Source organism: Chitinophaga sp. RCC_12 (assembly GCF_041360695.1).
In the GTDB taxonomy this organism is placed as follows: domain Bacteria; phylum Bacteroidota; class Bacteroidia; order Chitinophagales; family Chitinophagaceae; genus Chitinophaga.
This window is the reverse complement of the sequence record NZ_JBFUPS010000018.1, coordinates 1-57,671: the sequence shown is the minus strand read 5'-3', so window position 1 is coordinate 57,671 and position 57,671 is coordinate 1. Positions and strand designations below refer to the sequence as shown.

The window sequence follows — 57,671 nt, the reverse complement described above, 5'->3', positions numbered from 1 at the left end:
TGCCCATAAAACCCCGGATTATAGATGGCTCCGTGGCAGTTGATGAAATGCGTTTTAGCCTGCAGTTGCGCAGCGGTCCAGTTGGTGCCGTTCAGCGTTTCATCGCTGCCGGGAAATATGAGCAGGTTGCTGGTACTGCCAAAAATGTTCTGAAGGGTATTCTGGGTAGAGTTTTGCCAGTCGAAAGTGCTCATGGAAAAATAGGGGAGGTAGTCGCCCTGTTGGCAAGGCACCGCCGCCAGTATGTTCGTAATCAGCGTGTGCAGGTAAGAAGGGTCCGCCACGCCGGGAATATCCGGCAAACGCCCAACCACCCGCGTGGGCGAAATAAATTTACCTGGGTCTGTATCATACGGTGTGTCGCACGCATAAGGCAGGTCACTGGGTATAAAGGTATCAGGGTCGTTATCTCCCGGTAATAAATTCTTCAGCCGCTGAAACGGGATGATATCCTGCGACCCCAGCAGGAGGATATACCCGGGCGAAAAGAAGCGGTACAGCTCATCAATCGCTTTTTTGTTCTGGGCATCGTCCGTGGCTGCTGTTACTGCGGTAGCCTGGCAGCCCAGCATCTGGGCAGCATCATCCAGGAAAATAATGTGGGCATCCAGGTGCCTGTTATTATCAAATGCCTGCAATGCGTTTATGTCATCCAGGATCTGCTGGTGAGCATCGCCGTATTTCTGTTGAAGGGCGGATTTATTGGTTATAATGAGTTTTGTTGTCAGCATGTTACTGAGAGGGGCTGCCATAATTAACCTTTAAGCGTTCAAAAATATTGAATTAAAGGATAATATGGTGCCGGTCTTCAAACAATATTAATATTTCCCTGCGCAAGGTATTTGCATACTGAAAAAGTAAACCGTATTTTTCAGGGAATCTACCGGAGATGAATATGAAAAAATTCCACCTGTTACCGTTACTATTTATTTTCTTTTATATGGACACCTATGCGCAGGTAATTGCACACTTTACTGTGAAAGCAGGGAGGCTGAACCGCTACAACAGTATTGTATATACCGGCGTTCTGTCGTCTGCCGGTGATCCGGTGATACTGGAAGAAGTAACCGGTAATAAGCGTGTACCCGTAGCCGTTAGCCGGCAGACAGGTCAGCTTTGCTGGATCCTTACGGGAACCACTGCAGCAGGTACAGAAAGAAAGTATGAACTACGCAAAGGCAAAGGCACAACCGATACCCTTATGAAGGCGCTCCGTCAGGATGGCCATGTACTGCTGGAACAATCCACGCAACCTATTTTGCAGTATAATTTTAAAACGGTGACCGCACCCGCCGGCACAGATACCGTGTATAACCGCAGTGCATTTATCCACCCGCTCTGGGCGCCTAATGGCGTAGTGCTCACGAATATCTTCCCAAATGCCGGTCACCGGCATCATATGGGCATCTGGAATCCCTGGACCCATACGTTGTTTGAAGGACGTGAAACTGATTTCTGGAATGTGCAGAAGAAAGAAGGTAAGGTGCGCTTTGCAGGTAAAATGGAAACATTTTCCGGAAACGTATGGTGTGGATTCAGTGCCAGCCAGGATCATATAGCATTCCTGAAAGATGGCACAGAAAAAACCGCTATTCATGAAACATGGCTGGTACAGGCGTATCCCGCCACCAACAACGGCGACCGCCGCCTGTGGGATTTTACTTCCACCTTTACACCGGCTACCCCCACTGGCATTACCTTGTTGCAATACCGCTATGGTGGCGGATTTGGTTTAAGAACCACCGCCGACTTTACAGATAAAACCAGCCAGGTGCTTACATCTGAGGGTAAAACACGGCGGGATGCCGACAGTACCCGTGCCCGCTGGGTGAAAATTTCCGGCGCTACGCCACAGGGAAAGGCAGGATTGCTGATCATGAACTATCCTGATAATTTTGATTCTCCTGAACCCCTGCGTGTATGGCCCGAAAATGCGGAAGGTGGTGAACTGATGTTCAATTATACGCCCACCCGCATGAAACCGTGGCAGCTGTATCCGGATGCCCGCTACCAGCTGAAATACCGGGTAATGGTGTATAGCGGCGATATCACTGCAGAAGAAGCAGAGGCAGCCTGGCAGGATTATGCGTATCCGCCGGAAGTGATCACGGCACCATAATGTGTTTGTGAGTGATGTGTTTTTCATTTATTTTCGTACAGTGAATGAATCGGTTTCAATTCGGTTAACCTCGGAGAAGCCCTGTGAACGGAAATATTGATAGCAGCCTCGTATTTAGTAACCCTTAACCATCATCCGGATGAGTAATGCAAATGAACCTGGTAAAGACATGCGTCCCCGTAATCCTGAAGAAGAAGACGATGATCCGCCTTCCTGGGGTGGCGTTATTGTTGGTGTATTACTTGGCATAGCGGGTATCGCGCTGATCTTCTACCGTTACAAACAATTTCACGCCGTCAGCGATGTTAGTATCAGTATTACCAAAATTGAAATGCTGATCTATAAAGTAACCGGTGAAAGCATCTGGGCACTGATGGCAGCCTATGGGCTCGTGGCGCTGGCAGGATTCTATCTCGCTATCAGCAATTACAGCAAACTGCGGGCAAAATAAATTTACAAAACCATATCCGATGAAGAATTTTTCTGAGCTGAAAACCAAGCTGCTGGAAATCCATGAAAAAGATAAAAAGCAGACCATCACCGCCCTGATCACCGCAGAAGTATTGGCTGTACTGGTGTTTGGACTTATAGGCTACAGCATCTTTGCGGGCAGAAGTACTGAAACACCTGCTGCGGTGCTTTTCATACTGCTGTTCATGCCCGTGGGAGTACTGATCCCGTATCTTTTTATGTTTGCACAGATCAGGAAACGGCCGGGAAAAATTAATGACTTCGTGAGCCGTCTTGAAAGAGGTGAATCAGTAAATAACGTGGACACCTATACGGACTATAAACTCATTTTGCCGCTGCGGATCATCAGAGTACGCCTGTTTCCTATGGAATATGCGTATGTACAACTCGGACAAAGCCGGTCGTTTTTCAAGCTGCCTCTATCTGCTGAAAATGTGCAACCATTTAAAGCACTTATCAGCCAGCCATTTTCAGGCGGGGTGGTAAGCAGCATTGGTGGTACTGCTGCACATTGGTCTTCTAACTGATAACAATTTTGTGATGAAAACACTGGAAGAATTTAATGCCTTCCTGGATCGGCAACTCAATGATGAACTGGAGTCGCTGGAAAAACAACGTATTGCCGGCCGTAACTGGGTACGCCGGATGTGGGTAGTGTCCCTGGTTCCGTTTGTTGTTTTTGTTTTCTTTATCGTGCGTTTTTCCCTGCAGCCCGCTTCGGGGAATGAAGCGAACAGGACATTCGTTATTGCCGGCCTGGTACTGCTTGTAACGCTGACGGGCTATGCAATGCGCCGTTTTATGATAAAACGGGGAGGGGTAAACGAAGCAACAGATTACCGGCACGATTTTAAGCACCGGATTGTAAAACCACTCATCAGCTTTATCCATCCGGATTATCAATACCAGCCCCTTAATCATGCCAGCTATGAAGAATTTACAGAAAGCGGGCTGTTTGAAAAGAAAGCATACCAGATGACGGGTAATGACCAGGTGTATGGTAAACTTGGGGAGATGAATTTTCAGTTCTGCGACCTCACGGTGATGCATATGCCATTGGTAACCGTACGCGGACAAGGACCCGACACCGTTTTCTGCGGCAGCTATTTTATCGGCCAGTTTCCACGGTGCTTTAGTACGCCCGTATATGTGCTATCACGCAACGGCGCAGCCGGCGACGGATACATTCAAACCTGGCATCTTGGAAAGAAGGTATTGCCGGCTGATGCCGCTTTTAATAAATTATTCATGGTGTATGCCCCTGATGAGGTGGCAGCGCAACAGCTGCTTACCCCGGCGCTGATGGAAAGGATCGTGGCATTACACGAACGCACCGGGGCAAGATTGTTTATTTCTTTTTATAATAACCGGGTTTACATCGGCATTGATCATGGAACCGATTATTTTGAAACTACCTTGAATAAATCGTTACATAACCGGCAGTTGCTGAATAACTTTTTCCTGGATTTCATGTCAATGTTACAATTGGCGGAAGACCTGAAAAGTAATCTGCCTATCTGGACTTCCCGCGCATTTTCTCCGTCGTGAAAAAGTCCGGATGAGTATGCCAGGTAATTTTTTCCCGGAGATATAAAGACCGCACGTTCCTATTTAATTGGTAGACATCCTCCCTATATCCGCTGTTATTTTTTAATGATTAATTATATTATAAAAAAGATAAATAATATTGTTTGATTTTTGATACCCTTTAGAACCCTTTACTGTATTGTGTTTTATGGCTTTTATGGATCGTGGGGGATAAGATATATATCCGGTGGCGGGGCGCTTAAAAAAAGACTGCATTTTTTTTTGGAATGAATTCTATGTATATGTTTTCGCTGTATCTTTACTTTGCTTCCAAAAGAGGCAACCCGGAAAATTGTAATTGTTAACTGAGTTCTGAAAAACCTGGAATCATCCAAATGACCCTGTCAACCTTGACCATATTCGGCCCTGCATTGCAATCTGCTATCAGAATTGCAACGGCCATTGCAAAGGAGTATCATCATCCGCAGTTTACACCTGCGCACTTACTGCGCGCCTGTTTGCATAAGGAAACAGGTTTGGCCCCTGCATTGCATCAAATGGACATCGATGTATACTACCTGGAAGAATGGGCGGAAGTGCGGCTGGATGAGATGCCCAGGGCATCGCGTATTCCCGATGAACCGGAACCGGATGAAGCTGCAGCAGCAGTATTGAATGAAGCCATCAGTATAGCACAGGATAGCGACAGTGAACCCGATGCATGGAGCCTGCTGATTGCTTTGTGCACGCCAGGCGTAGGTTTTTCCTATGAACAACTCAAAACATTTCCATTCACCCGCGACCAGCTCCTGGGCGCCGGCAAAAAAGGAAAAGAAACCAGTACCGCCAATACCACAGTGCCCGGCGCTATTAAACCCGGCGCATTGAAATATGTATACCGTATCACCGATCCGCAACTCCTGAAAACCTTTCACCCGGTGATTGGCCGCGACGGGGAAATCAGGGCAGTAACGGAAGTGCTTACACGTAAAGACCGCGCCAGCGTATTGATCATTGGTGAGGGTGGTGTAGGGAAAACAGCGCTGGCAGAAGGATTGGCGCGGGCCATTGTGCAGAAGCAGGTACCACTGCAATTGCAGGCATCCGATATTTATGCGCTGGACTACGGTGCATTTATAGCAGGCGCCGCCTATAAAAGCGAGCTGGAAGACCGTCTCCTCCAGATCATTCAGCAACTTAAACAAACAGGGAGGCATATCCTCTTTATAGATAATCTTCACAGCCTGCTGGATAAACAAACCGGTACGGGCATGGCCAATGTGCTGAAAGCCGCATTGGGTAAAGGAGAGATCATTCTTATCGGAACTACTACACCGGAAGGTTTCCGTAAACTCATTGAGCCGGATGCTATCCTGCGGCACCGTTTTGAAACGATCAACCTGGCAGCCCCCGACGAAGCACTGGCGGGAAAAATGGTAAGTGCAGTGGTACCGGTGTATGAAAACTTTTACCAGCTCACCGTCTCACCCGAAGGGATAAACGAAGCCATCCGTTTGTCGAAACGCTACCTGAAGGAAAGAAGCCTGCCGGATAGCGCCGTGAACCTGTTGGATCGCACCATGGCCGCGGTAAGGGCTACGGAAGATACCAGCCAGCCGCTGTTACAAACTTTACAACAGGAATTTACTGATCTTAATAGTAAGGAATCCTTACAGGTAGCGGATCTTCATTGGTTTTACCGCCAAATGAAAGAAAGGTTGGGGGTCTTATTATCATCCCGTTTACATACAGAAACCGCTCCTGATAAGATTACGTCTGTCCCGGAACTGCAATCCTCCTTACAGCAATTGCTGGAGCAACTGGAAACAATAGCCTCTTCGCGGCAGAAAGAGGTAACACCGGTGGATCTGGCCACCATGATTGCCGCCATTACAGGTATTCCCCTGGGAAAGGTGCAATCGCAGGAAAGGGAACGGCTGATCAACATGGAAGCACAACTGCGCAAGCGGGTGGTAGGGCAGGACCATGCCCTCAAAGCCGTAGCTGATGCGATACTGGAATCCCGCTCAGGCCTGAGCCGCCCTGGACAGCCAATTGGTTCCTTCTTTTTCCTGGGGCCAACGGGAACAGGTAAAACAGAACTGGCAAAATCACTGGCGGATTTTCTCTTCCAGGACGAACGCTCCATGATCCGTTTCGATATGTCGGAATTCAAAGAGGAACATGCTGCCGCGCTTTTATACGGCGCCCCTCCGGGATATGTGGGATATGAGGAAGGTGGATTGCTGGTGAACAAAATACGGCAACAACCCTACGCCGTAGTATTGTTCGATGAAATAGAAAAAGCACATCCTTCTGTATTTGATATTTTTCTGCAGATCATGGATGAAGGGAAACTGCACGACAGGCTTGGAAAAACAGGCGACTTCTCCAATGCGCTGGTGCTGTTTACTTCCAACATAGGCAGCGAAGCCATATCGCGGTCCTTCCAGGAAGGCGTGATTCCCGCTTCCCAACAATTGATGGAATTAATGGCCCGTCATTTCCGGCCTGAGTTCCTGGGGCGACTTACCGAGATCGTTCCCTTCGGGCCTATTCAATCAGCCAACGTAGAAAAGATCTTCGATATTCATTTGCAACATTTACTGCAACTGCTGGAGCAGCAGCACATCAGTTTTACCGTAACAACAGCTGCCCGCAGGCACCTGGCGCTGATGGGATATTCTCCCCAGTATGGCGCACGGCCGCTGCGGGAGGTGATACGGGGACAGCTACGGAAGCCTTTGTCGAGAATGATTATCGACGGCAGCCTCCGGAAAGATATGACGGTAACACTGGATATAAAAAATGATCAGTTAGACTGGACAATAATTTGATGATTGTCAGATTCCCAAAATTCTAAATTTATCTCAAATGAATGACAACTACGGAATTGGCGGCACAGAAGTGAAGCTGGACGCCAACGAAGCCATCGCGGAAATCTCGCATAACCGTACCTTGTTTGCTGAAAAGTTAACCCAGCAGGCGCCTGTTAAACCCGAAATAGTGGAAGGGCTTACTTCCGTAGAAAGTGTGTTTGAACACTTCAAGCCGGCAGTGAATGTAAGTTTCCATGATGCAGAAGGCCGCCCTGTACCGGAAAAATTACAATTCCACCACCTGGGCGATTTCGGCGTAAAAGGTATCACGGCACAAAGCGCCTTTCTCAACGACCTGGCCACCGAAAAGGAGCAGTACCTGAAAATTATGAAGCAGCTGAAAACGAATAAGATCCTGAAGTCAGCCCTGGCAGATCCGGACGCCCGTAAAGCCATGCTGAACGCCATTCGTGGAATGATGAAAGACCTTAATACCAAATAATTAACCGTTGCCTATACGGGAACATAACCTCAATGATTATGGCAGAATTACAGAAAAACCAGGAACTGCAGAATGAGAACCTGTCTTCACAGCAATCTGAAGTAAACCTCGCCGGAAGTATTGAAGATCTGGCAAAATACGGTGGCTTCGACCTGCTGGAAGCAGCGGTGGAAGGTGCGCAAAACCTGAACCCTGATCGTAAGGCGCGCCGCAATATCTTTTTGACAGAAGCCGGCAAAAAAACAGAAAGAGATAAATTAAAGAAGATACTGTCACTCTGGGAAAAAGTATTGTCCGAAACAAACGAACTGCCTGAAATGGTGGACTACTGTACTTCCCATGCAGAGCAAGCGGAAAAGGTGCTGTCCACTAATCTCGGGGAAGCAGTAGAGTCAACCCGTGAACTGGAACAGTCGTACCGCAATGTGGCACTCTTCTTCAAGAACACGGAGTCTGACAAAGTGAAGAATGTGTCGTTCATCAATGTAGAACTGGAGCAGCTCAAAGACCTGGACAACACCCGGTTCATTGACGCCATCAGCACAGAACTGGTGAATAACTACGATCGACTGGATCTTCGTACCAACTATAGCCTGCTGGTGATTCCCGGTTACCTGGGCTCCAATAAGGTGATAGAAAAATGGGCAAAGATCGCGCATGAAAACAAAGCCATGCTGGTAACAGATTTCGCGCATCTCGATGCACCGGATGATGTAATGGAGATGTTTGAACTGGCGAATCTGACCGGTGGGGAAATTCATCGCTCCAATGTAATCATGTCCTGCAACTGGCTGGTTGGCCGTGGAAAATTTGATGAAGTAGGGGAACAGGATCACCTGTATGTACCACCTTCCGGCGCACTGGCAGGTAAGATCTATAAAACCCTGATGTCGCAGGTTACCGCCGGTAAGAAATTTGGTGGTATGAACGAAGTAGACGGTGTGAAATTTGAACTGAAGAAAAGTGAAATCGCCAGCCTGGAAAAAATGGGACTGGTACCGATGGTGAAAGAATACGGGAAAGTAATGGCATTCAGTGCGAAAACACTGTTCAACGGGGATAACCTGGGCCTGCAAACTTATTCCGTAGTGCGTGTGTTCGACTTTGTTACCAAAGTGCTGATGGACTTCCTGAACCGCAGGGCCTTCGAGAACTTTAACGCCAACACCCGCAAGGATCTGATGAAACAGATCATCCGCTTCCTTGATGGGATCACCGGGCCGGACAAGCTGATCGAAGATTTTAATATCCGCCGTTTCGAGCAGGATCCGGTACAGAAAGACCGTATCCACCTGGATATTCATCTGAAGCCATATTTCCCTGCTAAGAACTTCCTGATCAAAATGGAGGGGCAAAGGGGCGATGATGCGGCAGATTGGGATACTACTTACGAACAGGATGGTAAATAGCCGTCAGCGGTCAGCTTTGGGGCTTAAATGCGTATGTGGGAGTAACCTTCCATCCCGGAGCTGATTGCTTTAACCCCTTATATAAAATATCATAAGCATTAAAGCCAATTGAAAAGATGAAACATGTGCTGTGCAGTTTGCTGCTTTGTTTGTTAATCACAGGCGCCTTGTCAACGGTAAGTGCCCAAACGGTCACAGATAGTATTCTGACCACCAAAGGGGCAGTGACGCTGATCACATCCGGCGCGCCCATCAGTACCTTTCAGATCGGCGACGGGAAAAACACCGACTACGATTACCGCATCGTGGATGGTAACATGGTTTTTCTGCGCCCGATAACTCCTACTCCCCGGCCTACCAACCTGATAGTGAGGGAAGGAGAAAACATTCATTACATGATTATTGCCTTCCGCGATAAAGTGGACCTGGCCCGCCTGAAGTACACACTATCCGGTAAAGCCAAAACAACAGGCGCATTTACTACTCCGGAAGCAACACCGCAGGCGCCCCGCGCCGGCTATGGCGAAAGGGACGGACAAATCTCCCTGGCAGAAGTTCCGGAAGAAACCGGGCACCTGATCAGTGTTGATACAGTAACAGTAGGTAAAATAGCGGAGGACTTCGGGAAAGACCGTAAAGTAAACCGCCAGTATGAAGTGAAGGTGGAAGACGTGAGCGTAGGATATGCCCAGGCCATGACACTGAACAACATGAACTACTTTTGTTTCCGTATCCGCAATAAAGGAAAGGTACCCTTCGAAATAGTGAAGGCAAGCCTGTTGCACAAGGAAAAGAAAGATACCGCCCTGCTGCATGCGATGCCCATCCTTTATAAAAAAGGACCCGAAACCATCGCGCCAAAAGAAGAGGCCAATGAAGTATTTGTGGTTCCATCCAAGCAATTCCGGAAAGAGGATGAAGTGATCATTGTACTGCAAACCACCGAAGGAAAACAACAGCTGGTATTGTATGTTCCAGTGACTGTATTCCCCAAATACATGCTGGCGAAGCAATAGAGAAACCAAATGAAGAAACAGGTTGTTCTGATAGGAATACTGCTATTGCTGTTGCCGGGTTATACCACGGCGCAGCAGGTGGATTTCTGCGGGGAGGTGGTGCCAATGGAAAGGGATTTTGTTTCGTACCGCCTCATGGATGTTATTAAACGCAACCTGCGCTATCAGGGCTATCTGCCAGCGCTCCGGCTGAAGGCGGAGCAATATTTCCCGATAATAGAACCCATCCTGCAACAATACCAGGTACCATTGGATTTCAAATACCTGCCTATTGTGGAAAGTGGTTTAAGCAATGCTACCTCACCGGTGGGCGCACAAGGCGTGTGGCAGATTATGCCCGGCACTGCTGCTGAACTTGGGCTAACCGTGAGCGGGGGCTACGACGAAAGGAATCATCTTATCAAAGCCACACATGCAGCCTGTAAACTGATACGGCTGTTGCACCAGCAGCTGAACTCCTGGACATTGGCCGCAGCAGCCTATAACGCCGGTTCGGGTAACATCTCCCGGAACATAAAACGCCAGGGAAGCAGTGATTACTACCAGCTGCTGCTGAATAACGAAACCGCCCAGTATATCTACAAGATCATCGCAATAAAACAGCTTTTTGAAAGCCCCGAATTATACCTGCCAGGTTTTGGATACAATGTGTTCAGTAAAAACTCCGCCAACGGTTCCGTCTTTTCTACTCCTGCACCGGTAAGCAAAGCGGGCGACAAAGATTTTAATTCCATTCGTATCTCTGTAGGTAAACAGCCGGTTAGCCGGCCGGCAATGGTGATATATGCTGCGCGGCTGAAAATCAGCAATGCCTTTGAAGACGGCCAGCTGGTGAGCATTCAGCTGTTGGACGACCTGCAGGCAAATGGTGTATATATCCGTAAAAATGCAAGCCTCTCCGGCAAAGGCTGGGTGGTGGGTAGCCGTGTTTATGTGGACCTCGGTTTTGAGAATGCAGTGGTATTGTACGCCGCAGATGGCAAAAAAGGAGTGCCCGCCGATTTGCTAAAAACCGGCGGAGACGTGCAGTTGCGTGGAAGAACCGATACCCGGAGCGCTATTTCTGCATTACCTGCACCGGTTGATGCACTTACATCAACACTTCATTAATAAACACGCGGAACGGGAACGTATTGCTGGATTTTTCTTCCAGTTGCAAAAGCAATTCCTCTTTCATGTATTGTAAATTGGTAGCCGGATAACGTTCGGTTTGATGGAGCAAGGAAATACGGATATCCAGCGTACGGCTATAACCCGCATTCATACCGGGTTGCAGGGCCATCCCCTTGACAACAGCGGCCGATTTCATTTCCTTTCCAAAAATAGTACGGCAAAGCGCTTTGATATCTTCGGGGGTAACCACACGGTTGTGCGACAATAAATGGGACCGGTACAGGTTAATTTTCTCATCGATATTCAGCCTGTCTTTTCCTCCCTGGGTATTACTCAGCAGTGTGATGCTGTTGGGGCGGGTGTTGATACTGCCATATTCCAGCATTCGCGTACCCATACGGATATTATTAGCAGCGGTGCCGTTCGTTGAGTAAAATTCCAGGAAAATATATTCTGCATTTTCTTTGGGCTTTACCATCACATAAGGAATATTTCCTTTGTTGTTGCCGGGTTGCAGCTGTTCTTCCAGTGAGGCAATCAACTGATGTAGTTCCCGCATGCGGTTGGTAACAAAATCATTTTTTACCTCTTCGAATAAAGAGCTTTCGTCGCGGATTACTTCCACGAGATAAGCGATCACTTCTTTGGCTTCGCGGGTATCAAAACGCCCGATGCCACTGCTGCGGATTACCAGTTCGCCTTCCTGCATTTGTCCGGCTGTAGAGAAGTTACGCACATAGTAATCGGTTCCTTCGAGGTCGTAAACACGTTTGATATCAAAAAAGATATCCGGTGTTTGCAGGGGGATGATATTCAGATAACGATTCAGTTTCATAGACTGCTCGTTATTTTTTTTGTTGATCACCGGGAAGCAGTTGATGCTGCAATACAGGTCTTCCAGGAGGGTATGATGCAGTGCTTCCGGAAATTCGATGCGTAACCAGTGTACTTCTTTATTTAAGCGGGCGGTATCCTGCCCGAAAATCCTGGTGAGGGCTTCCGGTGTGCGGGAAGCGAGGGGGGGCTGCGTATCCGTGATGGTAAGGAAGTGTCGGCGGAAACGTTGCAGGATATGTTGACTGTAGCGGGAGTTGTTATTTACCGCTACCTGGATCATATTATCTCTTTCTTCTTCAGCTATAGTCCTGCTGTGGTGATAGCCTCCTTTTATCATCAGCTCCCGGTTGCCGCTAAATACTTTTGCCAGCGGGAGATAGTGATAAAACATTTCCTGCTGATGGATGTTACGCAGGTCAAAGAAGAAGGACATGCCTTCCCAGGAGTGTGGTACATCTTCCAGTGAAATGCCTATCCATAAATGATTCGGAGCCATATCGGGAAATGTCTGTCCCTGTAATATCTGCTCTTTGAACCAGTGATCGCGGGTTTCATACAGCTTGTTACCAATAACCATGTATTGCACTTGTCCGCGGAACAGGCGGTGACTGGTCACCGGCGCAAAGAACAGGTCGCGGTTATGCATGCCTGATTTGGTATGATGATAAAACTGGTGATCGGCATGAATATCGGCTACCGGTTCTGTGGCAATGGCATGCAGAATGCCATAGGCCGGCTGGCTGCTGGTAATGGGTTCCGGCATCATGATCTGCGCCAGGCGTTCCACCAGCCGGGCATGTGAAACATCCACTTCTCCTGAAATTTTTTCCAGCTCACTGGCGCATGCTTCCAGCAGTAGTTGCACTACCGGGTCAAAGGAAGTTTCCACTTCAGCATCCGGGTATCCCCAGAGCCGTGCAGCTGTTTTCAGCATGCGGTCTTTTATTCTTTCTTTTTTTTCTTTCATGAGAGCGGTTAATAAACAAGTAATCAATCGTACGACAACGGGCTGATATAAAAGAAGCTGCTGTACTGAAACGGATGATTGTTTTTGGTAACGTTTCCTGAAACGGTCACCCGGATTTTCTTTTTCATTTTACGGGTAGATGGAAGCAACAGTTCTTCCTGGTTTACAGCGGCCACTACCCTTATTTGGGAAATCCTTTTTTCATACCGGGTAATGGATGCTTTAACCGCATTTTCTATCTGCTCCTTTACTTCGTTATTGGAAGCTTTGATGTCAAAGTCGCTGTCCCACCATTGGCAGCCATATTGGGCATCATCCTTGTTTTCGCCCAGTACGGTAGTGATGAGCAGGTGAATATGCTGCGCGATAGAGTCTTCCAGCGAAATGGCCGGCATGTCTTTTTTCTGCAGTAGCAGTGAAAAGTCGATGGGTAATTGATAATATTTTCCTTTCATGATATCAGCTTAAAATATGCCCAGCACTTTTTTGCGGTCGTACATGATGAGAATTTCCTTTACGCATCCTTTCTCGTCTTTTGCCAGGTTTACTCTTTCGATCTTGAATTTCTTCTTGCCGTAGATCCGCTGACAGAAATGCGTGAAGTTATCCACATCGCTGGTATTGAGCACCACCCTTGCGTTGAGATTATTGCAGAGGTATTGCGCAAAGTCGGACGCCGTTTTTTGTTTCAGGGTCACCTGGGTGAGCATGTATTTAAATTCATCATCGGAGATGGTGGGTCGTGGCTCTTCTTTCTTTACTGGTACCTCCGGTGTTGGTGCAGGCAGTGGCGCCGGGTTAAAGGCCGGTTCCGGCTGCTCCTGGTGTTCGGGAGCCCTTGCAGGGAATACCGTGATATGTTTTAGCACCATATGGCTGCTGTCGCCGTTGATGATCAGCGACAGGGTTCTCTCACCGGGCGAAGAGAAGGTATACGTAACAGATGAACCGCCATGTGGTTCCGCATTATCCTGCAATAGCCGCCAGGTCCAGTTTTTGGCAGTTGGCGTGGAGTTGGTGAAGGTCACCGGCCTGCCTGCAAATGCTTCAGCGGGGCCATCAATAACGGGGAAGATATCGGGCTGACTGTTGGCCGCTGCCGGTGTGTTCATGATCACCAGTACTTCTTTTCGCCAGGTGCATTTGCCGGAAGTGAGTGTAATCATATAGCTGCCGGCTTTGTTGAAAGAGTGATATACCTGCCTGCCGGTAGCCCTGGCGCTGGAGTCGCCGAACTCCCAGGAATAGTCTGCATTTTTTTTATCAGCGTTTTCGGCATTAAAGGTGATCACTTCTCCAACGGCGTAGGCTTTACTGTTACTATTCTGAATATGACTGAGTTTTATATCTGTATTACTGCAATCTTCCCGGCCATCGAGCTGGAAAGCCAGCAGCACTATGCTTATGAGGAACAGGCCCAGGAAGGTCCACAGCACCATGGGGTCAACATGACTGGCAATTTTTCCAAAGGGTCTGAATGAATTTACCTTGCGTTCATTTTCGGGTTTACGGGGGGCCATCGGTTTTTCAGGTTTTTACAATTTTAGTGTTTTTTTTAGATAAATTGCCAAAGATAATGGCCGTAGAAAAAATTTTTTCCCGGTTCAAAATTTAAGCCGTAATATTCATAATAATAAAATCAAACCGCTATTTTTGTTACTGAGTTGTTAGCCCGGAACCATAGACGAAAGATAGTTATGCTAACAGTTTGCCGCTAATAGCAGAATCAGAGAAACCTAAATATAACCTCATGGTAAATAATGCGCAGAAGGCTGCCGTGCTGGAAGAAGTGATTGACCATGTCAATGCTTTACCATACGACATCAGAGCCGAAGTAGTGGTGGGGGAATTACTTGATAATCAGGTGCGGGAAGAAGAAATAGTGGTGCAGTTGCAAAATGTATTTACCCGTTCTTTTGCAACAGATATTACCGGGGTGAAGCTGGACGACAGTCAGCCGTACCAGCCGTTTATTAGTTTTTCCCTTTCGCGCGATGGTATTTACGACCGGCTGCCGCAGGGCATGTTTCATGAATTCAAGCAGGAGCCCTCTTCCAGGCAGAATGCCGTTGCCGAAATGGTGGTGCGGTATAAAAGGCAGCAGCAACAGCAACAGCAGGCGCGCCGCTTTTTTCAACCCCTGGAGAATGAGTTTTTCCTGCAACGTGTATACCTGGAACAACGGGAAAAGCACCTGTTGTTTGACGTATTCGGAAAGGACACAGACCAGTTATTTCATGAATTCTGGGAGTTGCCTCCCGGGCTTCCTAATGCTGCCGTGAACAGGTTAGTAAAACTGTTACCATATGTTCATCGGATAGCAGGCAATATGACCCTGGTGAAGCTTTGCCTGGAACAGGTACTGGAAGAAACAGTAACGATCACCTGGCAACGTCAGCCGCAGATGGTCAGTACCGGGAGCAGTGTTCCCCTGGGCGAATGTATGCTTGGGGTAGACGCCATGGTAGGAACATCGTGTTATACGGATATGCCGGTGGTAACGGTGAGCATTGGCCCCGTAAAACGCCAACGGATATACGATTACCTGCCCTGGCAACCTTATGGCAAGCTGCTGGAAACCTGCTATGGATACCTGTTTCCTGCAGATGTGGAAATTAATACCTTGCTGGTGCCATCTTCAGGAGAGAAGAAAGTAATCCTGTCTGACAAGCAACCTGAGCAGGGACTGATGGGGTATAATTTTTTTCTCTGAAAAACAGCTGGCAGAAGCTTACATGGAATCATTTTTGCTATTAACGAGCATCTGAAAAACTGAAATGTTAGTACCCAAACCCGAAAAACCTTGACATACCAACAGAACTATGAGATACACCGCTAAGTTTTATATCATGCTGGCCGGCGCCCTGGCAATAGGGTCCTTTATAGTGGCTCTGCTCAGCAGGTACATCAAAAATTTCAGTCTTTATAAAAAGAAAGCACTGCTGTATTTAGTGTGTATGACGCTGGTATTTGCTGTAATCAGTTCCATTCCTTTCCTGTTTACCCATCAGAACCTGATGAACCAGTATCTTTTTTACGAAGTGTGGTTCCTGGGATTAGGCGTAGTGCACTGCCACTTTATGTATACCCGCTTTTGGGCCAATGAAACCACCCTGGTATCTGAACTGGCTTTCATACTGGCCATCTGGTTATTTGGCGGCGCCGGATTTGTACTGGTAAATCGCTTCCTGGACAAGGATACGTTTCTTTACTACCCGATGCTCACCAGTATGTTTTCCTTTGTACTACCCACCTTTGTTTATAAAACTTTTGAAAAGATGATGGCCATTCCTGTGAAGGTACACAAGTGGTGGCAGTATCCTATCTATAAAGAGGTACCGGAAGTGAATGAGGACGAAATGAAAGACCTGATTGTCATTGGACTGGAAATGGAAAAAGGTCCGCTTGACAACAGCCGTACTTATTTCCGGGCACGTACACCTATCAAGATGGATCTGGGCGACCTGTTCTATCATTTTATCAATGATTATAATGATCGCTATCCCAATACCCCGATTGATTTTGTGGATCACACCGGGCAGCCATATGGGTGGGTATTCCACCTGAAACCACGTTGGTTTGGCAGCGCTAAAACACTGGACCCCGACAAGGCCGTGTTTATGAATGGCATTAAAGAAAACAGTGTGATTATTTGCAACAGAATTATGTTATCGTAAAAGAGCAGAACTATGGCAGAACCGCTAAAGCATTTTCCCGTTAACTGGGTTGATGGTATGAAGATAAAAAAGCAGCATTTTATAGATACGGAAAATGCTTTGCTGGACCAGATCAGGGATGCATTGGCGTGCGGTATCCATGCATTGAATTATGGACTGTTGCCCCCCAAAGCAGAAAATAAAGAATCGCTGCGTTGCTGGTTTGTGACCGATAATCAGCAGTTATGGCGGATCAAATTAACCGAATGCCGCGCGGTAACTCCCGGTGGTGGCCGTATTGAGATCCCTGAACATACCGTGCATTCGCTGAAGTATGCTACTACCTTCCCCGAAGCAACTTATACCTGGGACCCGCAACATACAGAAACTACTTATTACGTCATCATACAGGTAAATCCCTTTGACCGGCAGCCCAGCGGAGAGCCTTTGCTGGATGAAGATCCGCCAAGATTGCCTTATGCCACACCGGAATATAGTTTATACGTAGCGCCGGCGTCACAGCTGCCTTCCGGCCAGCTAGGCAGCTACCAGATGGTGCTGGGCCGCATCAGTGTGTCCGATGGCCGTCCGGAGATGGATGATGACTATATCCCTCCCTGCAGCATCGTCAGCGCACACCCTGCATTGATAGATCTCTTTCATGAACTGGACCAGTTCCTGGGGCAAATGGAATTATACGGCGTACACATTGTACAGAAGATCTACGGCAGGAACCAGCAAAATGACCTGGCACTTGTAGTATTGTATATCACGGAAAGAATGGTGCAATATCTCGGTACCAGGATCACGCAATTCCGGTGGCTGGGATTACAGCAACCACCGGCCCAGATGCTGGAAATTATTGCGGGCCTTGCCCGCACCATGAAAAACGCTATTGATCAACGTGCCGGCGCAGGTAAAGAGGAGCTGCTGAACTACTTATCTGAGTGGTGCGAACTGCGACAGGGAGAACTGGAAACGCTCATGATCAATTGCGCCAACATCAAATATAAACACCTGGATGTAAGAGAGTGCCTGCAACCTATGATTCCTTTTGTAAGGGCCGTGAATAAACTGTTTGAAAGCCTGAGCAGATTGGATTATATCGGGCGCAAGCAGGACAGCAATATTTTCGTAAAAGAAGAATCACAGGAAGACGCGGAATACCTGCGGAAGCATAAAACCAAGCGCTGGTTCTTTACCGACTAGTATCATGCGGTAATGGCAGCAATATAACAGCCATTCCCCAACGCTTCCAATGTTTGTGATGCGTACAGGACCAGGTGCAATAACACTAAATGTTTCAACAGGAATATATTCCGCTTAACAGATCATTCAACAAGATAATTTCCCTAAAAAAAACGATCCGCAATATGCAAGTATTAAACAGGCAGGAAAGAAATGTATCCTTTATTTGGTTCCTGTTATTTTTCATTATAACGGTCGCCTTATTTGTATTGGCTGTATTCTTTAATTACCAGGTACCTGCAAGGGAAAACGCATCCCTGCGGAAAGAATTGACTTCGTTCAGGGAAGAGCAGGCGTTCCAATCAGAGTTCCTGCAAAAGCTGGATAAGGTAAAACATAACCTCGATTCTATTAATCTTCCTAACCAGAACGCCAATTACATGGATCAGGTGATTGCCGCATCCCTGGCGGATATGCGCAACTCTATTCCAAAAAATGCAGTGACGCATTACGGGTTGTATGATAATATTGTGCAGAACTGTTTGTCGTTGCAACAAACCAAACAGCAGCTTCGCGAACTGCAAAATGCGCAACAAAATATTGCAGGTTTGAAAGAACAGGTAGCCGACCTGAATGCGAAACTGGAAAGTAAGAGCAGGGACCTCGATAACTGCCGGCAAATGATGTTGCTGAACAGCCGCGCTCACTAACTTTCAGAAGGGTATTAATCCGGTAAATATTGGAATAATAATTATTTGTTAGGACTCTTGACTATTGAAATTTTCATCCTATATTTGGTACTTATAATTCATAAATAAATCCTAATTATTTTTTCTTTATTGTAACCTTAAAAATTAACCCAACATGTCATTCAAAGCCAAATTTGAAGCAGGCGGCAACGAGTACAATGTACAGCATGTCGCTTATGACCTCACACAAGAAGTAGATGCAACCGGTCGCCCCTCAGCCATTACCCGTGGCGGACGTATTAAGCTGACCGTTGAATCTACCGGAAAAACAGATCTCTTTGAGTGGATGGTAAACAACTTTGAAAGAAAAGATGGTACCATTACTTTTTACAAAAGAGACACTGATTCCAAACTGAAAACCCTGGAATTTAAAGAAGGGTATTTAGTAAAGTTTGAAGAGTCTTTTGACTACGAAAACAAAAATCCAATGGTAATTTCCTTTACCATTTCGGCCCGTGAAGTTAGCATGGGTAATGCAAAACATGTTAATGAGTGGGTATAAAAAACTCCTTACATTATGCAGAAAGGGCTGTCACCGGAAGGTGACAGCCCCTTTTTTTGTGTGTACCAAAGATCTTTTTATGAAAGGTTAATCCATTCGCCTTGTTCAGGAATAATGGCCGACAGCTGTTCGGCAGCAACGGCCGCTCTCAACGCTTCCCTGCTGAGGAAACAGTGATTAATAGCGCCCATATGCACCGCTATTACCTTGGGCTGCGAAGCATGCCGGATGGTTTTAATCACGTCTGCTGCGGTCATGGTGATGGGGTCGCCCTGCAGGAATTGTGCAGCGCCTGCATTTACCACCACATAATCCGGGCGGAAAGTATCCAGTGCAGCTACTACTTCTTCACACCAGATGGTATCACCGGCGATATATAATGTGGTGTTCCCCTCTTTCAGCACAAAGCCGGAAACAGGCGCCATCATTTTGCCTATTTCGCCGGTGCCATGTTGCCCGCCTGTACGTGTAATGGTTATATTTTCCCAGGTAACCGATGTAACAACAGGAATCACCTGTGTAAATGCCTGTTCCCTGATAGTGGCCTCATCTTCCGGCTGACAAAATAAAGGAATGCTTTTAGGCAGTATGGCCTGTGCCGTTACATCCCAGTGGTCGCGGTGCAGATGGGTAACGAGAATGGCATCCAGGGAAGACAACAACTGCTTTAAATCATCGTCGTTAAGCGGAAGATCGGTCATGGGATTCCGGATGCTGTTGGCTGCGTTGGGAACGGGGTCCAGACTGTCTTTAACGCCGAGCATAGGATCAACCAGTATGTTCTTATTATTCCATTCTATGAGCAATGTGGCATTGCGTAAATAATGTATGCGCATGGTTAAACTTTTTATAGCATGGCATAAAGTTATCAATTAATTGATGGCCCACCATATCCATAAAATATAAACAGGTTGAAATAATAAGCGGCTCCAGATGTACCAGGGTTTGGAGGGTAATCCGCCAGGCGCCGGCAGGTTCAGCACCGCTACGCGGATATTGGCAGGAAACATAGCCACGAGGAGTATCATCAATCCCCATCCCGCATAGTACTGTGTGTCAGGAAACAGCAAACCCACTCCCAGCAGTACTTCCAGCGCTCCGGTAAACAGCACCATGAATAAAGGATACGGGATCATTCCTTCAATCATATAGGTAAGTTTGCGCGGCTTTATCAAATGTGTAATCCCTATCATCAGAAACATAACGGCAGCGGATATACGGGCATCTGCAGGGAGTTGTTGTAAAAGCGGGATCTGGAAGATATAACCAATCGCCAATAGTAAGAGGGCAATACTGCATAAACCGGAAAAGAAAGCCATTTGTATATTTTTTAGGACTCAAAGATCCACATCTTCCGGAGGAATAAAATTGACAAATGTTAGTTAATGGGTAAGAAGAACAAGTTATGTACTTCTTTTTTTCCTGATCCGGCTTAAACTTTCCGGTTCAATTCCCAGGTAGGAAGCAATTTGTTTGACAGGGATATGCTGCACCACCTCGGGATATTCCTGTAGCAACTGCGTATACCGCTCCTGTGCGGAATATTGCAGGAAGGAGAGTTCCCGGTTGTATTTCCGCAGGTATTGCTGTTCAGCTACCAGCCGGCCTATCTTCTCCGACTGGTGTGAGGTGCGATATAATTGTTGCAGATCGGTATAATAACAGGCGTACCCACGTACCGGCGTTACTGCCTGCAAACTTACTACCGCGGGTTTTTGTGTAATGAAAGAGGCGTAGGAAGTAGTGAAGTTATGCGGAAAGGCAAAGTCCATGCTGATGTCTTTACCATCGTGGATCGTATAAACCCGCACAACTCCTTCTTCGATATAATAAATAGCATTGGCGGTTTTACCCGCTTCCGACAGGTGCCCGCCGGCCGGAAAAGTTACCGGCTGCAGGATGGCTTCAAACAGTTCCCAGTGAACCATGGGTTCTTTCAGCAGTGCCTGCAGCTGTTGACGGATAATTTGTGTGCCTTGCATTCAGGTCTTTCTCAGTTGAATGGATTGAACGAAATGATGATGACCTTTTTCCAAAATCAGGCTGGCGCGGTAGCGGGTAGGTGCAATATTTTGTTCCAGGTTAGGTTTGTTGATATCATCCCAGATCTGTGTGGCTAACTCGATAGTGGCCGCATCAGAAAGATGCGCATACCGGTGGAAAAAAGACTCGGGGCTCTGAAAGGCAGTTCTGCGCAGGGTTTCAAAGCGTGCAATGTACCATTTGCGGATATCTTTTTCCGCAGCGTCTACATAAATGCTGAAGTCGAAGAAATCGGATACGAATACGGCCGGATCTTTTTGTTGCTGCCGGTGACGAACCTGCAACACATTCACACCTTCTACAATCACAATGTCCGGTTGCTCTATCCACTGCAGCTGGCCGGGTAAGATATCGTATTCCAGGTGAGAATAAAGTGGCGCCGCCACCTTTTCCTTACCGGATTTTACATCCGCCAGGAAGTGGATCAGTCTTTTAATATCATAGCTTTCCGGGAAGCCTTTTCTGTTCATGATATTATTGGCTTCCAGTACTTTATTGGGATAGAGGAAACCATCCGTTGTTACCAGGTCTACCCGCGGATGATTGGGCCATGCCTGTAATAATTTTTGTAACACTCTGGCGGTAGTACTTTTTCCAACGGCTACGCTTCCGGCGATGCCAATAATATAAGGCACTTTATGTACCTGGCTGCTGAGAAAATTACTGGTGGCAGTATGCAGTTGTTGCGACGCGGTTACATATAAGTTGAGCAGATGTGCCAGCGGAAGATATACCTGTGTTATTTCTTCCTGTGTGAGTGGTTCATTCATGCCGTGCAGCGCTTCCAGGTCGTAGTCCTGCAACTGCAGCATGGCATCATTGCTTCTTTCTGCCCATTCTTTACGGGAGAAACTGATATAGGGAGTATAGCGGTCGCGTTTCAGAGAGGTGGTCATTCCAGTGCTTTATTGTTGTATATAGACAGTCTTTACATTCAGAAATTCGTGTGTGCCTTCCAGTGATAGTTCCCTTCCATAGCCAGATTGCTTTACGCCGCCGAAAGGTAAGCGTGCATCAGAGCGAACCATCGCATTAATAAATACGTTGCCACTCTCTATCTGTGTGGCCAGTTTGGCGGCTTTGTCGAGGTCGCTGGTCCACAGGGCTGCGCCCAGGCCAAATTCTGTTTCATTGGCCAGTGCGATAGCATCTGCTTCATCGGCTGCTTCTATGATCACGGCGAGCGGACCAAAAGTTTCTTCTTTGAAAGCCGTCATTTTATTGGTAACCCCGGTAAGCAGGGTAGGTGCAAAGTTACAGCCTTCATGCGTGCCACCCAACTCCAGCTTGGCTCCCTGATGAATAGAGTCCTGTAATTGTTTGGCCAGCTCCTCTGCGAGGTCGGGGCGGGCCATTGGGCCCATTTGTGTGCCTTCCTGCGTGGGATCTCCTTGTTTGAGGTCCTGCAGGATCCGTTTTACTGCTGCGGTAAACGCGGGAACAATATCTTTTTCTATGATCCAGCGTTTTGCGGCAATGCACGACTGACCGGCGTTTTGCATACGGCCTTGCACTGCTGTTTTAGCGGCGGCTTCCAGGTCGGCATCTTTCAATACAATAAAAGGATCACTGCCACCCAGTTCCAGCACGGTTTTCTTGATATATTTCCCGGCAAGCGCCGCTACACTTTTCCCTGCGGGAGTGCTGCCGGTGAGCGTAACGCCTTGTACGCGGTGATCTGCGATAACTGGTTCTATATCTTTGGAAGAGATGAGTAACGATTGGAAAGTACCGGCGGGGAAATTACTTTCAGTGAATATTTTTTCGATGGCCAATGCACAACCGCTTACATTGCTGGCATGCTTCAGGATGCCGGTGTTGCCGGCGAGTATATTGGGAATAGCAAAGCGGAATACCTGCCAGTAGGGGAAGTTCCAGGGCATAATGGCCAGTATAATTCCTTTTGGCTCGTACGATACGTAACTTTTATACGCATCGGAACCGATCGGTTTATGTGCCAGCATTTCCACGATGTTTTCTGCATAATATTCTGCGGAGGTGGCGCATTTCAGCACTTCGGCCCTCGCTTCTTTCAGCGTTTTTCCCATTTCCCGCGTGATCAGAGCAGCATGTTCATCTGCATGGTCTTTCATGGATTGAGCTACCTGCATCATCCACTGCCGGCGTTGTTCCAGGGGAACCTGTAATAATTCCCGGTATGCTTTATGGCCCAGCTGTAATTTCTGCTCTATTTGTTCCGGTGTATGTGCTGCATATTCAGCAATGGTTTCCTGCGTAAACGGATTAATGCTTGTAAACATACGGGTAGCTTTTAGCGGTTAGCATTTAGCTGTTAGTGAATAGTCCGACAAATTTACCTTTTTCCGTTAAAAGCCCGTCTTAAAAGCTAAAGGGCAACTACTAAACACGAAAAGGCTATCTTTGCATCTCCCGGAAAAAACAGTACAATTTTATGGCGCTTAGCAGGTGGAATATCATGATAATGGCCCTTTGCACGGGGTTGATCGTTGCCAATATTTATTACAGCCAGCCTTTGCTCGTGTTGATGAGCAACGAATTTGGCGTATCGGAAAGTAATGCCGGACAGGTCACATTTTTTACGCAGGTGGGCTACGCGCTGGGCCTGTTATTTTGTGTGCCGCTGGGAGACAAACTGGAGCGCAAGCGGCAGATAGTGGTGATGACACTGGCTGCGGTAGTGGCCCTGGTGGCGGCTGCGGAGTCGGTGAATATCACTATGCTGAAAATTACGGGTTTGCTGATTGGTTTTACTTCAGTAGTGCCACAGCTGATATTGCCACTGGCAGCAGGCCTTTCTGATCCTGCAAGCCGGGGAAAAGTGATTGGTACTATTATGAGTGGCTTACTCGTCGGCATCTTATTATCCCGCACCCTCAGCGGTGTAGTAGGACATCATTTCGGATGGCGTGCCATGTTCTGGATAGCGGCGTGCATCAGCGCTTTACTGGCGGTGATCATGATTACATCTTTTCCGTCCAGTAAACCAAATTTCAAAGGAAGCTACGGCGACCTGATGAAATCATTGCTTACGCTGATCAAAGAACAGCCTTTATTAAGAGAAGCTTCGGCTATCAATGCCTGTTGTTTCGCTATGTTTGGCATGTTCTGGACAACCGTGGTATTTTTATTGTCTGATGCGCCTTTTAAATATACCAGTGAACAAATCGGGTTGATGGGACTTGCTGCAGCTGCCGGTGCTTTAGGCGCCCCACTGGTGGGACGCATTGCAGATAAAAAGAATCCGCGTATTGCCATTGGTTATGGTATCATCTTTTTGTTCCTTGGTTATTTTCTCTTCTATGTTTTTAAAGCCAATATTATAGGTATCATCGTTGGTATCATCGCTATTGATCTTGGTTTGCAGGGTATTCATGTATCCAATCAAACCCGCATCTACACATTACTGCCGGAAGCAAGGAACCGTTTGAATACGGTGTTTATGACTACCAGTTTTATTGGTACTTCACTTGGCTCCGGCATCGGGCTATGGGTATGGTCTTTTGCACAATGGAATGGTATATGCGTGGCCGGTACTGCGCTGATTACCGCTGCCCTGGTTATTTACCTGGGTACTTACAAGAAAACAAAGAGAGCAGTTACCGCTTAACCCGGTTTAGCACGATCATCACTATTACTAAATATCCCATCATGCAGAACAATGCAATTTTATAAGCGAGATAAAAATTGCCGGAGTGGCGTGCGAGGTAGAGAAAAATGCCTCCAAGCATGCTTACGCCCAACGCAGAGGCAAACTGCTGTACCGTAGAATACACGCCGCTGGCGGCTCCTGCTTTAGCCGGCGGCATATCCCACATCGCCACTTTTAATAATGATGGCATCAGCAAACCAGATCCGCTGCCATAAATAATTAGACACGGCATGATATCGTAAGGTGTTACTACTCCTCCCTGAAATAAAACTAATTGTAAGATAAAAGAGAGGATCATCAGTATACACGCAAACTGTAGCAGGCGGATACCATATCGTGCAGCATTTTTAATGGACCACAAAGAAGCCAGCAGGAAAGGAATGGTTTGCATGACGAAATAATTCCCCGCAGTAAAAGGCGACATATGAAATCCATTCTGAAAGTAGATGGCTACAATAAAAATATAAGCGGTGTTTACACCAAAGAAGAATAATACGCTGATGACGCCAGTGTTAAAACTCCTGATACGAAAGAGTTCCAGCGGCACTAACGGATCGCGTTGCCGTTTTCCCAGCCAGTGTTGATACCACACGAATATGCCTAATAATATGAATGCACCTGCCAGCATGGCGATAGTCCAGGCAGGCCAGCCAAGTTCTGCACCCTGTATAACAGGATATATCAGGAGAGATAAGGCTAAGGTGAGCAGGATGATGCCTGGTATATCAAACCGGGTGCTTTTGTTTTGACCGGATTCCTGCACAAAGAACCAGGCCAGTAACATTGCTACAATACCAAACGGGAGATTGACGAGGAAGATCAGCCGCCAGCTGTCGGTGATCAGGTGCGAGGTAATGAAGTAGCCGCCGAGGAACTGCCCCAGGGTGGCGCCGGTGCCGAGGGCCATACCATAGAGGCCATAGGCTTTGTCGCGGTCGGCGGGCGACTGGAAGTTCAGTTGTATCAGCGTGATGGTTTGCGGTACGGTGAAAGCCGCTGCCACGCCTTGTAACAGCCTGGACACAATCAACATTTCCATGGAAGTGGCAAAGCCGCACATGGCTGAGGTCAGGGTGAATGCGGCAAGTCCAGATATAAACACTTTCTTCTTGCCCAGGTAATCGCCTGTGCGGCTGCCGGTGATGAGAAACACGGCGTAACCCAGGAGGTAGCTGGCAATCACCAGTTCCAGTGCTGCGTCGGAACTATGGAAATACGCTTTAATGGCTGGTGTGCTGATGTTTACAATAAATACATCGATCACGGTGATGAGTGGCGCCAGCAGGATAATGGCCAGCGATATCCATGGATTGACAGTGGTTGGTTTAATATATACAGACTGGTCTGTTTTCATGAGAGTGAATTTTTTATAATAGATAACGTTATTGGATGCACTAAATAAATGATGGAAATATGCCGCGAAAACTTTAATGTTTCAGGGCGCTTTTTACCCGCCTTGCTGGAGATATTCCGGCAGTGTTGCTGGTATTTAGTTTTGTTTATCCGGCATTCGCCGGTAATTATAAAGAGGTGTTTTCCGCTGGTAGCAATTCCTCATCCTTCTTCAAAGTGTATCCAGCAACCTGGCAACCACTTTCTTCGTGTCTTCCACCGGCTTTGCGGACCGTTGGATATAACCCTGAAGCCCCGCGCCTTCATACAGATTCAACAGCATACCGGTCATTTCTTCAAGTTCCGCTGCGGGGTAAGGGTGTTTTATGATTTGTAATTGTTCGGTGATAAATGTTTTCAGGGTTTGAGTATGCGTCCGTACCTGTAAAAGTGCGTCCTCATTCAATCCTGGCAGTTCATAGGCGATGCGGACAAAGGCGCAGCCTCTGAAATTGTTTTTCTCCATGTGGCGGCGGCGGTATTCGAACAGGCCCATGAGCTTTTCCCTGCCGGGTGTAAGCTGGTCGATATAGGCCATCCGCTCGGCGTGGTTATTGGTGCGGGTTCGCAGCAGGTATTCCGTCAGCAAAGCTTCCTTGGACGGAAAGTGCTGGTACAGGCTGGCTTTGGCAATCCCCGCTTCTTCTATGATCTGGTTAATGCCGGTTGCCTGGTAGCCTTGCTTGTAAAACAATTCGCTGGCTGTATTTAAGATTCTTTCTTTTGCGCCTTGTTCTTTCATGAGGCAATATTAAGCTAAATTTATAAAACAGACAAGTCTGTATGTATTATTGACAAAAAAGCGGCGGAAAGGAACTTCCTCTCCGCCGCTTACTAAATCCTTATAGCAATTAGTCCACTTTCGTGATCTTCAGCATGTTTGTGGGCAGGTGTTCTTTGACAGGGGTGCTACCGGTGTTAACGGCTACATCTCCCGATTTGATGAATCCTCTTTCTTTCAGGATATTGATCTGATCGAATACGATATCATCCAGGCTTTCTTCTTCTTCGTAGTAGAAGGCGCGCACACCCCAGCTCAGGCTCAGCTGGTTTACCAGCGACCTTTCTTTTGTGAAGATATAAAGCGGGCTGCGTGGGCGGTAGCTACTCAGCATAAAGCCGGTGTAACCGCTCTGGGTCATACCAATGAGGGCATCAGCGTCCAGGTCTTCCGCAATTTTACAGGCGTTGTAGCACAGTGCATCGCTGAGGAAGGTAGGAGAGTGGCGGTGAGGGATCAGGTTACGGTTGTAAATGATCGCTTCTTTTTCCACTTCCTGGATAATTTTATTCATGGTTTGGATAACCAGTTCCGGGAACATACCGGTAGCAGTTTCGCCGCTCAGCATTACCGCATCAGCACCTTCCAGTACGGCGTTGGCTACGTCGGTGATTTCACTACGGTTCGGACGGGTGCGGTCCATCATGCTTTCCATCATTTGTGTAGCCACAATAACGGGTTTTGCACGGTGAATGCACTTGCGGATAATATCTTTCTGGATCATCGGGATCTGCTCTACTGGCAGTTCCACACCGAGATCACCACGGGCAATCATCACGCCATCACTTTCCCAGATAATTTCTTTCAGGTTCTGTATCGCTTCAGGCTTCTCAATTTTAGAGATCACCTTCATTTTAGAATTACGTGCTTCCAGGCGTTTGCGTAATACGGCCAGGTCTTTTACGCTTCTTACAAAGGAGAGCGCTACCCAGTCGCATTCGTGGTCGATGATGAATTCCAGGTCAATAATATCTTTATCTGTCAGCGCAGGAAGGGAGATTTTGGTATCCGGGAGGTTAAAACCTTTTTTGGAAGACAGTACACCTGGCAGGGATACTTCCGCTTTGATTTCACCGCTGGCAGTAATTTCTTTTACAATTGTCTCGATTTTACCGTCGTCCAGCAGAATTTTCTGGCCAACTTTAAGATCTTTGTACAGGTCAGGGTAGGAAACGTAAATTTTTTCCATGTTGCCCACCAGCTTTTCGTTTACGAAAGTGAGGATATCACCTTTCTTCAGCGGGAGTGCATTGTTTTCGATTTCACCCACACGCAGCTTTGGTCCCTGTAAATCGGCCAGGATGGCTACGGTGTAAGGTTCTGTTTTATTGATCTGGCGGATGTATTCAATAATCCGCAGTTTATCTTCGTGCGAGCCGTGTGAAAAGTTGAGGCGGAAAACGTTAACGCCGGCCTTTACCAGTGTCAGCAGGCCTTCATAGGTATCGCATGCCGGGCCTACAGTAGCCACGATTTTTGTTTTGTGCGAAGAGTGTTCTCTACCCGCAGCGTTATCCATCTGCTTGTGATAGTATTTCGAAAGATCCTTTGTACTCATAAGTCTAATTTTTTAACTCGCAAGAATTTTAACAATCTTAAACCATTCGGGGTCAATTTCCTGTTTGGCTTTTACAGCTTTATCAAGAGGAGTGTAATGGATCTTGTCGTTGACAACACCGACCATTACATTGTGGATGCCTTCGAGAAGGGCATCTACGGCTGCATAGCCCAGACGGCTGGCCAGAATACGATCTGTGCAGGTGGGAGCGCCGCCACGCTGGATGTGTCCGAGGATACTTACCCGGGTATCCAGTTGTGGGCACCTTTCTTTAATGATACGACCAACTTCAGTAGCACCGCCGGTTTCATCGCCTTCGGCTACTACAATCAGGTTAACCAGTTTCCTGCGGCGTTCGTTCGCCTGCAGTTCTTCAATAATGTCATTTACTTCGGTTTTGCGCTCAGGCAGCAATATGTGCTCCGCACCAGTGGAAATGCCGCTGTGTAACGCAATGTAACCGGCATCACGGCCCATTACCTCGATTACAAACAAACGGTCATGCGCATCGGCAGTGTCCCTGATTTTGTCGATAGCTTCCACCGCTGTATTCACAGCTGTATCAAATCCAATCGTAGAATCAGTTCCTGCAATGTCCTTGTCAATAGTACCAGGCAAGCCTATACACGGAATATCAAATTCCTGGCTGAACTTTTGCGCACCATTAAACGAGCCGTCTCCACCAATTACTACCAGCCCGTCAATGTTGTGTTTTTTCAGATTTTCATAAGCCATTTTTCGCCCTTCATATTCATAGAACTCTTTGCACCGGGCGGTCTTCAATATGGTGCCTCCGCGCTGAATAATGTTGGCAACGGACTTTGACTCCATTGGGAAGATCTCGTTCTTCAACATTCCCCTATAGCCGTACATAATGCCATACACATTCAGCTGATGATAAATGCCCGTTCTTACAACGGCACGAACGGCGGCGTTCATCCCGGGAGCATCTCCCCCCGATGTAAGGACTGCAATGTTGTTCAGTTTTTTCATATAAATTGCTAAAAAAATATCTTAAAGGCGCACAAAAATAACATTTTGCAATTGTTTTCTAACTGTTATCTGATGAAATAACCTAAATTTTTAATTTCCATCAAACAAAGTAGATAAATTTTTTAAAAAATATTACGCATGTCGAAAAAAAATAATAGGAGGTGGATCTTTATGAGCGTAAGTTTAATCGCCGGGCAGGCAATAGCGCAGCAGCAGCAAACGATTACTTATCCCGAATCCAAAAAAGTGGATACCATAGATAACTATCACGGTACCCCAATCGCAGATCCTTACCGGTGGCTGGAAGACGATCACAGTCCCGAAACAAAAGCATGGGTGGACGCCCAGAATAAGGTAACAGAAAACTATCTCTCTAACATCCCTTTCCGCGCAGAAATCCGCAAAAGACTGGAAGAATTGTGGAATTACCCTAAAAACGGCGCCCCCACCAAACACGGTAACTATTATTACTTCTTTAAAAATGACGGTTTGCAGAACCAGTCCGTTCTTTACCGTTCTGCCACTTTAGGCGGTACCCCGGAAGTTTTCCTGGATCCCAACAAACTGTCAGCAGCCGGTACCACCGCATTGGGCAGCATGTCGTTTTCAAAAGACGGGAAATATTTTGCCTACCTGCTTTCCAAAGCAGGATCCGACTGGCAGGAAGGTTATGTGATAAACGTGGAAACCCGGCAGCTCCTGTCGGATAAACTGGAATGGGTAAAGTTCAGTGGCCTGTCGTGGAAAGGTGACGGCTTCTATTATAGCCGCTACGACAAACCAGATGAACAAAACAAACTATCCCAAAAGAATGAATTCCAGAAAGTATATTACCACCGCCTGGGCGATCCGCAGGAGAAAGATGAATTGATCTATGTGGATAAAGAACACCCGCTGCGCAACGCCGGCGTAGACGTAACAGAAGATGAGCGCTTCCTGATCCTCTCTACCTCGGAAGGTACTTCCGGCCGGGAACTCTGGTACCGCGACCTGCAGAACCCCGCGCAAAAAGAATTCACCCTGCTGGTAAAAGGCTTCGCTAACGAACCAGACGTAATAGATAACGATGGCGACAAGTTATTGGTGCGCACCAATCATAACGCACCCAACTATAAAATTGTGCTGATAGACCCCGCCAATCCTGCTGAAGCCAACTGGAAAGTAATTGTTCCGGAAAAGAAAGAAGCCCTCCAGGGTGTGGGTCTCGCCGGCGGCAAATTATTCCTTTCCTATCTGAAAGACGCTTCTACCAGGGTTTACCAGTATGATTATAAAGGTAAGCTGGAACATGAAGTGAAACTGCCTGGCCTCGGAACCGCTGGTGGATTTGGCAGCAAGAAAGAAGACAAGGAGTTCTTTTATACTTATACTTCCTTTGTTACGCCGCCTGCTGTATATAAATATGATGTGGCCACCGGCGTTTCTACCTTATATAATAAGGCAGAAGTAAAATTCAACCCTGCGGAATACGAAACCAAACAGGTATTCTTTAAAAGTGCCGACGGAGAAAGTGTTCCCATATTCCTTTCCTACAGGAAAGGGATCCGGCTGAATGGCAATAACCCCGTGTTGCTCTATGGCTACGGCGGATTTAATATTGCCATGACGCCCTCTTTCAGCGTTTCCAACCTGTACTTCATGGAACAGGGAGGCATATACGCCGTAGTATCACTGAGAGGTGGCAGCGAATATGGAGAAGCCTGGCACAAAGCAGGTATGATGGAAAAGAAACAGAATGTATTCAACGATTTTATCGGTGCAGCTGAATACCTGGTGAAAGCGAAATACACCAATCCCGGCAAGATAGCGATCCGCGGCGGTTCCAACGGTGGCTTGCTGGTAGGCGCCTGTATGACGCAGCGTCCGGAACTGTTTAAGGTGGCACTGCCCGCTGTAGGCGTAATGGACATGCTGCGCTTTCAGAAATTCACCATCGGCTGGGCCTGGGCAGTGGAATATGGCAGCAGCGATCATGCAGAACAGTTTAAATACCTGCTGAAATATTCGCCGCTGCACAACCTGAAGCCTGGTACCGCTTACCCGGCTACACTGATCACCACTGCGGATCACGACGACCGTGTGGTACCGGCGCACTCGTTTAAGTTTGCAGCCACACTGCAGGCAGACAACGCCGGGCCAAACCCTACCCTGATCCGTATTGAAACACAGGCAGGTCATGGAGCCGGCAAGCCCACTTCCAAGATGATTGATGAAGCCGCTGATATCTGGGCGTTCACCATGTATAACCTGGGCATGCACAAGTAAAGTTGCGGGTGATTAGCTTTTAGCTGTTATCGAAATGCCTCATTTTGGTGAACAGCTAAAAGCTTTTTTTTCTTATCTTTAGAAATAGCGTATTGAACATGGCTTTATGAAGGTACTTATAACTGGTAGTAACGGATTATTGGGACAACATCTGATCCCGCTTTTTCTGCAAGATGGAAAATATGATGTGATAGCCACAGGCAGAGGCCCTAATCGTTTCCCCCTGCGGGATAAATACACTTATGAGGCGGTGAACCTCCGCGATGCCGGCAGCGTAAAGCAGCTGGTGGAAAAACATCAGCCGGATATCATTATTCATGGCGGCGCCATGTCGCAGGTAGATGACTGCGAAAAAAATAAAGATGCCTGCTGGGATACCAATGTAGGGGCTACCCGTTACCTGGTACACGCAGCAGAAAGCTGTAACGCCTTCTTCATTTTCCTGTCTACCGATTTTGTATTCGATGGCTTGCAGGGACCTTACAGTGAAGATGCTACCGTAAATCCTATCAATTATTATGGCACCAGTAAAGTAGCTGCAGAGCGACTGGTGATCAACAGCAAACTGAAATGGGCCATTGTCCGCACGGTACTGGTGTATGGCGTGGTGGCAGACCCGCATCGCAATAACATGATTACCTGGGTAAAAAATAATTTACAGCAGGGTAAAAAAGTGAAAGTGGTGGATGACCAATGGCGTACGCCTACCTTATGCCACGACCTGGCGAAGGGTTGTTTGCTGATTGCAGATAAGAAAGCAAACGGTTTCTTCAACATCTCCGGAAATGAAATTCTCACTCCCTATGATATGGCCATTCAAACGGCTGAATACTTCAAACTGGATACTTCCCTCGTAGAAAAAATCAGTGCCAAAACACTGGCACAACCGGCGGCCCGTCCTGCCAAAACCGGGCTGATAATAGATAAGGCAGCCAAAGAATTGGGTTATCAGCCCCGTACTTTTGCGGAGGGGCTGGAAATTGTAGCCGCTGAAATAAAAGCTTAACAGCTAAAATTCAAGAAATACTTTATTGCCAAATATTTTGCGGATGCTATCCCTTTGCACGGTGGTATCTGCTGCCAGTGAGCGCAGCTCCACCGCAGTTCTGTACATGCTGTCCCTTTTATAAAGTACCAGCATTTTTCCCCAGGCGAGTTGTTGCTTTTGTTTTTTTACAGCGATACTGCTGTCTTTATATCTTTCCACCACTGCATAGTAAGTAATGGGCGTAATCGCAGCTTTTGCTGTGGAGTCGGCCAGGGCCTTTTGTATGGAGTCCGTAGCAGCAGCGGCAAGCTGTTGCGCGTTGACTCCCGTATCAGCAGGAGTTTCGGATTCAGCTACTGGTTTTGAAACACCCGATAAATACCACCAGGCGGCTAATCCAATTACAATAGCCGCAATGGGAATAGCTGCCCACCACCATTTAAAACCACTTTCTTCTGTTACGGCTTCCAACGTGTCTTCCACCTCTTCTGTCATAACAGGCTCCAGCGCCTCTATAGGCGGCGGAGGAACAAATGCCGGCGTAGAGCGGCTATCTGTTGTGCGTGCTATCGGCTTAATATCCAGTGTTTCTTTTTCCACCGGCAGCTCCTCTGCATGGAAGTGAATGTTGCCGGTAAAGTCGCCCTGCAACTGACCAATACCCGGCAATACCAGTGGCTTCCCGGATTGAAGTTCTGCTTTCAGCTCTTCCAGGTATTTTTCCAGCTTCCGCTGTGCTACCGCCGGCACCAGGTTTTCCTTAAGGGCTATCCATTCCACACAGGAACCATCGTCCTGCCATTGTTGGGTAAACATCACCTGCTCACGCGGCGCCGTAAGCGTTTGGGCGTGGTCGTTATAATGCGCCGGAAAATGTTGTACAGAAAATGTTCCCAGCTGTGGTACTACACAAATCCGCTGTTTAAACAGCACTTCCTGGATATATTGCTGAAGTATCAAGTGGAGCAATTTTTAGTGAATAATGCCGCGGATTTTGTCTTTCTCACTGATTACGCTGATTATACTGATTAGTTTGATTTTACTTTTGGGATTTTATAAAGGATTTTCGGAGATATAGGTGAATATCCCCAAAATCAAAAAAAATCAAAAAAAGATCAAATCCTGGTAATCAATATAATCAGCGTAATCAGTGAGAAAGACAAAATCCGCGTATAAAGTTAAAACTTAATCATCACACCACCCACAATATTGAACCCATAAGTAGGGTAAAGATAATACCGCTGGTAGTGCGTATTGAACAGGTTATTTGCATTCACCCACAGTCCGAAATTTTTGCTGATATCATAGGATGCGCCTGCATTCAGGTCCCATGCGCCTTTGGTTTTGCCGAAGTCTTTGTTGGGGAGCAGGTAATAGCTGCCGCTCAGTGCAAAGAGGTCGGCATTCAGGTGTAATTTTTTGGCGATGGTGTATTGTGCAAACAAATCGCCCTGGAAAGCGGGCAGGTGCCATGGTTGCACTTCCGTTTCCTGTTTGTTATAATTATACCAGTCGAAGCTTACGCGGGCCTGGAATTTTTCTTCTTCAATATAGCCTACTTCACCATGCAGCTGGAAAGCGCGCAGCTGGGCTTCGTTACGGGTGGTGAATTTTTTGGTATCGGCGCTGTCGTTTACAAACAGCGGCATATTATACCAGGTAACAGAAGCGAATTTGGTGTTATAGTTGAAATGGCTGCCCAGCGTACCTTTGATACCAGTATATTTTTCTTCTACACGGGTATTCATCATTTCTCCCGGTAAGCCGGCGAGGAATGGATTTTTATTAGCGAGATTACGGTAGGAATTCTTTTCAAAATAGGAAATCCATCCACTGCTCAGGATCAGTTTTTTACGGATCAGGTGCGATTCATTCACGATGTCGGGCAGCAGGTAGAATTCGCCATTGCTCCACGTTGGATTTACGCCGGCATGCAGCACAAATCCTGGCTTCATGATATCCACCGCAGGGTGGATAGAAGCGATGTTGTTGTTGATGGCGCGGTTGTTATCTTCTTTATAGGTAGAAAGATCAAATACACCTTCTACTTTTATGTAGATATCTTCAAACACCTGCTTACGTACCGGTACATTCAGCTGGAAGGTATTTTCTGTTCGCTTGTAGGAATCGTTGAAAAGAATAAACTTCACTTTTGGCTGGAAGGTAAATGCCCAGTCGTTTTGCGGCCTGTTCTGCATGCCTACTGACGCGGTGATCTGGTTAAACGTTTGCTCGATATCCTTCTTTTTATAGCTGGCCGTATCGTGACCATAACCATAGTAGTGAACGGTATTACGGTCGTACCCGATGCTTCCGTCGAACCGGAACTTTGGTAACAGGTAGGTGCCGGCGGCCAGTACATTGAGGTTACTATAATCCTGGTCAGGAATTTCCTTGCCTTTGGAACCGGTGTAGTTTACGTACAAACCGTAGTTGTACATATCCTGCCGGCCGCTGCCGAAGCCAGCCTGCACATAGGGTGTTTTGTAATTACCATATCCCAGTTTCACGAAGTTGTTCTGCAGGTACGACAATGAATCTTTACCCAGTGCCAACGGTTTGAGCGGCATAGCCTGGTACATAAAGTTCAGGTTCAGCGCCGGTATCTCGTACTTCATGGAAGGACGGGTGGTATCAATACCCGGCAAAGAAGCAGTGAGATTGAGTTTGTAGGCGTCGCGCAGTTTGGGTTGGTTGGTGGAAATGATATCAATCGTTTCCTGTTTCAATACCTCCTGCGCGGCTGCCTTCTGTGAAAACAGCATTCCCGTCAGCCCCAGTGCTGGTATGATAAAAGTTCGTTTGTTATATATTGCTTGAATGTTCATGCTTTGTTGCGCTTAATGTCAGATTCCAGAATCCGGGTGATTATTTCTTCGGTTTTTTGCCGGCTGCTTTTTCTTCTGCTTCCGCTTTGGCCAGTTTATCTTTCGCTTCCTGTTTCAGCTCAGGAATAGAGCTGTTGGTAACGATGCTCTGGTAAGTAGCTTTTGCATTGAAATAATCCTGTTGGCGGGCGTATACATCTCCCAGCAGGATATATGATTTAGCCACCCAGTATTCATAGGACGGCGTATTTTTAATCACATCAAAACCGGCTTTTTCGGCGGCATCCAGTTCATTCTGTTGCAGGTAGCAATCCGCAATGTTGTAGCGGGCTTCGGCGCCTGTTTCAGATTTGGTCATGCCGGCAACCGTTTTGAACTCCGACAGGGCGGCGGCATAGTCTTTTGCCTGCTGTAATGCTTTACCGCGATAGAAATGGGCGATGATCTGATCATCCGTGCTGATATTGGCGGCAGCCAGTAACATTTCTGAATAGTTGGTTACTTCGTCCCAACGTTTCAGCTGGTAGTTGCTGCGAAGCAATCCCCTGGTGGCAGTAAGACTGTTTTCTTTGCTGGTAGCCAGGTCCTGCAGTTGCAGGTAATATCCTCTTGCCTTATCATAATTTTTTACCTGGTAGAAATTGATGTTAGCCGCCTGTAGCGCAGATCTTTCTGCATATAAACTGTTGTTGCGGGATAATACAAATTCATAGGCAGGCAATGCGCTCGTATAGTCTTTACTGTTATAAGCGCATTCTGCTTTATAGAAGTAGGCCGGCAGGATAAATTGTCCGTTCGGATATTTCTGGATATAGTTGTTGAAGCCGCTGGTGGCGCCTGCGCAATCGTTGCTGGTAAAGCGGGCTTCGGCAGCAGCATAGGCGAGGGAGTCTTCAGCAGAAGCGGTAACGGTTCTGCCGCTGGCTTTCAGGAAGGCGAGGTAGTCGTCGGTTTTGCCCTGGCTTACATAAATCGACTTCATACTTTGCAGGGCTTCATTGGATTCCGGCGAGTTAGGGAATTTCTCCACTACCTGGCGGTAATAGGCCAGCGCTTTGCTGTCGTTATCTTTATTGTAGTAGCTCAAACCCAGTTTCAGGAGTGCGCGTGGTGCATTCGGTCCGTTGGGTTGTTTCTGTAAAACATTTTCCAGGAAAGGAATGGCTTCTGTATATTTTTCTTCCGAGAGATAGGTATTGGCTATCTCAATATCTGTTTCGTTATTAAAGCCGGACGATGGAAACTTGTTACCCAGTTGTTTGAGCAGTGCCAGTTTCTCACCTTGCTTGCCCTGTAAGCCGAGGATCACGGCTTTCTGGTAGGTGGCGTAATCAGCGCCGGGAGCGTTGTTGCTGATGATGCGGTCGTACAGCGCCAGTGCCTTCGGGAACTGGCGGAGCATATAATAACAATCGGCGCTGCGGAGGGCGGCGTCGGTGGCAATACGTTCTGCGTTAGGGCCGCTGGTGCGTTGGGCAGATTCAAAGTAAGGCAGTGCTTCCGTGAATTTGTCTTGTTTCAGGAGGCTGTATCCCAGGTTGTAGCTGGCGGTTTGTGCGTTAGCTTCACCGGATACCGGGGCCGTATTATTCAGATAGGCGTTCAGGTTAGTAACCGCCTGGTCTGTTTTATTCTGACGAAGGGCAATTTCTGCTTTCCAGAAATGGGCGAGTTGTTTGATCTGTGGATCGTAGGGGTTGCTGATGGCCACATCCAGCAGGCGGTCGGCTTCTGCCAGTTGCTGGTCGTTGATCAGCTGGGTGGCGCGGCCGTAGGCTACTTTCTGGTAAGCTTTCAGCACCGTGGGGTTTTTATCGCGAATCGATTCAATGGTCGCTAAACCGTCTTTGTAGTTATTGCTGTTCATGAAAAGATTAACGAGTATTTCCCTGGCTTCTTTGTTATAAGCAGATTGCGGGTATGTTTTTACAAACTGTGTGAGTTCGCTGAGCGCCGCATCGGGGTAGCCCAGTTCGTACGATAATTTACCATAGTTGAACCTGGAAATTTCCTGTTGCTGTGCGTTGGAGCTGTTGTTGGCGCAAAAGGCAAAAGCATTGCGTGCATTGGCTTTCTGACCGGTGCGGAGGTAGCAGTCGCCCAAAAGGTACATGGAATTTTGTCCAAGTGAATCTTTGGAGCTGCTCAGTTGTTTAAATCCCGCGATCGCTTTTGAGAGGTTATTCGTCTGGTAATAAGCGTATGATAACTGGTAGATATCTTCGTTTCTTACATCATCTGCATTATCCTGGAAATCCTGCAGGTAGGGCAATGCTTTCGAATAGTTCTTTTTTTCGAAGTAGGCTTTACCAAGTAACTGTTTTAGTTCTGCTTCGTAGTATTGTCCGCCTTGCCGCAGCAGTGGCTCCGTATAGGCGATCAGCTGATCTGTTTTTCCCTGGAAGTAATAAATTTCAGCGATGTAGTAAGGTACTACGTTACTGTATTTCGGTTCGTTCACTACTTTCTGGAAACTATTGAGGGCTTCGGCATACTGGTGGTTGTAGTAGCTGATAAAACCATAGTAATAGTTAGCAGGAATGCTGTATTTGCCGGGCACCTCTTTGATGGAGGCAAACAGGGGCTGTGCCTTTTTAAAATCTTTTAAATTAAAATAGCAATAGGCCAGTTCAAATTTCGCTTCTGCAATTTCTGCGTTGGAGAGGTTTTCGATATTGGCTTTCTCGTAGAGGGGAATGGCCTCTTTGAGTTTATTCTGGCGGAAATAATATTTTGCCAGCTGATAGCTCACCAGTTCTTCCCGGGCATTGTTATTGGCCAGTTTCAGAAATTCCTGCGCCTGTTTTTCCGCATTGTCCTGTTGCAGTTTCAGTGCGCAGATGGTATAATAGTAGTACGCATCTGTTTTAACCAGGTCACGGTTGGTTTCGTGGAAATAGTCGATGTTATCAAGGGTTTGCTTGAAAAGCTGCATGGACACGGCATATTTTTCCTGCTGGAAATATTGCTGGGCGTCCTTGAACACTTTTTCCGGATCTGTGTAAATGCGTGTTTGCTGTGCCTGTGCGGCAGGCAGCCCTATCAAACCTGTACCCGTAAAGGCCAGGAGTGATATGTACAGATGTCCGGGAACAAAAACTCTTCTTATAAATTGCATGCTATAGCTGTTATTTCTTGAATATGCGTTTAAAACGAATCCCGGGAGGAAATATTTTCCAGCCGGGGAAGTACTCTGTCGTGGCCTGACCCTGGTAGTCCGTTTCTTTGCTGTCTGAGTGCCGCCGGCGTTCATGATGAGAAACGAACCAGGTGGTATCAGCAAATATAAAAGTTATATCTTTTCCTTTCCGATTGTGTTTCTAACAATGTGGATAACTCCGGTAGCAAGGCAAAAGCTATTCATTTATCTTGCGGAAAATAATTTTAAGAACAAAAACCTTACCTACTATGAGAAAACTGTTCTCTGCCGGCTACTCGAATGGCGCTGTAAGTTTCTCCATGCTGGTGCTCCGGGTGATATCCGGTGGTCTGATACTCCTGCATGGCTGGCCCAAGCTGATCAATTTTACTGCCAAAATGAATTCTTTTCCTGATCCATTGGGAGTAGGACATAAAATTTCTTTGGGAATGGTGGTTTTTGCAGAAGTGTTCTGCGCAGTGTTGCTGATCATGGGACTGTTAACCAGACTGGCTTCTGTGCCATTGGTTATTTGTATGGGAGTGATCATTTTTATGATTCACGGCCACGACCCGGTATCGGAAAAAGAAATGCCGATTCTTTTCCTGGCAGCATTTGTAACGCTGCTTTTCACGGGACCGGGCAGGTTTTCACTGGATGGTGCATTGGGCAAATAAAATTTTCAAGTAAACGTTTAGGATAAAAATAGCGGGGAACCATGTTTATCAGTACAACAACAATCAGGGTGCGTTATGGGGAAACAGACCAGATGGGATATCTGTATTATGGCAATTATGGGCTGTATTACGAAGTAGGCAGGGCAGAAGCCATACGTGAACTGGGTTTCAGCTATAGGCAGCTGGAAGAACAGGGCGTGATTATGCCGGTAGCCGAACTGAATGTGAAATACCTGCGGCCTGCCTATTACGACGACCTGATAACGGTGAAGACTATACTGAAGGAGATGCCGAAGGGTTCTAAGATACAGTTTCACAGCGAGTTGTATAACGAAAAGAATGAATTGCTGAATGTTGGAGTGACCACACTGGTATTCATTGACGTGAAAACGAAGCAGAAAGCCGGCCTGCCGGAAGCGCTGCAGAAAATACTGGCACCGTTTTTTGAATAGCAGTATAAACAACGCATTATGGATAAAATCACCACCAGCATCATCACCATCGGAGATGAACTGTTGATAGGCCAAACGATTGATACCAATTCTGCCTGGATGGCGCAGCAACTGAACGCAATGGGGATCTGGGTACACCGGCGTGTAGCCATTGGCGATATCCGGGATGATATCCTGGATGCCCTGGCAAAAGAATCGGCGGTGTCGGATATTGTGCTGATCACCGGCGGGCTGGGACCCACAGCCGATGATATCACCAAGCCCACCTTGTGTGAATACTTCAATACCAGGCTGGTACAGCACCAGGAAACGCTGGATAACGTACTGCATATTTTTGAAAGCAGGGGGCTGCCCATCCTGCAAAGAAACCTGGACCAGAGCCTGGTACCGGAAACGGCCACGGTTATTGAAAATAAAAGAGGCACCGCGCCGGGAATGTGGTTTGAGAAAGAAGGCAAGATCTATGTATCCATGCCCGGAGTGCCGCATGAAATGAAGGGGATCATGGAAGATTATGTGCTGCCCCGGCTGGCCAGCCATTTCAAAACCCCGGCAGTAGTACATCAAACACTGGTTACCTCCGGTATGGGCGAATCTTTTATCGCCGAACGGCTGGTTGCTTTTGAAGCAAAGCTGCCGGCCCACATCAAATTGGCTTACCTGCCCAGTTACAGCCTGTTGAAACTCCGGTTAACCGGTTTTGGGAAAGATAAATTATCAGTGGCGGCAGAAGTGAGCATCCTGTTTCACCAGCTGAAAGACCTGCTGGCAGATATCACGGTAACAGACCAGGATATTTCTATAGGCGAAGTACTCGGTAACCTGTTAAAGGAGAAAGGGAAAACCATGGGTACCGCGGAAAGCTGTACCGGCGGACTGATTGCCAGCTGGATTACTGCTGTTCCGGGTAGTTCTGCTTATTTCAAAGGCAGTGCGGTAACGTATGCCAATGAAATGAAAGTAAAGATGTTAGGCGTGAATCCGGCAACCCTGCAGGCGCATGGCGCCGTGAGTGAGGCCACTGTGCTTGAAATGCTGACCGGCGCTTTGGCACTGCTGCAAACCGATTACGCCATTGCCGTGTCGGGGATCATGGGACCTGATGGCGGTACGCCGGAAAAACCGGTGGGCACCGTTTGGATAGCGGTGGGAAATGAAAAGAGAAAGGTCACCATAAAACACCAGCTGCGTTACGACCGGGAACGGAATACGCAAATGACAGCTGTTTATGCCATGAATGAGTTGCGCAAACTCATTCTGGAATAGGGATATTCACGTATTTTGAATTGGTACAATTCCCTTATTTTTGTTGCGCACTAAAGCAAAAATCAATCTTATGGCCATTGTAGAATTGGTAATGCCAAAAATGGGGGAGAGCATCATGGAAGCCACCATTTTGCGTTGGCATAAAAAGGCGGGCGATCACGTAAAAGTAGATGAAACCGTACTTGAAATTGCCACCGACAAAGTGGACAGCGAAGTTCCTTCCACCGCGGAAGGCGAAATTACAGAACTGCTCTTCAATGAAAATGATGTGGTGCCGGTAGGTACAGTCATTGCCCGCGTTAATACCAATGCCGATGCAGCAGCGGTTTCCGCACCTGTTACGCCTGCAACACCTGCAGCCACTGAACCAAAATTCACTACAGGGCCGGCATATACACCTGCTGCCGAAGCGCCTGTTTCCGGTGGCGGAGCCAAATTCTACTCCCCGCTGGTACTTACCATTGCACAACAGGAAGGCATCAGCTTTTCCGACCTGGAAAAAATCCCCGGTTCCGGCAACGATGGCCGCGTAACCAAAAGAGATATCCTTCAATACGTAGCCGACCGCCGCGAAGGAAAGGTGATCCCGGATGTAACGCCGGAACCGGCAACATCAACAGCAGCGGCCACTACCCGTCAACCGGTGGTGACCACTACCGTGGCTTCCCCTACCTATAGCGGTAATGTGGAAATTATTGAAATGGATCGCATGCGCAAACTGATTGCCAACCACATGGTAATGAGCAAACAAACCAGTCCGCATGTGACCAGCTTTGCCGAGGCCGATGTTACCAACATGGTGAAATGGCGCGATCGTGTAAAAGGCGATTTCGAAAAACGCGAAGGTGAAAAACTGACTTTCACGCCACTGTTTATAGAAGCCATCGTGAAGTGTATCAAGCGTTTCCCACTGATCAACTGCTCCCTCGACGGCGACAAGATCATTATCAAGAAAGACATCAACATAGGTATGGCTACTGCATTACCAAGTGGTAACCTGATTGTTCCGGTGATTAAGAATGCAGATATGCTGAACCTCACCGGGTTAACCAAACAGGTAAACTATATGGCCAATGCTGCCCGGCAGAATAAGCTGAAGCCGGAAGATACCCAGAGCGGTACTTTCACGCTTACCAATGTAGGCACCTTTGGCAGCCTGATGGGTACGCCCATTATCAATCAGCCGCAGGTGGCCATCCTGGCGGTGGGCGCCATCAAAAAACGCCCGGTGGTTATTGAAACAGAAGACGGCGATACCATTGGTATCAGGCACATGATGTACCTGTCGATGTCTTACGACCATCGCATTGTAGACGGCTCCCTGGGTTCTACTTTCCTGAGCGCAGTAGCGAAGGAACTGGAGAATTTTGATCCGAAGAGAGGAATTTAAGATAGCTGTCGTATTAGCAGGAATGCAGCAGGAATCCTTTTCTGCTGCATTTTTTTGTCTTTTAACAGCAACAAAAAAAGAGACGCCCGAAAAAGCGTCTCTTTTTAGTTCCTTAGTGCCGAATAAAGGGGATTATTAATAACGACGGTCGCGGGAACCATATCCTCCGCCGCCACGGTTATTACCACCGCCACCTTTGAAATTATTATTCGGTTGTTTAGGTCTTGCTTCGTTTACCATCAATTGCTTACCTTCGATTTCGCTGCCGTTCAAACTATCCATAGCCTTTGCTCCTTCTTCTTGATTAGGCATTTCCACAAAGCCAAAACCACGTGAGCGGCCTGTTTCGTGGTCTTTGATAACCTTAGCGGAGGTAACCTCTCCAAAATCGCTGAAAATCTGATGGAGATCCTCATCGTTCAACCTATAGTGCAGGTTGGCTACGTAAATGTTCATGATAACTGAAATTAAAAAAATGAAAAATAATATACTGAAGTTATGAAAATTACGCTAATAAAAAAGTTAGCGTTAAAATATTTTTGTAATTGCCTTCTTTTTTACTACCACTTGACATAGCCAGATCCTTTGCAGTACTTTGTTTGACTGGCATAGAAATATTATTTAAAATAGTGCTCTGACCCCTATAAACGCTCCTTTTTACGGTTTTTTTTTCGTAAATTCAGTACATGATCCATTAAATTAAATTCATATGGGAGCGTTAAGTGAAACATGGTTTGCCGATGGTTACATAGACTTTGAGCTCAAAAAGTACACGCTGTTGGCTTATTTACAGGACATTAATCAACACTTTACCCAGAGCAGGCTGTACCCGCAGTTGTCGGACATTATCTTCCATTACAATAACCTGATAGCGTTCCGGGACAACAAACAGTTTTTACAGCAACAGTTTCCAAAAAGGCTTACCGCAGTGAACATCCAGAAGCTGGAACTATTGTATGAACAGTTGATTGCCGATGATGAACTGATGGAAGAACTGGAGTCCATCATCCATTATTCCCTGCCACAGTTAAACAGCACTATTAAGGAAGGAACGGAGATCTACGAGTACGTGGCGGAACATCTCAGTATTTTCCCGGTAGGACTTGTGCCGCTGGAAACAGCCGAGGGGTATCTGCTGTTGTGCGACGGTCGTGGCCGGCAAACGCTGGTATACACTTACCGGCTTACTATTTTTGAAAGACATGACGAGAAATACCGGGGTATTCATACACAATACCTTCAGGCCTATAAAAAAGACCTGGTACATACCATCAATCATATTAAAGGCATGCTGATACGGGAACGGAATAATTTACCCAACCCTGCGGTGTATTGCGTGGAAACGCCATTGGTAGTGCCGGTAGATGAAACCTTGCTGCCCATCGCCAAAAGAAGCCTGGTAAAATATATTGCGCAGGAAGCGGCGTAGCGGCTAGTTTAAAGCCGGTGCGCTGGTTTCGCCGTCGTACCGGATTTCCAGGGTGTGGTCCTTTAAAAATGGGGCATAGTACTGCTCCATTACCTTCTGTATTTTCTCTTTGGATTGCTGGATGTAAGTGGGGTTATTTTCCAGCTGGGCACGGGAGGTACGATAGAGACTTTTCTGTACATCGGTATAGGTTTCGTCGTTCTGGAACTGAAGCCAGCCTTTACGGTTCGAGGTTTCCATCCGGTCCATTTTCAGTTCATAGCTGAGCAAACGGGGCGCCGGTAAACTGATAATGATCTTCTTATCAGTCATTTGCACTTTAAACAACTTATCGTCGATGTTTACGCCGTATTTGGCCTGGTACGGAATAGTTACCCATACTGTGTTTTCAAGAAATGCTTTCTTCAGGTTATCTGTCCAGTCGCCGCTGTTTTCAATATTACTCCTTTTGATACTGGCGCTTCCCTGTACATCCAGGCTGGCCAGTTCTGCAATTTCTTTTACAATAGTGCTGTTGGAAATTACCTGCTGGCTCACATTGGTGCTGCCAAAACGCTTGCCCAGCCAAAAGATCAGGAGCGCGAATAATATAAATACAACGAGATAAAGAGCTTTTTTCATACCTAAATTTAGTGAAAAGTAAGGAGCCTGCAGCGGATAGCCGTTACCGTTACCTGGTAAGACTGTCGATCAGCGCCGCATGTTCCGGGTAAGCCGCCTGTAGCGGCGCTTTTTCAGCCAGTTCAAAATCTGCAAAATCAAAGCCGGGCGCTACGGTGCAACCGGCAAGGGCATACCCGCCGGGCACTTCCACGCGGGAAGCAAACCAGTTGCCCGCGGTGATGATCACCTGCAAACTTTCATTGTTTTGAACATCGCGTCCAAGCTTGTGTATCAACAGTTCTCCGCCGGGAGCTATCTCGTAGATAGTCAATGTGCTGCCATCATAAAAATGCCAGATTTCATCGGCCGCGATACGATGGAATGCAGAAAACTCTCCTTCTTCCAGTAAAAAATAAATACAGGTAGATGCATTGCGGTTACCACTCATGCCGGCAGGCAGGGTTTTCATGTCGAGTACCCACTCCGACCGGTAAGTTTCGCGGAATGCGCCGCCTTCAACATGGGATTGCAGTTTTAGTTGTTCACGCCAATGGGCTGCAGAATATTGCATAGTAATGCCTGTTAGAAAAAGTAAGTTAAATAAAAAGTATGGGATTGTACTTTTTCGTGTATCGGTGAGGGTTATATCGAGCATGGTTTTTCCGGGAACAGGCTTGCCTGCTCCCGGAAGGTTGGTTTTTTATATTGCTGCAAAAGTAGCTTTTTTTTAACTGGCTACTGCCACCTGTTGCAGGTTATCTACCTGCATATGTGCAATAGTTCCTGTTGAAGGGGTAAAGTAAGAAGGCGTTTCATGATTAAACAGCAGGTAATCTTTTATAAACATGGCCTGGTTGTACCAGGATGTTGCTTCCACCTGTGTTTGCCATTGTGGTAAGTTTAACTGGCGGAGCGCACTCAGCGCTGTTTTATAGCGGATCATCCGGGCATATAATTGCGGTGGAATACCTACTATTTTGCTGAAGAGTCTTTCAAGCGTGGGACGGGAAAGTCCGTATCGGGTGGTAAGTTCTTCCATGCTTACATTTCCCTGCATGATCACCAGGTAATCTGCCATGTCGTCTACTTCACGGAGATTGCCGGGTTGCTGTGAAAGCGCCTGCAGACAAGCGCCATCGAGCAATGATTCTATGCGTTGTGGTTCCGTTTCCTGTTGGAGGGCCGTGATCAGTTCCTGCCACACAGGTTGTCCGGCGGCCAACAGGTTGCGGTAGTAATTGGTGAAATTAGCGGCATCCATACCTAAAAGCCGGTAGCATCCGTAAGCATTCAGCTGTATTACTGCTGCCTTTACCGGTCCCTGTACCTGTAACTGGCAGGCGCAGGTAAGATGCCCCAGTACAGAGCCTGCGGGCAAAGTGAATGCCTTGTGATTCACTGGTTTAACTTCTGCCTTCCCTTCAAGAATGAATACCATGTACTGATCGCCCAGGGCAAACAGGTTTTGTGGTAGTTGAATAATACCACGGGTGTCGTCTTCCCAATAATAATATTGCTTTACAAACGGACGTAATGCATCCGCGGGATGATGGATATGGAAGTTCATAGGTACAATAATGTGGTGTTAAGGATATCGCTATCGCTGCAGATCACACCATACGCTGAAGTGGCGATGTTATTGTAAATATATGTTAAATGATTTATATTAAGAAAAATATATTTGGAGGAAGATGAAATCACCTGATAGTGAGCGGGATATCCCTGGCAGGAATGCTTAGGATATTACCTTGTTTATCGCCGATAATGAGCTCCCGGTCAAGACCAGCATTCGTTTCCACCAGTTTACACATAGCTGTTTCAAGGCCCTGCATTATCCTCCCGGAGAGTATTTTAAATTCATATTGGCCGGCTGCTTCCGGTTCCTCCCTGCCACAGTGGAGGGGGAATACATCCCATATACAAAAAGATTCCGAAGGGATGTTAGTGCCTGAACTGATTTCTAATGGTGTTGTACTGGTGTTGTCTATCATCAGCCAGTTGTCGCAGACGGGGATATATAAGTTCATGAGGTTACTAAGACCTCTGTGGTATCTTCTTCTGATGATTTCGGGGGGAATATGATGGCCGCCTTCTTTCACCCTTTTCTGTACCCGTTTTTCGGCCATTTCGGGGGAATTCAGCCAAAAGAAAAGCAGTGTAACGGTGTAACCGGTTTCTTTTGCTTTTTCAATCAGCGATACACAACTCCTGGTGGCCAGGGTTGTTTCAAAAGCAAAGTCTGTTTTTGCCAGCACTAGTTCCCTGATCCGGTGCAACATTTGCCTGCCGGCAGGTAAAGCAACGCTTTCGGGGTTGAAAGGACACATGTCTGCAGCAATGATGTCTGCATTCACAAACTCTTTGCAGTCCAGTACTTCAGGTAACAGTGTGAAACTGGCAGTCGTTTTTCCGGCGCCGTTGCAACCGGCTATGATATATAGATTCGGCATTTCTCAAAAATGCGTCATCTGTCAGCATCCGCTGTTAATAGCATTATCTCCGGTTCCGTATTAACAAAAACGCTGCAGGTTCCTTAACAGGCGCCTGCAGCGTTTTTATTATTGCCGTTAGTTTACTGTTGCAGATCCCAGCCCCAGTTGATCCCTTTTTCTGTTGCGGGCACGCCGCTATCCAGCCATTGCGGCGCCGGTGCGCCTTTCAGGAAGTGATCAAAGAACTGTTGTTCCCTGCGCTGGATGTCTTTCCGGTTCTGGCGTTGTATGAGGTTATGCGCTTCGTTGTTATAGTTCAGCAACCATACGGGTTTGCCTAAACGACGCAGGCCGGTAAACAGCTCAATGCCCTGGTACCAGGGAACGGCGCCATCGGCATCGTTGGCCATGATTGCCACCGGCGTGTTTACACGCGGCAGGTTGAACAAGGGGGAGTTTTCAATATACAGCTCGGGTTTTTCCCATAAGGTAGCACCGATACGGCTTTGCGAATGTTCATACTGGAACTGCCTGTTCATACCGCTTTCCCAACGGATACCGCCATAGGCGCTGGTCATATTGGCTACGGGGGCGCCTGCCCACGCTGCTTTAAAGAGATTGGTTTGTGTAACGAGATAAGCTACCTGGTAACCACCCCAGCTCTGCCCCTGGATACCCATATTTTTTCCGTCGACCCAGGGTTTTTTAGCCAGGTCTTCTGCGGCACTCACAATATAATCGTAAGCGCTTTTTCCGGGATAACCATTTTCATAGCTGATATCCGGCGCTACTACGAGGTAACCGCGGCTCACAAAAAACGAAATGTTCAGCCGGGACGGCGTTGGCGCGGGCGCCTGGTAACTGTATAATCCATCTGTTAATTTCTCGTAGAAATAAAAGATGACCGGGTACTGCTTGGTGCTGTCAAAATTTTCAGGTTTGTAAAGAATACCTTCTGCCGGTTTGCCGCTGAAAGTTGTCCATTTATACAACGATGCGGTGCCCCAGTTATATCCTTGTTGCTGGGGATTGGTATGACTGATCTGTGTCGCTTTTGCGATATCATCTCCGGTAAAAACATCCGGGGAAAGCTCATACCGGCTACGGGTATACGAAAATACGTTGGCATCCTTTGCTTTCAGCAAATCAGTGTATGAATAAGGCCCAAGTGCCACCGGTTGCAGGTTAGCGGCCTTACCGCTTTTACGCGGCAGTTCCAGCGAATAAAAACCATTGTATTTGGTGCTGTCCTGGAAAGCAGATAAGGTCAGGCGGTCGCCGGGAAGGAAAAATTTCTTATCCGGATCGAGGCGCAGGTACCGGAAACGTATTTTGTTGGTACGGCCCAGGCCTTTGGTGATATTCAGCGGCGCTGCCTTACCGGAAGGATCCACCTGCCATATATCGTAGCGGTCGTAGATGTATACGTAGTTGTCACCGCTCATCCAGCCAGCGATGCCGTATGCATCCGGCACATCAGGATGATCATCTTCCTCATCATATACTTTGGTGGGAATGCCTTTGCTTATATTTACCGCGTCGCCGGTAGCGTTATCATAACTGAACCACTCCCGGTTTGCCAGGTCGTACCAGATAATATATTTTCCGTTAGGGGAGATGAAAAAGTTACCGTCCAGCTTTTCTTTGATCTTTTTTCTCGTACCGTCATTTATGTTTACGAGGTAAGCTGTTTTCAGTGTGCGGCCCACCCATTGCATAGGGATGCGCGCGCCTTTATCCGTATAGCCGAGGGCGTTAGCACTGTTGCCTTCCGCAGCGGTGACCACCGTTTCCAGGTCTTTATCGCTTAACTGGATCACCCGTTTGCTCCCCGGATAGTATACGGCGGCATAACTCCTTTTCAGTTCTTTATCCACATTTTTTAGCTGCATGGGTTGCAGGTAATCATCTTTATAATTCCAGATATCCACTTTAGCTACTTCGAAGTCCACGATGGTGGTATCTTTCACGGGCAGCACGGGAGCGGTGCCAAAAAACAGGCGCTGTCCATCCTTACTGAAATAAATGAGGCTGTTGGGACTGATGCTCCAGTTGGCCGGCAGGCCGCTGCTGTTTTTATCGGCTACTTCGTAGGCGCTGTCCTGCCCGGGTTTGAAATAATATAATTTATAAAATTGTTGTAATGCTTTGGCAGAATCGCGGGTGCCGAAATACGCCGCCTGTTCTCCTTTTTCATCGAAAGCAAATTGTTTATAATCGCTGTTGCCGTTGCTCAATGCCACCGCTTTCCTGTTGGCGGTATGCCACAATAATACGCCGTTGCGCGACAGCGAATCTTTTTTATCTGCCTTTGTTTCTATGAGCAGCTGGTTACCGGGTTTGCTAAAGGTAAATTCCGTTACATTCTTAACAGTATCCTGCGTGCCACTCAGCAGCTGACGGATCACCAGCGTGCCGCTTTCAGTGCCGGCAGCCGGCATTTTGTCGTCGTCTGCACGATCGGTATCATCCAGCGATTTAGGGGCTTTGCCTCCTTTGGCTTTGGCGCTATCCGCTGCTGGTTTTTCCAAAAGATAGGCGAGTAGACCGCTGCCTTTTTCCGGTGTTTTAAAAGATTTTACGCCAGGAAATTTCAGGATGCCGGGTTGGCCCAATGCTATGATGGCCAGGGAGTCTTTGGGCATTTCTGACGCTTTTTTCTTTTTGATCTTTGCCTCGCGGGTATCTTTAAAAAACGGTTTGATGCTGCAGATCACGTAGCGGGAATCTTCTGTGATCACCGGGCTGCCGCCACGGTCAATGGTGGTGGACTGACCTGTTTTGCGGTCATAAATCACGAGGCTGGCATCGCCTTCCTGCGGTACTACAGTATACACTACCCACTGTCCGTTATTACTGATCAGTTTAGTGCCGATGCTTTGCCAACTGTCGTAAACACTGTGGTCCAGCGGCTTTTTTGCAGGTTGCTGTGCATAGGTAAAAAGGGAGGAGCCCAGGAGGGACACCCCTAATAAAACTTTTCTCATAAGCGCAAAGTAATAATTACGGCGCTCAAGTTACAAATAAATGAGGATGAACGGAGGGGATTACGACGCCGTTTTGCCCTTAACCACCCGCAGCATTTGCAGTCCTACGGAAAGGATGATGCACCCCAGTCCGGCGTAAAAGGCGTTATTCAGGAATTTGTTTTCATGAAACAATACAAACGCCATCACGATGCTGTAAACCGGTTCCAGGTTGAAACAAAGGTTGACGGTAAACGGGGAGATTTTTTTTAATGCGCTCATGCTCAGCAGGTACATCAGTACCGTGCAGAACCAGGCCAGTATAAGCAGGTAGAGCGTATCCATAGACGAGGGCAGCAGGGTAGGGGCAGGAAACAGGTAGAGATATAAAGGCATGGCGAGGGTAAGCACAATGAAGCCTGTCGACAGCTCATAAAAAGTAATGGTATAGGTATCAAACCGTTTGATCAGTCTTTTATTAAATACGGTAAACAGCGCAGCGAACATGGCAGAAATAATTCCGAGGATAATGCCGGTACGGTATTGCGTATCAAAATGGAAGATCAGCAGGATGCCGAGGAGGGTGAGCATGCTTAGCAGCATTTCCGCTACATCGAAGCGGCGCCTGTTGATGAGCGGGTCAAATATAGCGGTGAACAGGCTGGTGAGTGAAAAGCAGATCACCCCGATAGATACGTTGGAATATTTGATACTACCATAAAAGAAAAGCCAGTGCAGGGCTACCACTACACCGGTGCTGCCGATGGGCAGGATGTCTTTCCAGGGAAGTTTTTTAAAAGTACCCTGGAAACGGAATAGAACATACAAAGTAACGGACGTGATCAGTAACCGGTACCATACCAGTAGTCCTTCGTTAAGGGAAATGAGTTTGCCCAATATCCCGGTAAATCCAGCCAGAAATACGGAGAGGTGTAGCTGGAGAAATGCTTTCTTCATGGTCCGTTAAAATGTATTTAGGGACCTGGTCATTCTTTTAAATGAACAGATCCCTAAATGCTATGCGATTGATGTAATTTATTAATTCTGAACCCGTCTTTTATAATTGCGGAAAAGGCTTTGCCACTGTATTTTGAGTACCCCGAGGATGCCTTCTTTTACGATGCCTTTGCTCATCTTGGAATAGCCTTCTTTCCGGTCTTTAAAGGTAATAGCCACTTCCTTTATTTTAAAGCCCAGCTTCCATGCGGTGAATTTCATTTCAATCTGGAAAGCGTAGCCTACAAACTGTATCTGGTCCAGGTTAATGGATTCCAATACGGTATTGCGGTAACATACAAATCCTGCGGTGGGATCCTTTACCGGCATCCAGGTGATCATGCCTACATAAATGGAAGCACCATAAGATAGTACAGCGCGGTCCCACGGCCAGTTTTCGGTTTTGCCGCCTTTTACGTAGCGGGAACCTACGGATACATCTGCTCCGTCTTTGGCGCAGGCGTCATACAGGCGCGGCAGATCTTTGGGATTATGTGAAAAATCCGCGTCCATTTCTATGATGTACTGATAGCCCCGGGCCAGCGCCCATTTGAAACCGTGGATATAAGCTGTACCTAAACCTTGTTTGCCGGACCTTTCTTCCAGGAATAATTCGTTGGGATGTTGCTGTTGTAATGATTTTACAATAGCGCCGGTGCCGTCGGGCGATCCGTCATCCACAATGAGGACATGAAAATTCTGCTGTAAGGAAAATACAGCGTCAATGATGTTACGGATATTATCCTTTTCATTGTACGTAGGAATGATGACAAGCTTTTCCAATTCAGCAGATGATATTTTTGGACTGCGAAAATAATTCAATTCCGGCGCAAGATATGACGTTCCCGAATAACATTACATTTTTTTTAACATCATATTATGGAAGATTTCAGACAGTTTCTGTTTGGTATTAAGCGGAAAATCCGCTTTCATCATCCAGTCGTAGTACTGAGGTTCTGCCTTTAGCACGTCCCTGACAGGACGGCCCTTATATTTACCAAAGTTAAACACTTCCTGTCCACCCTGCATCACGAGGCGGCGGGCAAAGTCGATATAATCTTCCTCTTTTGTGAAATCGGCGAGTGAGTCGATATCCTGTTGCAATTGTTCGTAGCGGCCGAGCTGGGCTTCCAGGATTTCGTAGGTAGCCAATGCGTCTGCTTCAGCGCTGTGAGCGTTTTCCAGCAATTTATCGCAATAGAACTTGTAGGCGGCGCCCAGGGTACGTTTTTCCATGAGGTGGAAGATCCGCTGTACATCTACAAATTTGCGTTTGGATACGTCAAATTCGATGTCGGCCCGCAGGAATTCCTCTACCAGCAGGGGAATATCGAAGCGATTGGAGTTATACCCGGCCAGGTCGCAGTTATCCATGAACTGTTTGAGTTCATGAGCGGCCTGTTTAAAGGTGGGTGCGTCTTTTACATCCTCGTCTTTAATACCATGAATTGCTGTAGATCCTGCTGGGATCGGCATTCCGGGGTTAATGCGTTTCACTTTGGACTGGGTGGTTTTGTCCGGAAACACTTTGATGATAGCAATTTCAATGATACGATCGGAAGCCACGTTGGTACCGGTGGTTTCCAGATCGATTACGGCCAGCGGCCTTTTGAGGAGCAAAGAAGGCATTATGAATAATTTATAATTTGTTTAATGTATTTATTTGTCTGACGGCAATAATGCTTTCAGTTTGCTAAAATCGAGACCATCATATGTTCCGGAGCTCATCAGCAGCAGGTTGGTGTCCTGGTATTGTTGTGCGGCGAGGAAAGCTTCCAGTTTTTCCCTGTTATGGAAAACGTGGAGGTCATCCCGGCCAAACCGCTGTGCAATGAGTTCCGGCGCCAGATCCGGCATTCTTTTTATTTCCAGTGCATGTTTGCTGTAAAACACAACGGCGGTATCTGCTGTATCGAGGGCGCCGTGGTATTGTTCCAGGAAATCTGCATTTAAACTGCTATAGGTGTGTAATTCCAGCACGGCGATCAGTTTCCTGTCGGGAAACTGGTGTTTAGTGGCTTCCATAGTGGCTTTCACTTTAGAAGGCGCGTGTGCAAAATCACGGTAGATAACGCAATGATCGTTTTTAGCTACCAGTTCCAGTCTTTTTGCGGCGCCCTTAAAGGTAGCAATTGCTGCCAGGAATTCCGCATCAGAGAGGCCCAGTTCGTTACAAACGAGCTTGGCAGCGTGGAGGTTCAGCAGGTTATGATCGCCAAAAACTTCCAGGCTGGCCTGCTGGTTGCCGAAAACAACCCTGGTAACGCCATTGGTAATGGTATGTTCTGGCAGGCCGTAAGGCACCAGTTTAAGGTGGCCGCCGGTAGCGGTTACCAGGCTAACGAGTTCAGGATCTGTATTGTTGTAGATCAATACCTGACCGGCTTCCATCTGCCTGATAAAAATGGCAAACTGTTCTTTATATATTTCGTAGGTAGGAAATACGTTGATGTGATCCCAGGCGATGCCGGTTAACACCGCGATCTGCGGATGCAGAAAGTGGAACTTGGGCCGTTTTTCAATGGCCGAGGCCGGGTACTCATCGGCTTCGCACACAATTACGGGTGCGTCTGTGATATTTACAGATTGGGCAAAACCCTCCAGCCGGGCGCCCACCAGGTAGTCGAACGACTGGTGATTAAGCTGCAAAGCGTGCATTACCATTGCGGTGGTGGTGGTTTTACCATGACTTCCCCCGATGGCTACCCGCGTTTTATTTTTACTTTCCTGGTAGATATACTCCGGGAAAGAATAAATTTTCAGCTGCAGTTCCCGGGCTTTTATCAGTTCGGGATTGTCGTCCCGGGCATGCATGCCGAGGATGACTGCGTCGAGATCCGGCGTTATCCGGGCAGGGTCCCAACCGGTGCTGGCTGGTAAAATGCCCGCCTGTTGGAGGTTTGACAATGCCGGTTCGAAAATCTCATCGTCACTGCCGGTTACCTGGTAACCTTTATTTTTGAGCGCAATGGCCAACTGATGCATTACGCTGCCGCCTATGGCAATAAAATGTACTTTTGTCATAACGCTGGATATTTTCGGCTGGCCGAAAATTACATTGTTGTTTTTTTTAATGTATTTTCTATATTTGCAAAATAACGTTACAAAAGACGATTAAAAAAGTGGTCGTATCATATTTCCTGTGAAAATTCGTTTTAGTCATAAATTATTTAAAACTGCCAGTATGCAATCTTATGTAAGAATTTTGGGCTACACCGCTATGGTTTGTATCTTTGCCGCTTTCTTAACGTCCTGCGCAAGCCATCAGAAATTAGGCTGTCCCATGAAGGGCATGGCCAAGTCGCCTGCGATAGAACATAACAAAGCATGTTAAATGAATTGGAAAACGTTAACCAGCGAGGAACAATTGGCTGAAATCAATGCAGTATCAGCGCATCAGCCGGTAGTTATTTACAAACACAGTACGCGATGCTCTATCAGTTCGATGGCCAAGGCCAGGTTGGAACGGTCGGCTGTACCGGAAGGGTTAACGTTTTATTACCTGGATCTGATCGCCCATCGTCCGGTATCCAATAAAATTGCGGAAGTCTATAATGTTCAGCATGAGTCTCCCCAGGTACTGGTGATCCGCAACGGCCAATGTGTTTACAATGAAAGTCATGGCGGCATTGCCATGGATGAAATAGTTGCACAGGCTGGCGTATAACCACCCAAATAGGCTAGCTTTGTAAATTCAACAGCATAGCCAATGAAACATCGTATAGTAGTAGCAGTTACCGGGGCAAGTGGTTCCATCTATGCCCGTCAGTTGTTACAGAAGCTGCAGGCAGCACATGAACAGCTGGACCAGGTAGCTGTAGTGATGACAGAAAACGCCAAAACTGTATGGGAAACAGAGCTCAGAGACGAAGATTATAAACAACTGCCTTTCCGTTTTTATTCCCAACAGGATTTCCACGCGCCTTTCGCTTCGGGATCCGGACGGTTTAACACCATGATTATCTGCCCTTGTTCCATGGGTACACTGGGACGCATTGCCACCGGCATTTCCAACGATCTTATTACCCGCGCGGCAGACGTAGTGCTGAAAGAAAGAAGAAAGCTCATCTGCGTGGTACGGGAAACCCCTTACAATCTCATTCACATCAAAAATATGGAAGCAGTTACCCTGGCCGGCGGCATTATCTGCCCTGCCACTCCTTCCTTTTACAGCGTTCCCGCCAATCTCGAAGAAATGGCCGCTACAGTGGTGGACCGGATCATAGACCTCGCAGGCCTGGAACAGCAAACTTACCGCTGGGGAAGCGATAGTAATAATAAACAGGATTAGTTATCTTAGTCCCTCATTCTTCATTCTATAACCATTATCATGCAAATAGCTATTATAAACGGACCTAACCTGAACCTGCTCGGTAAGCGTGAAACGGGGATCTATGGCAGCGAATCTTTTGAACAGTATTTCAAACACCTGCAAAAACAATTTCCGGCGGTAACTTTCAGCTACCACCAAAGTAACATAGAAGGGGAAATCGTGAACTATCTGCATGAAGTAGGATTTTCATATGATGGCGTGCTGCTCAACGCAGGCGCTTATACACATACCTCCATTGCCATCCGCGACGCTATTGCCGGCATCAAAACACCGGTGATGGAAATTCATATCAGCAACGTGTATGCAAGGGAAGAATTCAGGCATACCTCACTGATAGCACCCAAATGTATCGGCTGCATCTGCGGACTGGGACTCAAAGGATATCAATTGGGAGTAGAGTATTTCGGGATGAACGACTTGTAGGCGCCTTCGGCGCCGCGGAGGTTGTCTTGAGCGCTGATTACGCTGATTATGCTGATTTTTTTGGATTTTTTATAATTGATTAAGGGAGATATATGCGGACTTATCCGCTTATATCTCCCTTAATCTTATAAAATCAAAACTGATCAAATCCAAAAAATCAGTATAATCAGCGTAATCAGCGCTCCAAGACAATTTCCGGCGTCGAAGGCGCCACCGCTTCCTGTGCTTTGAAAGCCTCTCTGGGCTTCAGTCCCAGCAGCTCAAACATCATATGGTCTTCTTCAAAGGAAGGATTACCTGTAGTTAATAATTTTTCGCCGGTAAAGATAGAGTTGGCGCCTGCCATAAAACATAAGGCCTGGTCGGACATACTCATTTCCGCACGGCCTGCGCTCAAACGCACCATTGCCTTTGGCATCAGGATGCGGGTGGTGGCAATCATGCGTACCATATCCCAGAACTCTACTTTAGGTAAGTGCTCCAGTGGCGTACCTTTTACGCGGGTGAGCGCATTGATGGGCACGGAATCCGGATGCGACGGTAAGCTGCTGAGTGTCCACAGCATGGCGATACGGTCTTCATGCGATTCTCCCAAGCCTATAATACCGCCACAGCATACGCTTACACCTGCTTTTCTGACATTATCCAGCGTTTGTAAACGATCGTCGTAGGTTCGGGTGGTGATAATTTCTTCGTAGTGATCGCGGGAAGTATCCAGGTTGTGGTTGTAGGCAAACAGGCCGGCATCGGCTAATTTCTTTGCCTGGTCTTCGTTCAGCATGCCCAATGTGCAGCATACTTCCATACCAAGTTCATTTACGCCTTTTACCATATCCAGTACACGGTCGAAATCGCGGTTGTCGCGCACTTCACGCCATGCTGCGCCCATACAGAAACGGGTGGACCCCGCCTCTTTTGCTTTCTGGGCGTAACTCATCACGTCCTCTTTTTTCAGAAGGCCATGCACATTGATGTCAGTGTTATATCTGGCAGCCTGCGGGCAGTAAGCGCAATCTTCAGGGCATCCGCCTGTTTTAATGGACAAGAGGGTGCAAACCTGCACCTCTGCTGTATCCTGGTATTCACGGTGAATAGTGGCAGCACGGTATACCAGTTCCAGTAAAGGAGTATTGTAAATAGCCTTGATTTCTTCTAACGTCCAGTCATGACGGATCATAGATCTGATTTTGTTTGAATAGCAAACGTAGCAAATTATTACGAAATACAAATTACCAATTAGTAGGAGTGAAAATGAAGGAAATTTGATTATTCTGTTGAAATACATTTAATTGCGGGACTCAATTTAAATAACCAGCATCCAGAAAACCACTTCTATGAAACATTTCCCTAAGGGCAGTAAGCTGTCCGTACTTGCTCTATTTGCCGCTATGGCATTTTCCAGTTGCAGTAAAAATGATGATGACCCAATTTTGCCTCCGCCGCCGGTATACACCCTGGATCAGCTCTACAGCCAGGCCGTAGATGATGCCATGATTGCAGACAGCAGCGAAATTACCGACGCACTGTGGCCCATCACACCAGACAACCCTGACCTGCAATGGAAAACCATTAATGGCCAGCAGTATGTGTTGATGGCTACCTTCATGCGTTTCCCCGGTAGTTACCCGGCCGGCGATTCCATCAACACCGTATGGGGCGAATCCTGGCTGTTCATCCCTAAACAGATGAAGACCAGGATAGGACCATCCCTTACGCCTACATCAGATACCATTCAGCGTATCTGCCAGTTACTGGGACTACCGCCCGTTAACTCAAAAACAAATACCCATATCGCTACCATGTGGGTAAGCGCCTCCAGGTTGTACCGTCCCGCCGGCAACCCCGCCATTACCACCAAAACCACCGGTGCAGTCCCTATCAGTGGCGTATCGCCGGACTTCACCACCTGGTTTAACAACTACATCATCTTTGCATATTACCGCCCGCTGACATCAGCCACAGATATGCACTATCCATGGACAAGACTGGGCTACACCTACGACTGGGCCCCGGGCGCCAGCAGGGTAGGAATGAGCGAATATGTAATGCAGGCCAGTTCCGGCGCATGGGTGGAGAAGGTGAACCGGGCAGCGGACTTCTTTAAGAATTAGTATCGCGGCGGATTTTGTCTTGGCTCAGGATTACGCTGATTATACTGATTAACTGGATTTTATTCTTTTGGATTTTATAAAGGATTTGGGGAGATAGAAG

General features: G+C 47.2%; 53 protein-coding genes (1 of these 53 running past the window's edge). 26 read left to right on the top strand and 27 right to left on the bottom strand.

What is annotated here, in order from left to right; translation table 11 throughout:
- Nucleotides 1-752, bottom strand: partial view of a C25 family cysteine peptidase gene (locus tag AB6805_RS32105; RefSeq protein ID WP_370913516.1) — the 5' portion only. The gene continues 805 nt to the left of window position 1, outside the view; 752 of the gene's 1,557 nt are visible here — the first part of the coding sequence; the start codon lies at nucleotides 750-752; the stop codon falls past the left edge of the window.
- Between the two features lie 137 nt (nucleotides 753-889).
- On the opposite strand from AB6805_RS32105, the gene AB6805_RS32100 reads away from it, so the two are divergent.
- From AB6805_RS32100 to AB6805_RS32060, 9 genes are all read left to right on the top strand, one after another.
- A complete protein-coding gene (locus tag AB6805_RS32100; protein WP_370913515.1) occupies nucleotides 890-2,119 on the top strand; it encodes a PmoA family protein in 1,230 nt (409 codons plus the stop codon).
- 139 nt (nucleotides 2,120-2,258) lie between these two features.
- A complete protein-coding gene (locus tag AB6805_RS32095; RefSeq protein WP_370913514.1) occupies nucleotides 2,259-2,570 on the top strand; it encodes a hypothetical protein in 312 nt (103 codons plus the stop codon).
- 19 nt (nucleotides 2,571-2,589) lie between these two features.
- Nucleotides 2,590-3,117 carry a hypothetical protein gene (locus AB6805_RS32090; protein WP_370913513.1) on the top strand — a complete coding sequence of 176 codons (528 nt, stop codon included), beginning with the start codon at nucleotides 2,590-2,592 and terminating at the stop codon, nucleotides 3,115-3,117.
- Nucleotides 3,118-3,130: 13 nt separating this feature from the next.
- The gene (locus AB6805_RS32085; protein WP_370913512.1) at nucleotides 3,131-4,138 is read left to right on the top strand and encodes a DUF3137 domain-containing protein; all 1,008 of its coding nucleotides are present in this window, start codon (nucleotides 3,131-3,133) and stop codon (nucleotides 4,136-4,138) included.
- 374 nt (nucleotides 4,139-4,512) lie between these two features.
- Nucleotides 4,513-6,954, top strand: coding sequence for an AAA family ATPase (locus tag AB6805_RS32080; protein ID WP_370913511.1), 2,442 nt, complete (start codon nucleotides 4,513-4,515; stop codon nucleotides 6,952-6,954).
- Between the two features lie 37 nt (nucleotides 6,955-6,991).
- Nucleotides 6,992-7,438, top strand: coding sequence for a hypothetical protein (locus tag AB6805_RS32075; protein ID WP_079468781.1), 447 nt, complete (start codon nucleotides 6,992-6,994; stop codon nucleotides 7,436-7,438).
- Nucleotides 7,439-7,476: 38 nt separating this feature from the next.
- The gene (locus AB6805_RS32070) at nucleotides 7,477-8,847 is read left to right on the top strand and encodes a DUF5458 family protein (RefSeq protein WP_370913510.1); all 1,371 of its coding nucleotides are present in this window, start codon (nucleotides 7,477-7,479) and stop codon (nucleotides 8,845-8,847) included.
- 116 nt (nucleotides 8,848-8,963) lie between these two features.
- Nucleotides 8,964-9,863 (top strand): hypothetical protein, encoded by a 900-nt coding sequence (locus tag AB6805_RS32065; protein ID WP_370913509.1) that lies wholly within the window; start codon nucleotides 8,964-8,966, stop codon nucleotides 9,861-9,863.
- Between the two features lie 9 nt (nucleotides 9,864-9,872).
- A complete protein-coding gene (locus AB6805_RS32060) occupies nucleotides 9,873-10,973 on the top strand; it encodes a transglycosylase SLT domain-containing protein (protein WP_370913508.1) in 1,101 nt (366 codons plus the stop codon).
- On the opposite strand, the gene AB6805_RS32055 is transcribed toward AB6805_RS32060, so the two are convergent.
- From AB6805_RS32055 to AB6805_RS32045, 3 genes are read right to left on the bottom strand one after another with little or no spacing between them, the layout of a single operon-like run.
- Entirely contained in the window at nucleotides 10,954-12,780 is a 1,827-nt protein-coding gene (locus AB6805_RS32055) for a hypothetical protein (protein WP_370913507.1), read from the bottom strand. The two genes, AB6805_RS32060 and AB6805_RS32055, sit on opposite strands and share 20 nt — an antisense overlap.
- 23 nt (nucleotides 12,781-12,803) lie before the next feature.
- Entirely contained in the window at nucleotides 12,804-13,235 is a 432-nt protein-coding gene (locus AB6805_RS32050; RefSeq protein WP_370913506.1) for a GPW/gp25 family protein, read from the bottom strand.
- Nucleotides 13,236-13,244: 9 nt separating this feature from the next.
- The gene (locus tag AB6805_RS32045) at nucleotides 13,245-14,300 is read right to left on the bottom strand and encodes a PKD domain-containing protein (protein WP_370913505.1); all 1,056 of its coding nucleotides are present in this window, start codon (nucleotides 14,298-14,300) and stop codon (nucleotides 13,245-13,247) included.
- A gap of 230 nt (nucleotides 14,301-14,530) precedes the next feature.
- On the opposite strand from AB6805_RS32045, the gene AB6805_RS32040 reads away from it, so the two are divergent.
- The 5 genes from AB6805_RS32040 to tssD all read left to right on the top strand — a co-directional run bounded on the left by AB6805_RS32040 (nucleotide 14,531) and on the right by tssD (nucleotide 18,875).
- A complete protein-coding gene (locus AB6805_RS32040) occupies nucleotides 14,531-15,493 on the top strand; it encodes a type VI secretion system baseplate subunit TssG (RefSeq protein WP_370913504.1) in 963 nt (320 codons plus the stop codon).
- 109 nt (nucleotides 15,494-15,602) lie between these two features.
- On the top strand, nucleotides 15,603-16,457 hold the full coding sequence (locus AB6805_RS32035; protein ID WP_370913503.1) for a TssN family type VI secretion system protein: 855 nt from the start codon (nucleotides 15,603-15,605) through the stop codon (nucleotides 16,455-16,457).
- Between the two features lie 12 nt (nucleotides 16,458-16,469).
- Nucleotides 16,470-17,645: a hypothetical protein gene (locus tag AB6805_RS32030; protein ID WP_370913502.1), complete on the top strand. Its 1,176-nt coding sequence runs from the start codon at nucleotides 16,470-16,472 to the stop codon at nucleotides 17,643-17,645.
- A gap of 164 nt (nucleotides 17,646-17,809) precedes the next feature.
- Nucleotides 17,810-18,334 carry a type VI secretion system TssO gene (gene tssO, locus AB6805_RS32025; RefSeq protein WP_079468772.1) on the top strand — a complete coding sequence of 175 codons (525 nt, stop codon included), beginning with the start codon at nucleotides 17,810-17,812 and terminating at the stop codon, nucleotides 18,332-18,334.
- Nucleotides 18,335-18,488: 154 nt separating this feature from the next.
- On the top strand, nucleotides 18,489-18,875 hold the full coding sequence (gene tssD / locus AB6805_RS32020) for a type VI secretion system tube protein TssD (RefSeq protein WP_079468771.1): 387 nt from the start codon (nucleotides 18,489-18,491) through the stop codon (nucleotides 18,873-18,875).
- 77 nt (nucleotides 18,876-18,952) lie between these two features.
- Here tssD and AB6805_RS32015 read toward each other — a convergent pair whose 3' ends face one another.
- The 5 genes from AB6805_RS32015 to AB6805_RS31995 form a co-directional block, all read right to left on the bottom strand.
- Nucleotides 18,953-19,711: an MBL fold metallo-hydrolase gene (locus AB6805_RS32015; RefSeq protein WP_370913501.1), complete on the bottom strand. Its 759-nt coding sequence runs from the start codon at nucleotides 19,709-19,711 to the stop codon at nucleotides 18,953-18,955.
- A gap of 36 nt (nucleotides 19,712-19,747) precedes the next feature.
- The gene (locus tag AB6805_RS32010) at nucleotides 19,748-20,194 is read right to left on the bottom strand and encodes a hypothetical protein (RefSeq protein ID WP_370913500.1); all 447 of its coding nucleotides are present in this window, start codon (nucleotides 20,192-20,194) and stop codon (nucleotides 19,748-19,750) included.
- 84 nt (nucleotides 20,195-20,278) lie between these two features.
- Nucleotides 20,279-20,857, bottom strand: coding sequence for a Crp/Fnr family transcriptional regulator (locus tag AB6805_RS32005; protein WP_370913499.1), 579 nt, complete (start codon nucleotides 20,855-20,857; stop codon nucleotides 20,279-20,281).
- On the bottom strand, nucleotides 20,858-21,814 hold the full coding sequence (gene coaA, locus AB6805_RS32000; protein ID WP_370913498.1) for a type I pantothenate kinase: 957 nt from the start codon (nucleotides 21,812-21,814) through the stop codon (nucleotides 20,858-20,860).
- A 9-nt stretch (nucleotides 21,815-21,823) separates the two neighbouring features.
- The gene (locus AB6805_RS31995) at nucleotides 21,824-23,179 is read right to left on the bottom strand and encodes an NAD-dependent succinate-semialdehyde dehydrogenase (protein ID WP_370913497.1); all 1,356 of its coding nucleotides are present in this window, start codon (nucleotides 23,177-23,179) and stop codon (nucleotides 21,824-21,826) included.
- A 152-nt stretch (nucleotides 23,180-23,331) separates the two neighbouring features.
- On the opposite strand from AB6805_RS31995, the gene AB6805_RS31990 reads away from it, so the two are divergent.
- On the top strand, nucleotides 23,332-24,507 hold the full coding sequence (locus AB6805_RS31990; RefSeq protein WP_370913496.1) for an MFS transporter: 1,176 nt from the start codon (nucleotides 23,332-23,334) through the stop codon (nucleotides 24,505-24,507).
- Here AB6805_RS31990 and AB6805_RS31985 read toward each other — a convergent pair.
- From AB6805_RS31985 to pfkA, 4 genes are all read right to left on the bottom strand, one after another.
- Nucleotides 24,497-25,903 (bottom strand): MFS transporter, encoded by a 1,407-nt coding sequence (locus AB6805_RS31985; protein WP_370913495.1) that lies wholly within the window; start codon nucleotides 25,901-25,903, stop codon nucleotides 24,497-24,499. The genes AB6805_RS31990 and AB6805_RS31985 overlap by 11 nt on opposite strands.
- 210 nt (nucleotides 25,904-26,113) lie before the next feature.
- Nucleotides 26,114-26,683, bottom strand: a complete 570-nt coding sequence (locus tag AB6805_RS31980) for a TetR/AcrR family transcriptional regulator (protein ID WP_370913494.1) — start codon at nucleotides 26,681-26,683, stop codon at nucleotides 26,114-26,116.
- Between the two features lie 109 nt (nucleotides 26,684-26,792).
- Nucleotides 26,793-28,280: a pyruvate kinase gene (pyk, locus tag AB6805_RS31975; protein ID WP_370913493.1), complete on the bottom strand. Its 1,488-nt coding sequence runs from the start codon at nucleotides 28,278-28,280 to the stop codon at nucleotides 26,793-26,795.
- A gap of 12 nt (nucleotides 28,281-28,292) precedes the next feature.
- The gene (gene pfkA, locus AB6805_RS31970) at nucleotides 28,293-29,273 is read right to left on the bottom strand and encodes a 6-phosphofructokinase (RefSeq protein ID WP_370913492.1); all 981 of its coding nucleotides are present in this window, start codon (nucleotides 29,271-29,273) and stop codon (nucleotides 28,293-28,295) included.
- Between the two features lie 171 nt (nucleotides 29,274-29,444).
- Here pfkA and AB6805_RS31965 point away from each other — a divergent pair, with 171 nt between their 5' ends.
- Nucleotides 29,445-31,538, top strand: a complete 2,094-nt coding sequence (locus tag AB6805_RS31965) for a prolyl oligopeptidase family protein (RefSeq protein ID WP_370913491.1) — start codon at nucleotides 29,445-29,447, stop codon at nucleotides 31,536-31,538.
- Between the two features lie 106 nt (nucleotides 31,539-31,644).
- A complete protein-coding gene (locus AB6805_RS31960) occupies nucleotides 31,645-32,544 on the top strand; it encodes an NAD(P)-dependent oxidoreductase (RefSeq protein ID WP_370913490.1) in 900 nt (299 codons plus the stop codon).
- A 3-nt stretch (nucleotides 32,545-32,547) separates the two neighbouring features.
- On the opposite strand, the gene AB6805_RS31955 is transcribed toward AB6805_RS31960, so the two are convergent.
- The 3 genes from AB6805_RS31955 to AB6805_RS31945 all read right to left on the bottom strand — a co-directional run bounded on the left by AB6805_RS31955 (nucleotide 32,548) and on the right by AB6805_RS31945 (nucleotide 38,472).
- A complete protein-coding gene (locus AB6805_RS31955) occupies nucleotides 32,548-33,486 on the bottom strand; it encodes a hypothetical protein (protein WP_370913489.1) in 939 nt (312 codons plus the stop codon).
- A 218-nt stretch (nucleotides 33,487-33,704) separates the two neighbouring features.
- Complete coding sequence (locus tag AB6805_RS31950) at nucleotides 33,705-35,354, bottom strand: hypothetical protein (protein WP_370913488.1); 1,650 nt, start codon at nucleotides 35,352-35,354, stop codon at nucleotides 33,705-33,707.
- Between the two features lie 40 nt (nucleotides 35,355-35,394).
- Nucleotides 35,395-38,472 carry a tetratricopeptide repeat protein gene (locus AB6805_RS31945; RefSeq protein ID WP_370913487.1) on the bottom strand — a complete coding sequence of 1,026 codons (3,078 nt, stop codon included), beginning with the start codon at nucleotides 38,470-38,472 and terminating at the stop codon, nucleotides 35,395-35,397.
- Between the two features lie 290 nt (nucleotides 38,473-38,762).
- Here AB6805_RS31945 and AB6805_RS31940 point away from each other — a divergent pair, with 290 nt between their 5' ends.
- From AB6805_RS31940 to AB6805_RS31925, 4 genes are all read left to right on the top strand, one after another.
- Nucleotides 38,763-39,170: a DoxX family protein gene (locus tag AB6805_RS31940; RefSeq protein WP_370913486.1), complete on the top strand. Its 408-nt coding sequence runs from the start codon at nucleotides 38,763-38,765 to the stop codon at nucleotides 39,168-39,170.
- Nucleotides 39,171-39,211: 41 nt separating this feature from the next.
- Nucleotides 39,212-39,622 (top strand): acyl-CoA thioesterase, encoded by a 411-nt coding sequence (locus AB6805_RS31935; protein ID WP_370913485.1) that lies wholly within the window; start codon nucleotides 39,212-39,214, stop codon nucleotides 39,620-39,622.
- Nucleotides 39,623-39,640: 18 nt separating this feature from the next.
- Nucleotides 39,641-40,888, top strand: a complete 1,248-nt coding sequence (locus AB6805_RS31930; protein WP_370913484.1) for a CinA family nicotinamide mononucleotide deamidase-related protein — start codon at nucleotides 39,641-39,643, stop codon at nucleotides 40,886-40,888.
- 70 nt (nucleotides 40,889-40,958) lie between these two features.
- Complete coding sequence (locus tag AB6805_RS31925; protein WP_370913483.1) at nucleotides 40,959-42,278, top strand: dihydrolipoamide acetyltransferase family protein; 1,320 nt, start codon at nucleotides 40,959-40,961, stop codon at nucleotides 42,276-42,278.
- Between the two features lie 135 nt (nucleotides 42,279-42,413).
- Here the strand turns inward: AB6805_RS31925 and AB6805_RS31920 are convergent, their stop codons facing one another.
- Nucleotides 42,414-42,734: an RNA-binding protein gene (locus tag AB6805_RS31920; protein WP_079468754.1), complete on the bottom strand. Its 321-nt coding sequence runs from the start codon at nucleotides 42,732-42,734 to the stop codon at nucleotides 42,414-42,416.
- Between the two features lie 253 nt (nucleotides 42,735-42,987).
- Here AB6805_RS31920 and AB6805_RS31915 point away from each other — a divergent pair, with 253 nt between their 5' ends.
- Nucleotides 42,988-43,707, top strand: coding sequence for a hypothetical protein (locus tag AB6805_RS31915; protein ID WP_370913482.1), 720 nt, complete (start codon nucleotides 42,988-42,990; stop codon nucleotides 43,705-43,707).
- A gap of 3 nt (nucleotides 43,708-43,710) precedes the next feature.
- Here the strand turns inward: AB6805_RS31915 and AB6805_RS31910 are convergent, their stop codons facing one another.
- From AB6805_RS31910 to murC, 9 genes are all read right to left on the bottom strand, one after another.
- Entirely contained in the window at nucleotides 43,711-44,328 is a 618-nt protein-coding gene (locus AB6805_RS31910; protein WP_370913481.1) for a DUF4230 domain-containing protein, read from the bottom strand.
- Between the two features lie 49 nt (nucleotides 44,329-44,377).
- Nucleotides 44,378-44,881, bottom strand: a complete 504-nt coding sequence (locus AB6805_RS31905) for a cupin domain-containing protein (protein ID WP_370913480.1) — start codon at nucleotides 44,879-44,881, stop codon at nucleotides 44,378-44,380.
- Nucleotides 44,882-45,037: 156 nt separating this feature from the next.
- Nucleotides 45,038-45,877: a DUF6597 domain-containing transcriptional factor gene (locus AB6805_RS31900; protein WP_370913479.1), complete on the bottom strand. Its 840-nt coding sequence runs from the start codon at nucleotides 45,875-45,877 to the stop codon at nucleotides 45,038-45,040.
- 130 nt (nucleotides 45,878-46,007) lie between these two features.
- Nucleotides 46,008-46,760: a zeta toxin family protein gene (locus AB6805_RS31895; protein ID WP_370913478.1), complete on the bottom strand. Its 753-nt coding sequence runs from the start codon at nucleotides 46,758-46,760 to the stop codon at nucleotides 46,008-46,010.
- Between the two features lie 122 nt (nucleotides 46,761-46,882).
- Complete coding sequence (locus AB6805_RS31890) at nucleotides 46,883-49,729, bottom strand: prolyl oligopeptidase family serine peptidase (protein WP_370913477.1); 2,847 nt, start codon at nucleotides 49,727-49,729, stop codon at nucleotides 46,883-46,885.
- Between the two features lie 60 nt (nucleotides 49,730-49,789).
- Nucleotides 49,790-50,665 (bottom strand): DMT family transporter, encoded by an 876-nt coding sequence (locus AB6805_RS31885; protein ID WP_370913476.1) that lies wholly within the window; start codon nucleotides 50,663-50,665, stop codon nucleotides 49,790-49,792.
- Between the two features lie 81 nt (nucleotides 50,666-50,746).
- A complete protein-coding gene (locus AB6805_RS31880; RefSeq protein WP_370913475.1) occupies nucleotides 50,747-51,487 on the bottom strand; it encodes a polyprenol monophosphomannose synthase in 741 nt (246 codons plus the stop codon).
- Nucleotides 51,488-51,559: 72 nt separating this feature from the next.
- A complete protein-coding gene (locus AB6805_RS31875) occupies nucleotides 51,560-52,333 on the bottom strand; it encodes an exonuclease domain-containing protein (protein ID WP_370913474.1) in 774 nt (257 codons plus the stop codon).
- Nucleotides 52,334-52,363: 30 nt separating this feature from the next.
- The gene (gene murC / locus AB6805_RS31870; RefSeq protein ID WP_370913473.1) at nucleotides 52,364-53,728 is read right to left on the bottom strand and encodes a UDP-N-acetylmuramate--L-alanine ligase; all 1,365 of its coding nucleotides are present in this window, start codon (nucleotides 53,726-53,728) and stop codon (nucleotides 52,364-52,366) included.
- Between the two features lie 310 nt (nucleotides 53,729-54,038).
- Here murC and ytxJ point away from each other — a divergent pair, with 310 nt between their 5' ends.
- The 3 genes from ytxJ to aroQ are packed head-to-tail and all read left to right on the top strand — an operon-like array spanning nucleotide 54,039 to nucleotide 55,460.
- Nucleotides 54,039-54,371 carry a bacillithiol system redox-active protein YtxJ gene (gene ytxJ, locus AB6805_RS31865; protein ID WP_370913472.1) on the top strand — a complete coding sequence of 111 codons (333 nt, stop codon included), beginning with the start codon at nucleotides 54,039-54,041 and terminating at the stop codon, nucleotides 54,369-54,371.
- A 42-nt stretch (nucleotides 54,372-54,413) separates the two neighbouring features.
- On the top strand, nucleotides 54,414-54,995 hold the full coding sequence (locus AB6805_RS31860; RefSeq protein WP_370913471.1) for a UbiX family flavin prenyltransferase: 582 nt from the start codon (nucleotides 54,414-54,416) through the stop codon (nucleotides 54,993-54,995).
- 39 nt (nucleotides 54,996-55,034) lie between these two features.
- Nucleotides 55,035-55,460 carry a type II 3-dehydroquinate dehydratase gene (gene aroQ, locus AB6805_RS31855; protein WP_079468741.1) on the top strand — a complete coding sequence of 142 codons (426 nt, stop codon included), beginning with the start codon at nucleotides 55,035-55,037 and terminating at the stop codon, nucleotides 55,458-55,460.
- A gap of 175 nt (nucleotides 55,461-55,635) precedes the next feature.
- On the opposite strand, the gene bioB is transcribed toward aroQ, so the two are convergent.
- The gene (bioB, locus tag AB6805_RS31850) at nucleotides 55,636-56,637 is read right to left on the bottom strand and encodes a biotin synthase BioB (protein WP_370913470.1); all 1,002 of its coding nucleotides are present in this window, start codon (nucleotides 56,635-56,637) and stop codon (nucleotides 55,636-55,638) included.
- 157 nt (nucleotides 56,638-56,794) lie between these two features.
- Between bioB and AB6805_RS31845 the strand changes: the two genes are divergently transcribed.
- A complete protein-coding gene (locus tag AB6805_RS31845; protein ID WP_370913469.1) occupies nucleotides 56,795-57,571 on the top strand; it encodes a hypothetical protein in 777 nt (258 codons plus the stop codon).
- Nucleotides 57,572-57,671 lie beyond the last annotated feature (100 nt).

Coding starts and splice junctions, on each gene's coding strand:
- AB6805_RS31905 (WP_370913480.1), bottom strand. CDS start 44,881: ATGCAATATTCTGCAGCCCATTGGCGTGAACAACTAAAACTGCAATCC.
- aroQ (WP_079468741.1), top strand. CDS start 55,035: ATGCAAATAGCTATTATAAACGGACCTAACCTGAACCTGCTCGGTAAG.
- AB6805_RS31995 (WP_370913497.1), bottom strand. CDS start 23,179: ATGTTTACAAGCATTAATCCGTTTACGCAGGAAACCATTGCTGAATAT.
- AB6805_RS32030 (WP_370913502.1), top strand. CDS start 16,470: ATGGCAGAACCGCTAAAGCATTTTCCCGTTAACTGGGTTGATGGTATG.
- AB6805_RS31875 (WP_370913474.1), bottom strand. CDS start 52,333: ATGCCTTCTTTGCTCCTCAAAAGGCCGCTGGCCGTAATCGATCTGGAA.
- AB6805_RS31915 (WP_370913482.1), top strand. CDS start 42,988: ATGGGAGCGTTAAGTGAAACATGGTTTGCCGATGGTTACATAGACTTT.
- AB6805_RS31950 (WP_370913488.1), bottom strand. CDS start 35,354: ATGAACATTCAAGCAATATATAACAAACGAACTTTTATCATACCAGCA.
- AB6805_RS32045 (WP_370913505.1), bottom strand. CDS start 14,300: ATGGCCCCCCGTAAACCCGAAAATGAACGCAAGGTAAATTCATTCAGA.
- AB6805_RS32095 (WP_370913514.1), top strand. CDS start 2,259: ATGAGTAATGCAAATGAACCTGGTAAAGACATGCGTCCCCGTAATCCT.
- pyk (WP_370913493.1), bottom strand. CDS start 28,280: ATGAGTACAAAGGATCTTTCGAAATACTATCACAAGCAGATGGATAAC.
- AB6805_RS32100 (WP_370913515.1), top strand. CDS start 890: ATGAATATGAAAAAATTCCACCTGTTACCGTTACTATTTATTTTCTTT.
- AB6805_RS31990 (WP_370913496.1), top strand. CDS start 23,332: ATGGCGCTTAGCAGGTGGAATATCATGATAATGGCCCTTTGCACGGGG.
- AB6805_RS31930 (WP_370913484.1), top strand. CDS start 39,641: ATGGATAAAATCACCACCAGCATCATCACCATCGGAGATGAACTGTTG.
- AB6805_RS31860 (WP_370913471.1), top strand. CDS start 54,414: ATGAAACATCGTATAGTAGTAGCAGTTACCGGGGCAAGTGGTTCCATC.
- AB6805_RS31980 (WP_370913494.1), bottom strand. CDS start 26,683: ATGAAAGAACAAGGCGCAAAAGAAAGAATCTTAAATACAGCCAGCGAA.
- AB6805_RS31985 (WP_370913495.1), bottom strand. CDS start 25,903: ATGAAAACAGACCAGTCTGTATATATTAAACCAACCACTGTCAATCCA.
- AB6805_RS32075 (WP_079468781.1), top strand. CDS start 6,992: ATGAATGACAACTACGGAATTGGCGGCACAGAAGTGAAGCTGGACGCC.
- AB6805_RS31895 (WP_370913478.1), bottom strand. CDS start 46,760: ATGCCGAATCTATATATCATAGCCGGTTGCAACGGCGCCGGAAAAACG.
- AB6805_RS31890 (WP_370913477.1), bottom strand. CDS start 49,729: ATGAGAAAAGTTTTATTAGGGGTGTCCCTCCTGGGCTCCTCCCTTTTT.
- tssO (WP_079468772.1), top strand. CDS start 17,810: ATGCAAGTATTAAACAGGCAGGAAAGAAATGTATCCTTTATTTGGTTC.
- coaA (WP_370913498.1), bottom strand. CDS start 21,814: ATGACCACCTCTCTGAAACGCGACCGCTATACTCCCTATATCAGTTTC.
- AB6805_RS31945 (WP_370913487.1), bottom strand. CDS start 38,472: ATGCAATTTATAAGAAGAGTTTTTGTTCCCGGACATCTGTACATATCA.
- pfkA (WP_370913492.1), bottom strand. CDS start 29,273: ATGAAAAAACTGAACAACATTGCAGTCCTTACATCGGGGGGAGATGCT.
- AB6805_RS31910 (WP_370913481.1), bottom strand. CDS start 44,328: ATGAAAAAAGCTCTTTATCTCGTTGTATTTATATTATTCGCGCTCCTG.
- AB6805_RS32080 (WP_370913511.1), top strand. CDS start 4,513: ATGACCCTGTCAACCTTGACCATATTCGGCCCTGCATTGCAATCTGCT.
- AB6805_RS31885 (WP_370913476.1), bottom strand. CDS start 50,665: ATGAAGAAAGCATTTCTCCAGCTACACCTCTCCGTATTTCTGGCTGGA.
- AB6805_RS31960 (WP_370913490.1), top strand. CDS start 31,645: ATGAAGGTACTTATAACTGGTAGTAACGGATTATTGGGACAACATCTG.
- AB6805_RS32090 (WP_370913513.1), top strand. CDS start 2,590: ATGAAGAATTTTTCTGAGCTGAAAACCAAGCTGCTGGAAATCCATGAA.
- murC (WP_370913473.1), bottom strand. CDS start 53,728: ATGACAAAAGTACATTTTATTGCCATAGGCGGCAGCGTAATGCATCAG.
- ytxJ (WP_370913472.1), top strand. CDS start 54,039: ATGAATTGGAAAACGTTAACCAGCGAGGAACAATTGGCTGAAATCAAT.
- AB6805_RS31845 (WP_370913469.1), top strand. CDS start 56,795: ATGAAACATTTCCCTAAGGGCAGTAAGCTGTCCGTACTTGCTCTATTT.
- AB6805_RS31965 (WP_370913491.1), top strand. CDS start 29,445: ATGAGCGTAAGTTTAATCGCCGGGCAGGCAATAGCGCAGCAGCAGCAA.
- AB6805_RS32065 (WP_370913509.1), top strand. CDS start 8,964: ATGAAACATGTGCTGTGCAGTTTGCTGCTTTGTTTGTTAATCACAGGC.
- AB6805_RS32050 (WP_370913506.1), bottom strand. CDS start 13,235: ATGAAAGGAAAATATTATCAATTACCCATCGACTTTTCACTGCTACTG.
- AB6805_RS32055 (WP_370913507.1), bottom strand. CDS start 12,780: ATGAAAGAAAAAAAAGAAAGAATAAAAGACCGCATGCTGAAAACAGCT.
- AB6805_RS32005 (WP_370913499.1), bottom strand. CDS start 20,857: ATGCAAGGCACACAAATTATCCGTCAACAGCTGCAGGCACTGCTGAAA.
- AB6805_RS32060 (WP_370913508.1), top strand. CDS start 9,873: ATGAAGAAACAGGTTGTTCTGATAGGAATACTGCTATTGCTGTTGCCG.
- AB6805_RS31935 (WP_370913485.1), top strand. CDS start 39,212: ATGTTTATCAGTACAACAACAATCAGGGTGCGTTATGGGGAAACAGAC.
- tssD (WP_079468771.1), top strand. CDS start 18,489: ATGTCATTCAAAGCCAAATTTGAAGCAGGCGGCAACGAGTACAATGTA.
- AB6805_RS31940 (WP_370913486.1), top strand. CDS start 38,763: ATGAGAAAACTGTTCTCTGCCGGCTACTCGAATGGCGCTGTAAGTTTC.
- AB6805_RS32040 (WP_370913504.1), top strand. CDS start 14,531: ATGGTAAATAATGCGCAGAAGGCTGCCGTGCTGGAAGAAGTGATTGAC.
- AB6805_RS32070 (WP_370913510.1), top strand. CDS start 7,477: ATGGCAGAATTACAGAAAAACCAGGAACTGCAGAATGAGAACCTGTCT.
- AB6805_RS31900 (WP_370913479.1), bottom strand. CDS start 45,877: ATGAACTTCCATATCCATCATCCCGCGGATGCATTACGTCCGTTTGTA.
- AB6805_RS31925 (WP_370913483.1), top strand. CDS start 40,959: ATGGCCATTGTAGAATTGGTAATGCCAAAAATGGGGGAGAGCATCATG.
- AB6805_RS32010 (WP_370913500.1), bottom strand. CDS start 20,194: ATGGCTTTCTTTTCCGGTTTATGCAGTATTGCCCTCTTACTATTGGCG.
- AB6805_RS32015 (WP_370913501.1), bottom strand. CDS start 19,711: ATGCGCATACATTATTTACGCAATGCCACATTGCTCATAGAATGGAAT.
- bioB (WP_370913470.1), bottom strand. CDS start 56,637: ATGATCCGTCATGACTGGACGTTAGAAGAAATCAAGGCTATTTACAAT.
- AB6805_RS32035 (WP_370913503.1), top strand. CDS start 15,603: ATGAGATACACCGCTAAGTTTTATATCATGCTGGCCGGCGCCCTGGCA.
- AB6805_RS32085 (WP_370913512.1), top strand. CDS start 3,131: ATGAAAACACTGGAAGAATTTAATGCCTTCCTGGATCGGCAACTCAAT.
- AB6805_RS31920 (WP_079468754.1), bottom strand. CDS start 42,734: ATGAACATTTACGTAGCCAACCTGCACTATAGGTTGAACGATGAGGAT.